The organism is Anoxybacillus sp. FSL W8-0382 (assembly GCF_038003845.1).
Taxonomy (GTDB): Bacteria; Bacillota; Bacilli; order Bacillales; family Anoxybacillaceae; genus Anoxybacillus; species Anoxybacillus flavithermus_G.
In genome coordinates this window covers 2474331-2532001 of record NZ_JBBOPX010000001.1, presented here as the reverse complement: position 1 = coordinate 2532001, position 57671 = coordinate 2474331, and the positions used below count along the sequence as shown (strand labels likewise).

Sequence of the window (57671 nt, the reverse complement as noted above, 5' to 3'; positions counted from 1 at the left end):
CCTCTTGTTACTTCATCTAATAAAAAGCCACTTGTTGACGTATACGAAACGCCATTAATTGTCGCGACGACTGCTCCGTTCGTTTGTGAAAAGACGATCGGATTTGTAAATGGGATCACTTGTTTTGTTTTTAAATCAATAAGTTGATAGTTTCCATTCGCTGTCGCAAGAAACGTTGCAGTCGGCAATAGTTTTACTTTTACAGGTGTTGGGTACGATGCAGCATCAACGGATTTTGGAATGAAAAGAAGTAGGCTGAAGACGAATACGATCCATCGAATGCTTTTCATTGTCATTTCGCCGCCTCTAATTGTCGTTTTAGCTTTTCGACTTCTTGTTCGAGCTGTTGCACCCGCTGTTCTAGCTTTGTTACTCGTTCATTTAACGGATTGATTTTTGCTAACACCCATTCTACACTTGCAAGTACAGGTTCGCTGTTCGCTAACGCTTTTGATGCAGATACAGTCAGCATCGCAGCAAGCAACATGACGGCAATCGTTTTTTTTCTCACTTTTTTCTCCTCCCTTATTCTATCTATCTCCCATTATAGCAAATGATTTCAACAAAAAGGACGAAAATGTAACAAAATTCTAGTTTTCTATTTTCCGTTTGTCGATTTTAAAATTTATGGTATAATGTCTGATAGGTTTGTGAAAAGAGATGGTAGAAAGTGTTGCTTTTTCAGCAATAATTGATTGAAAAATCGGGAATGCTAACAAATAGGGAGGTTTCCTATGGTTTATTTCACCTTGTTTCTGTGCTTTATCGTAGCTGTGCTTATTACGCCTGCTGTGAAGTGGTTGGCGTTTCGGATCGGAGCAACAGATAAACCAAATCAGCGAAAAGTTCATCAAAAAATTATGCCACGTTTAGGTGGATTAGCGATTTTTATTAGTTTTATCGTCGGTTACTTCGTATTGAAGCCAGCTAGCCCGTACGCAACAGCAATTGTCATTGGTGCGACGATCATCGTATTAACGGGCGTGCTCGATGATATATATGAGTTGCCACCAAAGTGGAAGCTGCTCGGTCAAATCATGGCAGCCATTGTCGTTGTATATGGCGGCATTCGAGTCGATTTCATTAACTTGCCGTTCGGTGGTCATTTGGAATTTGGGTTATTAAGCATCCCAATCACGATGCTTTGGATTATCGGCATTACAAACGCGATTAATTTAATTGACGGTTTAGACGGACTTGCGGCAGGAGTGTCCTCAATCGCCCTTGTCACAATTGCCGGAATGGCGGCAACAATGGGGAATACGTACGTATTCGTTTTTTCGATGAGCTTATTATTGCTCGGAAGTACGCTCGGCTTCCTTTTATATAATTTCCATCCAGCGAAAATTTTTATGGGTGATACGGGTGCATTGTTTTTAGGCTATATGATCTCTGTACTATCGCTTCTCGGCTTTAAAAACGTTACGGTGTTTTCGTTAATTATCCCGATTCTCATTTTAGGGGTGCCAATTTCGGACACGCTGTTTGCTATTGTGAGACGCATTGTAAACAAGCAGCCGCTATCAGCGCCAGATAAATCACATTTGCACCATTGTTTGTTGCGTCTTGGTTATAGCCATCGTCAGACGGTTTTAATCATTTACGGCATGGCGGCGATGTTCGGTTTAGCGGCCGTTTTATTATCTAAGGCGACGATGTTTGGCGCGCTCGTCGTGATCGCATTCGTCTTGCTTGTCGTTGAACTTGTCGTTGAGAAAGTTGGTCTTGTCGGGAAAGACTATCGTCCACTGCTAAAGATGGTTCGGGGCATGAAAAAAATATCATAAAAAAGAGGGTGTCGCGCGGACACCCTCTTTTTTACTGTTCTTGAGCAAATTGCTCCGTTCTCGCTTGGTAAGATGATACATCGAGATGAGTTTTCAACGTCTGTTTAATTTCATCGACTGCTGCTTCGTCGAGACGGTAATAATATACCCCACTAATACGTGCGTCTTCTCCTTTGAGATGGAGCGTTTCGATGTTCGCTCCTGCATCTTTCGTTGCGTAAGCGAAGAAACCTTTCATTTCTTCAAACGTTAAGTTCGTTGTCATATTTTTGCCGACCGCTTCCATGATATCATCAAACTTAGTTAACGATTTTATGCTCATCGCTTTTTTGAAAATGGCTTTCATGAGCTCTTGTTGGCGTTTGCCGCGCTCGATGTCGTTGTCATATTTGCGCGTTCGAGCAAGCGCCAACGCTTCTTCACCGTTTAATGTTTGTAAGCCGGGCTTTAAGTGAATGGCGTTTTTGCGATCTTTTGAATCCATTTCGCGAAGTTCATATGGAACGTCAAATTCAATGCCGCCAAGTTCATCAACAACATCGACAAACGCTTCAAAGTTCATTTTGACGTAATAGTCCACTGGAATGTCAAGCAATTCTTCGACTGTTTCTACCGTTGCTTTTACGCCACCGTAAGCGTGGGCGTGTGTAATTTTATCGTATTTTTTTTCAATTGGAATGTACACGTATGAATCGCGCGGAATGCTAAGCAGTTTTACCGTTTTATCTTTGACGTTAAATGTCGCTAGGACAAGCGCATCGGAACGTACTGCGCCCATTCCTTTTTCTTGGCGGATGCTGCTGTCATCGACACCGATAAATAAAACGGAGATGTTATCTGAATTTGGATCGACTTCCTTCATTCGTTTCTCCGATTTTTCGCGACCGTCAATTTGTTCAAACGATTGTTGAATGACAGACTGCGCTTTATTGAATAGAAATGTTGCATACGTTGCTCCTCCGATGATAACGAGAAGGAGAGGAAGCAAAACGAACGTCCATATTTTTTTTCGCTTTTTCCTTTTTTTCATGTATAATCGTCTATTTTGCATAGTCGTTCCCCTTTTTCAAAAGTTCAACAAATATCGACATGTAAACAATCATCATTTTACAAAATTTTTATGCAGTCGTAAATGAAAAAATTTTATTGCGCGACATCAAACTCGACATATACGTGTTCTCCTTCAGAAATCGCGCTCTTTCCGTTTGTTAATTCGATCATCCATGCGCGGAATTCGTCTTTTCGTTTTTCTTCAACGTATGTGTCGATCGTAACGTGCTCGGCATAATGAATGTCTTTAATGGAGTAGGTTGAAGCGCGCAGTTCATTTTCGACTTTCCCAAGCCATGTATAATCGATCGTTGTATGCATGATGCGCATAAGCTTACGTTCGACGATGCCTGCCGCTTTCAGTCCTTCCGTCACCGCCTTGCCATAGGCGCGCACAAGACCGCCAGCGCCGAGTTTAATGCCTCCGAAATATCGCGTCACGACAACGACTGTATCTTTCAACTTTTTCTTTTTTAACACTTCTAGCATCGGAACACCTGCCGTGCCGCTCGGTTCGCCGTCATCGTTTGCTTTTTGAATATGGTCGTGTTCCCCAATGATATACGCGGAACAGTTATGCGTCGCATCCCAATGTTTTTTCTTGATTTGATGGATAAAGCGCACAGCTTCTTCTTCCGTTGTCGCGCGTTCGACATAACAAATGAAGCGCGATTTTTCAATGACGATTTCTGTTTCTCCATATCCTTTTACCGTATAGTATGCCTCTAACAAAACGAAATCACCTCAATGTTTATTTGGAATGTTGTGTGCATGTTGTCGAAAAATGCTGATGGAAATCGTCAAAACATGCTATAATAAAAATTATAAGGCGGGATGCGACATGATGGAAGTACGAATAAACGTCAGCTAAAAGTCAGAAAAGTCATTTCAATTGACTTTTGGTCATATTTTCTTTAGGTGGTGTATATGTCCAATAAAAAACTAGATGCGCGGCAGCTTGACCGTATTGTAAAAAAAATGATTGAAACAGTCGATCAAAGCAAAGCTGAAATTTTTCGTATTAGTGAGCAATCGCGAAAAGAACATGACCGTTTAATCGAAGAACTTCAGCAAGTAAAAGAAGAAGTAAAGCGCGTCATCCATCAAACAGATAACTTAGAGATGAAAACAAAGTTAGCTCGACAACGGTTATTTGATGTGAGCAAAAACTTTTCTCATTATTCCGAAGCAGAAATTCGACAAGCGTACGAGAAAGCGCATTCGCTACAAATGGAATTAACGATGGCGCAAGAGAAGGAAAAGCAGCTGCGTCAACGTCGCGATGAGTTAGAGCGGCGCTTGACAGCTGTGAAAGAGACGATTGAACGGGCCGATCATTTAATTGGGCAAGTGACCGTTGTGCTGAACTATTTGAATGGGGATTTTCGGGAATTAAGCGACTTTATTAACGGTGCAAATGAAAAGCAAGAGTTTGGTCTGCGCATTATTGAGGCGCAAGAAGAGGAGCGAAAACGGCTGTCGCGAGAAATTCATGATGGACCGGCGCAAATGCTTGCGAACGTCATTATGCGTTCTGACCTGATCGAGCGCATTTATCGCGAGCGCGGGGTGGAAGAAGCGATTGGCGAGATGCGCGATTTAAAAAAAATGGTACGTTCTGCTCTATATGAAGTGCGGCGAATTATTTACGACTTACGCCCGATGGCGCTAGATGATCTCGGTTTAATCCCGACGTTAAAAAAATATTTACAAACGATTGAAGAGTACCATAAAACAACGATTACGTTTACATATACGGGAGAGGTAAAGCGGCTATCCAACCGTTTTGAAGTTGCTGTGTTTCGCCTCGTGCAAGAAGCGGTGCAAAATGCCTTAAAACACGCTGAAGCGACAACGATTCAAGTGGAAATGGAGCTAAAAAAAGATCATTTGCTGATCGTCGTAAAAGATGATGGCAAAGGCTTTAATCCGAATGAAAAAAAAGATAAAGCGTTCGGGTTAATGGGCATGCGCGAGCGTATCGAATGGTTGGGAGGAAAATTACATATTTACTCGCAACTTGGACGCGGAACAATTGTTACGATGCATATTCCGCTCCAAAAGACAGCAGGGAAAGGGGAACAACAATGAAAACGCGCATTGTTTTAATTGATGACCATAAATTGTTTCGTGAAGGAATTAAACGTATTTTAGATTTTGAGCAAGATTTTGAAGTGGTGGCGGAAGGAAGCGACGGTGATGAAGCGTTAGCGCTTGTTGAGCGATATAAACCTGATGTTGTCATTATGGACATTAACATGCCTCATGTTAACGGCGTAGAAGCGACACGTCAGCTCATTGAAGCATATCCAGATACAAAGGTGATCATTTTGTCGATTCATGATGATGAAAGTTACGTCATGCATGCGTTGCAAACGGGAGCGATGGGGTATTTGTTGAAGGAAATGGATGCGGACGCTTTAATTGAAGCGGTTCGTGTTGTGGCAGAAGGCGGTTCATATTTGCATCCGAAAGTGACACACAATCTTGTGAAAGAATATCGCCGTCTCATCGCAGGAGAAGGAGTAGAAAAAGAAAAGCAAAATCAAGGTGTATGCCGTCCGTACCATTTATTAACGCGCAGAGAGTGTGAAGTATTGCAGCTGTTGGCAGACGGAAAAAGCAATAAAGGTATTGCTGATGCGCTATCTATTAGTGAAAAGACGGTAAAAAACCATGTTAGCAGCATTTTACAAAAATTAAACGTGAATGACCGAACGCAAGCAGTCGTTGTTGCGATTAAAAATGGATGGGTCGAAGTGAAATAAGGTTGTCGAAGTGGATTCGACAACCTTTTTCAATGCAATGGTAGTTATAATGTAGTACAATGCAGATAGGAAAAATTTTGGACAAGGAAGGTAAAGATGATGAAAACGGCGATTTTAACGGATAGTACAGCATATATCCCGAAACATATTCGTGAACAGTTGAATATACATATCATTCCTTTAAGCGTCGTCTTTGGAACAGAGACGTATCGTGAAGAGATTGACATGAGCGCAGAAGATTTTTTTGCCAAAGTAAAAACGAGCGAACAACTGCCGACAACATCACAGCCGCCAATTGGACTATTTGTCGAAACGTTCGAGCAGCTAGCGAAACAATACGACGCCGTCATCTCGATTCATTTATCAAGCGGCATTAGTGGCACGTACCAAGGGGCTGTGTCCGCAGGGCAAATGGTTGAGGGGATTCAAGTGTACGCATACGATTCAGAAATTAGCTGCATGATGCAAGGGTTTTATGCGATCGAAGCAGCGGAAATGGCGCAAGCAGGTGAGCATCCCGAAGCCATTATTGCGCGTTTAGATGAAATGAAACAGTCGGTGCGCGCTTATTTTATGGTCGACGATTTATCGCATTTGCAGCGTGGCGGACGGTTAAGCGGTGCACAGGCGTTTATCGGCAGCCTTCTACAAGTAAAGCCGATTTTACATTTCGTTGATAAAGTGATTGTGCCGTTTGAAAAAATTCGTACACGGAAAAAAGCGTTAAGCCGAATAGAAGAACTATTTGCTGAAGACGCGAACCTCGGCGTTCCCATGCGTGCGGTCATTATTCATGCGAACCGTGAAGAAGAAGCACGCGCATGGAAAGAAAAACTTGAGCAACAATATCCGCACGTTGAATTTTTCCTTAGCTATTTCGGACCTGTCATCGGCACGCATTTAGGAGAAGGTGCGATGGGATTTGGCTGGTATAAAAAATAAACAGGAATTTTTTTGCTAGGCACGAATATATGAGGTGGGCGAATGGTCCACTTCTTTTTTGCTGGAGGTGATTTGTTTGCATTTAGCAGGAAAACAGCTGCTTAAATCGGAACTTTCGTCTTCTTACGATAAGCAACATGTGCAGATCGTGGAGAGCATTGTAAAAACGAAGCAAGGCTATCGTTGCGTCCGTTGCAATAACGATGACCAACAGTTATTTGCTTCGTTTCCGTGTGCGCGCTGTGGACGCATATGTACGTATTGCCGCAAATGTATAACGATGGGCCGATGTAGCGAATGTAATCCGCTCGTGATTTGGATTGGACCAACTCCTTCTACCTCTTTTTCTTCACCGCTTCAATGGAATGGTCAATTATCTCCAGCTCAACAACTTGCATCCGATGAAGTTTGCCAAGCGATTGATCGAAACGACTCACTGCTCGTTTGGGCCGTATGCGGAGCGGGAAAAACAGAAGTGCTATTTGCGGGCATTAACATGGCGCTGTCGCACGGAAAGCGCGTTTGCATTGCTGCTCCGCGCACCGATGTTGTATTAGAGTTAGCCCCGCGTTTGGCGAGTGTATTTCCGTCGGTCGATATGGCGGCATTATATGGCGGCAGCCAAGACCGTGGCAAACTTGCTTCATTGACGGTGACGACGACGCATCAGTTGCTTCGCTATTATCACGCTTTTGATGTGATGATTGTCGATGAAGTCGATGCATTTCCGTATAGTGTAGATGCGATGCTTTCCTATGCGGTAGAACGGGCACGAAAACCGAACTCCTCACTCATCTATTTAACCGCAACCCCAAACGAACAATGGCAACGTGAAGTAAAAAGTGGTCAACGTAAAGCGGTGACGATTCCTGCACGGTATCATCGCCATCCTCTTCCTGTTCCGACTTTTGAATGGTGCGGCAATTGGCAAAAAAAGTGGCGTAATCAACGTTTGCCATCCTGTGTCGTTCGATGGGTAAACGAGCATCTCGAAAGAAACAAACAAGCCTTTTTATTCGTTCCTCACATCGACTTTTTACAACAAGTTGTTCCGTATTTCCAACAATTTCATCCTCGCATTGAAGGAGTGCATGCTGAAGATCCGAAACGAAAGGAAAAAGTGCTTGCTTTTCGGCGTGGACAAATTCCGCTTCTTGTGACAACGACCATTTTAGAGCGCGGGGTAACGATCCCAAACATTGACGTTGCCGTGTTAGGTGCAGAGCAACCGATTTTTACAGAGAGTGCGCTTGTGCAAATCGCTGGACGTGTTGGCCGAAGCGCCCAATATCCGACAGGTGATGTTCGCTTTTTTCATTTTGGAAAAACGAAAGCGATGGTGGCGGCTAAGCAGCATATTGTGCACATGAATGATGAAGCGCGAAAGCGAGGGTTGATTGACGAATGAAGTGCCTCATTTGTCATGATGAATGGCTGCCGCCGGTATCGCTTGCTATGCTTTTAACGCTTCGTCAAGCGGATGTTTGTTGTCCGCGTTGTCGAGCTCGTTTTATTCGCCTTGAGGGGAATCGTTGTGAACGATGTAGCCGTCTAAGTGACGTACCGATATGTACCGATTGTATAAAATGGCAACAGCGCAAAAGCGCCTTGAAACAAAACTATTCCGTCTATATATACAACGACTGGATGAAAGAAGTGATGAATCGTTTTAAATTTCGTGGCGATTATGCGCTTGTTGAAGCGTTTCGTTCCGATGTTCGTCGCGTGTTTGATGAACATTTTTCTTCGGATGTGTTCCTCGTGCCGATTCCTCTTAGCTCCTCTCGATTAGCTGAACGCGGGTTTAATCAAGCGGAGGCGATCGCCTCGCTTTTATCGTTGCCAATGATTTTTGCCTTGCGACGTATCGATGATGAAAAACAATCGAAAAAAACGAGGCGTGAACGTTTTGTTGGGCGCAAGTTTTGTTTGACAGGAGAAGATGTAGCCGGAAAGCGCATTGTCATCGTTGATGATATTTATACGACAGGGGCAACGGTGCATGAAGCGGCCAACGTTCTTTATGCAGCAGGGGCACGTGACATTTCTTCTTTTACGCTCATCCGCTCATAGTTGGGAACAAACCCCCATTGAAAACATCGTAACGATGGTCGATATAAAAAATAGGAATATTGGAGAACGGAGATGGGTCGTTATGGAAATTCACGGATACGGATATTATCGCCCAAAATCATCATCTTCAACGACTGTGACGTTAAAAGCAGGAGATGTGTACGAAGCAGTTGTGAAAGAACAAGTAGGTGAAAAAGAAGCGATCGTGCAATTGCGAGGTGTCGATATTCGATTTCGTTTTGAAGGTGACGTGCCGCCTTCTGGACGAGTGAAAGTACAGGTAACCGGTAGTGATGGGGATATTGTCGAAGGAAAGATTGTGACACCACATTCTACATCAGCATCTGAAACGTTTGAAACGCCTGAACTTCGCCAAGCGGTGACGATGGTGGCACAAAAGCAACTGCCGCTCACGCGTGAAACGATCGAGTCGTTACGCACGTTTTTAGCAGAAGGAAAAGGGACGGTTGAACAAAAGTTAGAAACGATTCAAATCGCAGCAAGCAAAAAGCTTGATATGACGATGAAGCAGTTACAAGCGGTTCATGAAGCGCTCCACGGCAAGCCGTTAAGCGAGTCGTTACATGATATCGTTCGGGCGATTGATGAACATTTTTCATTTACGCCAATCGCAAAGCAACAGTCGCAAACGATCAGTGAGCTGCGTGCCCAACTGCAAGGGGAGCGAAACATTGATCGTGCGATTGAATCGGCAAAGCAGTTTGCAGAGGAAAACGGACATGACGAAATCGCGAAAGCTGTGCGTGAGGCGAACATTTTGAAAGAGCGCGGACATGAGACGTTTGCCCGAAGCCGCATCATGCAAGCTGTCGCTATGGCGGAAACGAATGAAAAAATAGATCATGGACAAATGGAACGTGCGACAACACAAGAGAAGCAACTGCAAATGGTACGTCAGCAAATTGAACGTGAGCCGATTGTCGCCAAAGCGCTTACCATTGCGAAAGGAAGCGAAGTCGTTCGTCAAACGCTCGGTCCAGCGTTACGAGAAGTGGAACAGTTGTATCGCTCAGGTCAACCGCTTAGCGCAAAAGAGCGATTGCTTGAAGCGTTTGCTTCAGTAGAGGAAAAAGACAATGTACCGACACAGCCTGCATCAACTATACAAAAACAAATGGTCGATGAAGCGAAACGAATAGTTCGCAACGCGCGCTCGATAGAAGATGCCGTTCGTCAGTTGAAAGAAAAGGTGCTTCCACGTATCGAAGCAAATGAATTACATGAAGCGATTGAACGTGTAGAACAACTAGGAGAAAAGGCGAAAACCGATCTTATTCAAGCATTGCGAGCAGTAGGAGCAATGAAAGAAACGTTGCGTCCGAACGCACCAATAGCGAAAGTGGTCACCCAAGAAGCTCAGCTAAAACAAGTGGCAGATTTGCGGAAACAAGTAGAAAGTGCTCCGACGGTGAAAGCGGTAGAACCGCAAGTGAGGGAATTGGCTCGCACATTGCCAGCGGAGCAAGCGGAAAAAGTCATTCGTGCGCTCGAGCAATCGAAACAGCAAGAGGCCATGGGACGAAGCGTAGAAGCTCGTCAACAGTTGTCGCAAACATTACGTGCGGTGGAAGAAGAAGTGGTTGCAGACGTCGTACGAACAGCGAAAGAAGCGGTACGAGCAAATAATCCAGCGACGAAAGTAGACGTGCAAGAAGCCCAGCTGAAACAAGTGGCAGAGGTACGGAAACAAGTAGAAAGCACACCGACCGTGAAAGCGATAGAACCACAAGTAAAGGAATTGGCCCGTACGTTACCAGCGGAACAAGCAGAGAAAGTGGTTCGTGCGATTGAGCAGTCGAAACAGCAAGAGACAATGGGACGAAGCATAGAAGCTCGTCAACAGCTCATGCAGGCATTACGTGCGGTGGAAGAAGAGGTGGTTTCGGACGTCGTACGAACAGCGAAAGAAGCGGTACGAGCAAATACACCAGCGACAGCGGTAGAAACAAAAGAAGCCCAGCTGAAACAAGTGGTAGAGGTACGGAAACAAGCGGAAAGCACACCGACCGTGAAAGCGATAGAACCACAAGTAAGAGAACTGGCTCGTACGTTACCAGCGGAGCAAGCAGAGAAAGTGGTTCGTGCATTAAGTCAAGCAAAATTATTTGAAACGGTTGGTCGAGGTGCGGAGGCTCGCGATCAACTTGTGCAAACATTACGCTCGATCGAACAGCAGTTGGCGCCTGAGTATGTCAAACGCGCTCATGTGATAGCTGACCGGCTCCAGCAACAAACGATGACGTTGACCGAGGCGGTGCGTCAGTTGCAAGCGGATCATACGCTTACAAAACAACCGTCCGTATTTGAAGCGATGCAACAAGCAACACAAACGCTGCAAAGCGCTCGTCAACAGCTTATGACATCGCTTTTGACAGCTGAACGTGCCGAACAGCAAGAAAGCGACGTCCGCACCGCCGTTATGCAAGCGATAAAAACGATACAAAAGGAGCCAAATGTCAAAGAAGCGTTACAAATGGCGCGTGCGCATCTTGCGCAACATATGGAACCGCTGCTTCATGATGCGTTCGCCCGTGCTGACGAACTCGCAAAAAACGGGAGAGAAATGGCTGCAAGACAAACGGTCGTCCAAGCACTTCAACAAATCGAAACGACGTTGCCGACAAGTGACGCTTCCTCGCCTGCTGATGCGGCGTACGAGTCGTTGGCGGCACTCGGTTTACAATCAAAAGATATGATCGTTCAAACAGTAACGAAACGAATGGCGGAAGCAACGAAACAGTTTCAACAAGCGAAGCGTGATATGATGCGCAATTTAGACGCGATCGATCATCTGATTACTCAATACAAGCAAGCGGCGCGACCGCAAGCCAAACAGCTGCTGGAAACGACGATTAAACAGCTCGATCAAACGATTTTAAAAAGCGATGCGATGTTGTTTGCGGATATGACGATGGAGAAAAAATTGTTGCAGGCAAGCTCGCAACTAGCGGAAGCGAAAAAGCTGCTAGATAAAGGACAACTGGCGGAGGCGCAAAAAATCGTAAAGCAAGTAAAAAGCACGCTTGAACAAATGCAATTTAAGCCGGCAGATGTGAAAGTAAAACATTTTGTTCAAGCGCAGTCGCTGAAACAACAAACACCAGAACAAGCACTGCTGACGCAATGGAACGAAATCGTTCAGCCTGAGCCGTCCGCGCGCCACATGCTACAAACGATTCACCGCCTTGGTTTTATGCACGAAGCGGATATAGCAAATTCACTCGTATTTCATAGCGAAAGCGAACAGTCTGAAGAAACGATGAAAGGACTGCTCATGAAATTAGCACAAACGGGTGGCGAAGGATCGAAACAAGCCGAACAAGCGTTGACGCATATGACAGGGCAACAATTGTTGAATAAAAACGATCAAGGAAGCGCGATGCAAACGCTCTTTTTCACGATTCCATTGTTGCTGCAAAAGAAAGTAAAAGATGTAAAAGTATATGTGAACGCCCGTAATGACGGAAAACGAGTCGATTGGGAAAACTGCAGCTTATACTTTTTGCTGGAAACGAAAAAGCTCGGTGATGTCGGGGTGTTGCTGAGCGCGAACGAGCGCACGCTTTCCGTGACGTTCCGCAACGATCGGGAAGATTTTGCTGAACGGATGCGTCCGCTTGTGGAAACTGCGACAAAGCGCCTTGAAGAAATCGGCTACCGCGTTGGCAACGTGCAATTTACGACGTTTGCGACAAAAGAGGAAAAACAAACGAACGAGCCAAAACGAGCGACATGGACAGAGAAAGGATATGATTTTACAATATGATGTACTTTAACCAAAAACGAAAGCGTGAAGTGAACGGTCCGTCGGCGGCGGTTATTCGCTACGAACAAGGAGATAAAGCGCCGACCGTCGTCGCCCACGGGCGCGGCTACGTCGCTGAAAAAATTATTGAACTGGCAAAACAAAACGGCGTGCCGATCGAACAAGATGCCACGCTCGTCCAACATTTGCTTGACCTCGATCTCGGCGATACGATTCCGCCGCAATTGTACGCTGTGATCGCAGAAATTTTAATTTTAATTGAAAAAATGGAACGAAACTATTAAACAATAAAAAAACGTGACGATAAATAAAGTAGGTGAACGAGAAAAGGGGAGTGGGCGCGTGGAGTTTTTAACTGAAGAAGCGGTGTACAAAAAAACACCACAACAATTAACAGCGCTACTTTATGAAGGGTTGATTAACAGCTTAGAAGAAGCGATCGCAAGCACAAAAAAGGGCGACTATATTCATGCCAACAAAAGACTCCAAAAAGCAAACGATATTTTACGTCGCCTTGGCGTTGGTTTGAAGTATGACGCGGGCATTATCGCCCATCAACTAGACGCATTATATAATTACATGGCAGAACGTCTTATTGATGCGAACGTGAAAAAAGACGTAGCGATGATGGAAGAAGTGCTCACGATCGCCAAAGACATTGCGAACGCATGGAATGAAGCGTTGAAAAAACAACCGACAACAAACGTTGCAGCAAAAAAAGCTGCCGCATATGAACAGTTTATTATGACAGAGTAAAGGAGCGGAAAAAATGAGAATTAATCATAACATTCAAGCATTAAACGCTTATCGCAACTTAGCAGTAAACCAATCAAACACAGCGAAAAACTTAGAAAAGCTTTCTTCCGGTTTGCGCATTAACCGCGCGGCAGACGACGCTGCAGGATTAGCGATTTCAGAAAAAATGCGTTCGCAAATTCGCGGCTTAGAAGTTGCAGAACGCAACGCGTTAGATGCGATCTCGCTCATCCAAACGGCGGAAGGGGCGCTAAGCTCTGTTCATAGCATGCTTCAGCGTATGCGCGAATTGGCGGTGCAGGCGTCTAACGATACAAATACAGCCAACGACCGTGCGGCATTAGACCAAGAAATTCAACAGTTGAAAACCGAGATTACACGTGTAGCAACGTCCACTGATTTTAACAAAACGGCATTGTTGGATGGAACTTTCGGAACAAAAGTCGATCAGGATTCATCGAAAACAACTGCTTTATCGGTAACAGGGGTGGCTAATATCACAACTGGCGGTGGTTTGAAAGCAGGAACTTATACAATATCTTGGGATGGTGCAGATAACGTTTATAACTGTAGTTGAGCAATTTTCGTTACAATAATTACCATTTAAAAAGAGACAAACAGGGTACCCCTTATGCCACGTGGAGCTGTTTTTTCACGGTATCAATGGGAATATTTTGTTTCGCTGCACGGTAAATGAACTCCACGAGGCTATGTCCTTTTCTCTTGCGCAGGAGATCGAGCCCATCCGAAAAATCACTGTTCGACTCGAACATGCTGTACATATACGCAAGTTGCACCAAGATCCAATACCGTTTCACCGCCCGACGCCCGCGAACGCGGTATCCATCGAGTTTCAGCTGGTCTTTCGCTTGACGGAAAAAACATTCGATCGACCAACGTGCAGCATAGTAGCGCAAGATCTCTTCATCGCTTAGCTCGCGATCGGTGCTCAAGACGCAATGAAGATGTTTCGGCGTCATCGGCTGATCGGCTTTCCATGCGAGCAGCACCACGGCATCCTTGAGACCGTTCAGAGCACCTTCGTAGCGATACACCCGATAACGCTCTTTTCCCACCGTGACGAGGCGGGTATCCCGTGGCTCCATAGATTTGGCAAATTCCTTTGCTTGAATGGCCGTCCCTTTTGGATAGAGAATCCGATTCGTCTTCAGCATCGCGATGACGTGGAACCCTTTTTTCAAGCAGGCTCCCACGAGGGTTTTCGATGGATACCAAGAGTCCATGAGCACATAAACGGGGCGACTCACATCCAACGAAGAAAGCATCTCGATCGCGAGTTCCCCTTTGCTTTTCCCCGCCGTCTTGTCGTAGAGGCGAAAGGCAAAAGGAAACGCTTGAGTCATCGTATGAACCATGAGCCAAACGAGAGAATGTCCCCAAATCGATTTTTTCTCTGCGTGACAATAGTGCCAATCACACCCTTGAATGGCGTGTGTTGCCCGTGACGAGGGCTTCGTTTTTTGGCAAATCGTATCATCGATCGAAACAAAAATGGGTTGATTCTCTCGTTTCGAGCTGCGTTCGACACGATGAAGCACCCACTGCTGGAGTTTGCGAAGCAGCGTCTCTTCCTCCCATGGGCTTTTCGTGAAAAAATGGCTCAGTGTCGTGCGATGGTTCGGATGAAAACTCCCGTGATGTAGATCGGTCAGTGTTCCCGAAAAGCCCTTTGTAATCATCGCATCCACGATATGAACGAGATGCTTCATCACAGGTTTCGAGAAATAAAGGGCCAACCCTAACATCGTGAAAAACTTGTGAATTCCTTGATGATGTGCTAATCTATTCATGAGACATGAACCTCCTTGTGAATGGTTTGTTGGCACATCTATTCTAACCAAGGAATCGGGTTCATGTCTTCTTTTTTGTTTGGTTGTAAATTTATGTTAGTAAATTTGCTCATCTACAGTTTATAAGTTAACACCTGAATCCGTGACAAAACATCTTTACAATGGATGCAAACCGTTGATACGATAAGGGAAAACGACGTTGACGATTCTTCATCAAGTAGGTGAATGTGATGAAAGATTTCCCGATTCGGTTTGTATTGACAGATGAAGCGATTACTCCAAGTGCTGGGCTTGCTCTCGTGGGCTACTTACTGCACCAAACGAAGCTGGATAAACGAGTAAACGCCCTTCGGCTCCCAACGGTTCGTCGAGATGTGCACATTTCCCATAGCGATGTCATTCGCTCGATGATTGGCTTGCTTGCCACAGGAAAAACGGATTTTGATCATATCGAAGCGTATCGTCAGGACGATATCTTTTCGACATCAATGGGCATTCGGCACGTACCTTCCTCCCCAACGTTGCGACAGCGTCTCGATCAGCTCGCTTGTCTTCCGATGATCGAAACCATCATTTGGGAGGAATCGATGCGTCTGTTGGTTCGACAACACGCTACCTTGTCCCCTTGTTGGGCGAAAGGGAAAACGACATGGCTTCCCCTTGATATAGATGCTTCCCCATTTGACAACTCCGATACGAAGAAAGAAGGAGTGAGTCGAACGTATAAAGGATTTGACGGTTTTACGCCGTTGTTTGCGTACGCAGGGAAGGAAGGGTATATCGTTCATGCCGAGCTGCGTCCAGGGAAACAACATGTACAAGACAACATGCCTTCGTTTTTAACTACCGCCATCCGTCGAGCTCGTCCGCTGACCTCGTCTCGTCTGCTTGTCCGCATGGATGCAGGAAACGATGCGGAAGCGAATGTGCACGTATGTCTAAAGGAAGACGTGGACTTTGTCATCAAGCGAAACTTACGCCGAGAATCGAAAGCGCTTTGGTTCCAGATCGCTTCGCAAAAGGGCAGACGCGTCGATGATGGACAAACAGAAGGAGTACAAACGTATGAGTTATGCCTTCCACAGACCGCAGCAATCGATGGACACACGTATACGTACGTTCAAGTCACCCAAGTGACGGAACGAACGATGGAACGAAATGGACAGCTGATGCTCGTTCCTGATTACGAAGTCGAAAGCTACTGGGTGCGCCTCGAAGGATACGAGCATGTTCGAATGAGTGATGTGCTCGCATTGTATCACGATCATGCGACATGCGAACAGTTTCATAGCGAACTGAAAAGCGACTTAGATTTAGAGCGACTTCCATCAGGGAAGATGAAAACGAATGCGCTCGTGTTAGTCATGGGAGCATTCGTGTACAACCTTCTTCGCCTGATTGGACAAGATCTATTAAGCGATCCGAGACATCCATTACATCATAAAGTGAAACGCCGCCGCATCAAGACGATCATTCAGACGGTGATCACGATGGCAGGTCGACTCGTCCGCCGATCACGACAGATCTGGATGAAACTGACGCGAAGGAGTGGGTACAGTATACTCCTACTGAATGTGTATCAAAAATGGAAAGAGGCAAGATAACAAACAGATGTTCGGGTACTCATATCCATCACTCCCCCCTGTACTTTTTTTGTCTCTTTTTTGGTTTGTATCTCCATAAAAGAGGATTTATCTCGTTTTCAAACATGAAAGTGGTGCAGGGAATCATCAAAAAAAGGGATGTATGGATCATATATCCATAGAACTAACACCAAAATCAAAGTTGATTTCCAACCATCACGGATTCAGGTTAACAGATAGTAGCAGTACAGTAATCGGTAAAGCGACTGATTTGGCTAAGAACGGTGCAGGTTCGATTACTTTTAAAGGCTGGGATAGCACGAACAGCAAATACACAGGGGTTTCATTAATTACGGTTACTACAAATGGTGCATATACGTTGTATAGTTTAACTGGCAAGGTTGAAATCACCGGAACAGAAAGTAACTTCCAAATCGGAGCGAATGAAGGACAAGTAGTTGGACTAGGTATCAGTGATATGACTACAACGGGTTTGGGAGTTGATAGCGTAACTGTAACGGATCATGCTTCTGCACAGTCTGCGATTTCGGTTATTGACGAAGCGATCCGTAAAGTATCTGAAGAGCGTGGTAAACTTGGTGCGATCCAAAACCGTCTCGAGCACACGATCAACAACTTAAAAACAGCACACGAAAACTTAACGTCCGCAGAATCACGTATTCGCGATACAGATATGGCGATGGAGATGACAAACTTCACGAAAAATAACATTTTAAACCAAGCAGCGCAGGCGATGCTTGCGCAATCAAACCAATTGCCGCAAGGAATTTTACAATTGTTAAAAAGCTAATAGTTAAAGAAGGGGGTAGGTCGATGCGACCTCGCCCTTTTTTTGTACGTGTGGCATAATATAAAGAAAAAGGTGTGAACGTTGATGGAAGTGCAAAAAGTGTCACGGGCGTCGTTGAACCGTGTGGCGAAAAAAGAGGATGCACCGATGGAATTGGTGTCATTTACGGAAGTGATGCATAAGAAAAAAAGCGATGTGTTGTTTGAACGTTTTCAAACGATGGCGCAACAAATTGAAGCGCAAGGGAAAAAATTAGCCGAGTCGCAAACGGTCGAAGACTTAAAAACGTATAAAAAGCTTGTTAAACAGTTTTTAGATGATGCAGTAAAAAATAGTTTGCAGCTTGAAGAGCAACGTGGATTTAGCCGCGGGGGACGGTCGAAAATTTATAAGCTTGTAAAAGAAGTCGATCAAAAGTTAGTGGATCTCACAAACGCCGTACTAGAAAAAGAGAAAAAAGGGCTTGATTTGCTTGGACTTGTCGGTGAAATTCAAGGATTGATTATTAATATTTACACGGTAGCGTCAAAAAATCTATGAAAAGTCATCATGGTCTACCTGTTGAAGGAAAATAAAGAGGATAGTGGAATTGGATTCGCCCTTGACCAACACTCGCCAAAGGAGAAAAACGGTCAGTAAGGGCAAGGGCAGAAAAGAAGGGCATAGGAAAGCAGCCCTTGCCCTATCCTGATTTTACCTTTGGCGAGGTTCGGATGGTCAAGGGTACGCTCCGCCGAATCCGTCCTTAGGATGCAGCTTGTTGGGTCAACATCTCTTGAGCCATGACAATGAGCCTTGCCCAACGTGCCGGCATATGCGGAAGGCTCTCTAATGCTGGGATGACGACCGGTACCCGTTTTTCTAACGCGCTATGCGGACGCAAGAAGTTGAAATACGCCACAAAGAGTGTGACAAAGGAAACCGAGCCTTCTTCTGCGCCAAACCCATGAGTCGGTCGGTAGTTGCCTTTAAACGTTCGGTTGAATCGTTCAATGATCTGTTTAAGTGGTCGATATTCCTCGGACACAGGATCCTCGTTTGTCAGCCCGATGACTTGACGGACATCGAAAGAAATCCCTTGTTGGGCGAAAAAGTGCTGCGCCAACAAGTAGATCGGGTTGCCATCGACGACAAAAGACAAATCTTCAGGAATGGACGGCAGTTTCTTGAGAACATCATCGATCGCACGGATGGCAGAGAGTGTATCCCGATGTGGAGAGACCCGGTAAGACAGCACGACCTTTTTCACGGCATCAAACATAAAAAACAAGTAATGCCAGCACCCTTTGACGCGGATATACGTCTCGTCGCCGCAAAAAGAACCAGACAGTTCGTAAGGAAAGTGATCGATGAAAGGTTTGACGATCAGCGCAACACTGTTGGCATAGTTGATGACGGTCTGATGAGAAATCGACAACCCATGAATGTCTTTCATGATCCTCGCTGTTTTCCGCGCGGAGAGCCCATAGTTGACGTGATACGTCAAGATGAGTCCGAGTGTATGCGAAGACACGGAAAGACGCGACAAATCCACCTTCGACTGTATCGGTGACGACGGTGCCAACGGCTGAAAATCAAAGAGAAACTCACGGAAAATGTATCGAACTTTAAAGGCATACGGCGCATGTTGAAACTGTTCTTTTTCCTGAGGTGTCATCTGTCGCAAGTTTGCTTGGTAAAACGAGCAATCATCATTCTTACATTTGTGGATGTAATAATCGTTGCGCTCTTTGATTTTCTCGAGTGCCTTTAAACAATGTGGGCACCGAAAAATCACTTGTTTGGCAAAACGGCTACGATGGTTGAAACGGCAACGACACACTTTGCATTGATACTGCCCTTTACCCCCGTTGTTGGCGTACACATAATTAGATGGCGCTTGGCACTGTGGACACGTCAATGCATCAGGCACCGTGGTTTTCGTGTTCGCGTGCCTCTTGATCGGCTTCAACGGTTTTCCGTGTTGTTGTTCGTATTCGACAAGAAGATGACGATAGTCTAAACGCGGAAGCGTTTCGATGACAGGCAGTTCATCGACTTGGAGTTTCTGATACGATTGATTCACCGGTTCTTCGTCATCCCAGTCTGTGAGGGACTTTCCAAAAAGTACACCTAGTAAATAAATAATGATTTGATATTGGGTCTTGATTATTTGAAGACATTTGATTAATAATTGAGGTAACAAGCTTGTCACTCCTTTGTTTGGATTGGGTGTGTGGTTACCTCAATCGTACCAAAAACAGCAGGGGTGGCAAGCTTTTTTTGTCGAAAACCGCATAAAATCAATAAAAACTTAGGGTATGTCTTTAAAACTTTTGACAATACCATTTACACGTAAGGGGGAGCAACATGTTAGATAACTGCCCGAAATGTGGAAGTTTGTTCGTGCGGACGCAATTTCGTGATGTGTGCGAGGCATGCTATAAAGAGGAAGAAAAATTGTTTGAAAAAGTATATGCATTTATTCGAAAACGAGAAAATCGCACGGCAACGATGTCACAAGTTGTTGATGCGACGGGGGTAGAAGAAGCGTTAATCATTAAATGGATTAAAAAAGGACGGTTGCAGCTCGTTCATTTTCCAAACCTCGGCTATCCGTGCGAAAAATGCGGGGCAACGATTCGTGAAGGACGCCTCTGTCCTTCATGTATTAGTGGCATTCAAAAAGAGATGACGAAAATCCAACAAGAGGAAGAGCGACAAAAACAAGCGAAACATCAGACGACATATTTTACCGAGCGACGCAAAGACGACTAAACATTTTTTTCTTTTTGCCGATAATAAACGTAGACGAAAAAGAACGGAAAAAGCGAGGTGGGAATATGAAAATTAATCGCATTCAACCGATGAACGTCAATCCGTATGAGCGGACATCACGTGTCGAAAAGCCGACAAAAGCAACGAAAAAGATGGATCAAGTTGAAATTTCTAGCGCGGCGAAAGAACTGCAAGAAGCTGCGAAATTTTCTTCGGAACGGTTAGAAAAAGTGGAACGGCTAAAATCAGAAGTTAAAGCAGGTACGTATACAATCGATGCACGAGCGATTGCAGAAAGCGTATTGCGCTATTATAAACGATAACGGAGCGAACGAACATGATCGATGTGATGCAAAAGTTGCTGACGTTTCATCGTGGGTTATTGCAACTAGCAGAGCAAAAAACAGAAGCGATTAAAAAAGGCGATGTCGGTACGTTACAGCAAATGATGATGAAGGAACAAAAATATGTGATGGCCATTCGCCAGCTAGAAAGCGAACGAATGAGCCTTCTGTCGCATTTACCCGAGAAAGAACGAACGGTGAGCCGATATGCTGAACAGGTGGAAGAAAAAGAACGAATGAAGCTTTTTCAACTAGCCAATGAACTAAGCGACACGATTGTACGATTAAAAGAGCAAAACGAACTGAATATGCAACTACTGCAACAATCGCTCCAATTTATTCATTTTACATTAGATTTGATGATACCGAACGAACAAGATGTGACGTATGACCCGAAGCGAACGGATGAATTGCCGCCACGGTCTTCATTTGAAGCGAAAACGTAAGGGGGGTTTTTTTGTGCTTTCGACATTTCACGGTTTAGAAACGGTGCGGCGTGGGATGACTGCCCAACAACAAGCATTATACGTCACCGGGCATAATATCGCGAACGCCAACACGCCAGGTTATTCGCGCCAGCGCGTCAACTTTGAACAAACGCCACCGTATCCGTTTGCGTCTCAAAACCGCCCCGTCATGCCTGGACAAATGGGAACAGGTGTGGAAGGTGGAACGGTACAGCGAATGCGCGAAGAGTTTTTAGATGTGCAATATCGTGGGGAAAATATGAAATACGGCTATTGGAATACGCGTGCCGAAGCATTGTACAAAATGGAAGAAATTATGAATGAGCCGTCAGACGAAGGATTGGCAAAAACGCTCGATCGCTTCTGGCAAGCGCTCCAAGACTTAGCGGTAAATCCTTCGAATTCGGGGGCACGCTCAGTCGTTCGCCAGCGCGGCATCGCGGTTGCGGAAACGTTTCATTATTTGTCGAGCTCGTTAAAGTCGATTCGCGAAGATTTAAAAAATGAGTTGGATGTCACAGTAAAAGCAGTAAACTCTTTAGCTCGTCAGCTCAATGATATAAACAAACAAATTGGCGAAGTAGAAGTGCACGGCTATTTGCTGAACGATTTATATGATGAGCGAAATCGGCTTTTAGATGAATTGTCGCAATATGTAAACATCAAAGTCACACCTGTGCCAAGCGGCGGTAGCGCGCTAAAAATTGCCGAAGGACGCTTTACGGTAGAGTTAGTGGACCGTAACGGCACGTCTCTTGGGAAGCTAGTAGACGGAAATACAGGTGCGTTTAACGAGATAACGGTAAAGTATGAAACGACAGGTGACAAGTATGTAAGAGAGATAAAGTTAGGGAACGATTCATTAAATTTTTTAAGCTTTAAGGAAAATGGAAAGATTGGCGCATTGCTTCATTCGTATGGGTATGTCGGCGGAACAGGACTATACCCAGAAATGTTGAACAACTTAAACGCCATGGCGAAAGCGTTCGCGGATCAGTTTAATGCAGTTCATTCAAGAGGATGGAGTGTAACGGAGATAAAAAGTAACACAAAGGATGGGAAAACATTTTTCACTTACAATCCAAGTGATCCGGCTGGAACGTTAGATGTCGAACAAACTATTAAAAATTCGCTTGATAATATCGCCGCATCTGCATCTGGTCAAATCGGCGACGGAAGTAACGCCCAAGCGCTCGCTGAAGTAAAAAACGGAACGATGAATATTGCAGGAAACACAACAACGATTCAAAACTTTTACGAAAGTTTAATCGGACAAATGGCAGTCAATGCGCAAGAAGCGAAACGGCTGTCGCAAAATAGCGAAGTGCTTCGCCAATCGGTTGACGAACGGCGCATGGCGGTCAGCTCCGTATCGCTTGATGAAGAAATGATGAACATGATGAAATTCCAGCATGCGTATAACGCCTCTGCACGTATGATTACAATGATCGATCAAATGTTAGATAAAATTATTAACAATATGGGCATCGTTGGAAGGTAGGTGAGTAACGTATGCGCGTGACACAAATGATGCTTGCAAACAATACGCTTCGCAACGTGAGTAAAAGCTATGACAAACTTGGCACGTATCAGCAACAGCTCGCGACAGGGAAAAAAATTCATCGTCCATCGGAAGATCCAGTCGTGGCGGTGAAAGGCATGCACTATCGTACGAGCTTAACAGAAATTGAACAATTCCAACGTAATTTATCGGAGGCGTATACATGGATGGAAAATTCGGAATCAGCGCTTAACCATACGACAAACGTCCTGCAGCGCGCCCGTGAGCTTGTCGTGCAAGCGAAAAACGGTACACTCGGTCAAGAAGACCGCCAAGCGATCGCCCGTGAAATTGAACAGCTGAAAAAAGACTTAGTACAAGTCGCTAACACGAAAGTAGCAGGTAAATACATTTTCAACGGGACAAAAATTGAACAAGCGCCTGTGACGGATGGAACACCGCCAACTGTCAGAAATAACAACGATGATTTTATGGTCGAAGTGGCAAAAGGAGTTAAACTAAAAATTACCTGAATCCGTGATGGATTGACATCGACTTTGACTTTTTTGCTGGTTTTATGGATGTGTGATCCACCATTCCCTTTTTATGTTTAAAACAGATGTCATCTTCACTCTCAGAAATGAAATAAATATCTTTTTTAGGTATATAAACCAAAGAAAAAACAAAAAAGGACAGAGGGTTAGGATGAGTACAGAATTGCGAACAATCGTTCGTTATGCTCCTTCTCTCCATTTTATGTAAATGTTCAGTAGGGGCTCGCTATAGCCACTCCTTCGCGTCAGTTTCATCCAGATCTGTCGTGATCGGCGGACGAGTCGACCTGCCATCGTGATCACCGTCTGAATGATCGTCTTGATGCGGCGGCGTTTCACTTTATGATGTAATGGATGTCTCGGATCGCTTAATAGATCTTGTCCAATCAGGCGAAGAAGGTTGTACACGAATGCTCCCATGACTAACACGAGCGCATTCGTTTTCATCTTCCCTGATGGAAGTCGCTCTAAATCTAAGTCGCTTTTCAGTTCGCTATGAAACTGTTCGCATGTCGCATGATCGTGATACAATGCGAGCACATCACTCATTCGAACATGCTCGTATCCTTCGAGGCGCACCCAGTAGCTTTCGACTTCGTAATCAGGAACGAGCATCAGCTGTCCATTTCGTTCCATCGTTCGTTCCGTCACTTGGGTGACTTGAACGTACGTATACGTGTGTCCATCGATTGCTGCTGTCTGTGGAAGGCATAACTCATACGTTTGTACTCCTTCTGTTTGTCCATCATCGACGCGTCTGCCCTTTTGCGAAGCGATCTGGAACCAAAGCGCTTTCGATTCTCGGCGTAAGTTTCGCTTGATGACAAAGTCCACGTCTTCCTTTAGACATACGTGCACATTCGCTTCCGCATCGTTTCCTGCATCCATGCGGACAAGCAGACGAGACGAGGTCAGCGGACGAGCTCGACGGATAGCGGTAGTTAAAAACGAAGGCATGTTGTCTTGTACATGTTGTTTCCCTGGACGCAGCTCGGCATGAACGATATACCCTTCCTTCCCTGCGTACGCAAACAACGGCGTAAAACCGTCAAATCCTTTATACGTTCGACTCACTCCTTCTTTCTTCGTATCGGAGTTGTCAAATGGGGAAGCATCTATATCAAGGGGAAGCCATGTCGTTTTCCCTTTCGCCCAACAAGGGGACAAGGTAGCGTGTTGTCGAACCAACAGACGCATCGATTCCTCCCAAATGATTGCTTCGGTCATCGGAAGACAAGCGAGCTGATCGAGACGCTGTCGCAACGTTGGGGAGGAAGGCACGTGCTGAATCCCCATCGATGCCGAAAAGATATCGTCCTGACGATACGCTTCGATATGATCGAAATCCGTTTTTCCTGTGGCAAGCAAGCCAATCATCGAGCGAATGACATCGCTATGGGAAATGTGCACATCTCGACGAACCGTTGGGAGCCGAAGGGCGTTTACTCGTTTATCCAGCTTCGTTTGGTGCAGTAAGTAGCCCACGAGAGCAAGCCCAGCACTTGGAGTAATCGCTTCATCTGTCAATACAAACCGAATCGGGAAATCTTTCATCACATTCACCTACTTGATGAAGAATCGTCAACGTCGTTTTCCCTTATCGTATCAACGGTTTGCGACCATTGTAAAGATGTTTTGTCACGGATTCAGGAATTAATGTCACCCCAAACAATGTGTTTAACCAAGGGTTGTTCAATACATTACAGCAAATTGAAAACGAACTAGCCAATCCAACAAGTAATTTAGACAACTTACTTTCCCAATTAGATGGTCATTTAAACGACGTACTCGCAGAGCGTGCGGAACTCGGTGCGCGCGTCAACCGTTTAGAGCTCGTGGAGCAACGTCTTGCCGAACAACAACTCATCGCGAAACGAATGATTTCCGATAACGAAGATGCGGATATTGAAAAAATTATTACGGAATTAAAGTCGCAAGAAAGTGTGCATCGCGCAGCGCTCTCTGTCGGGGCGCGCATCATTCAGCCGACGCTCGTTGATTTTTTACGTTAAGGGGATGATGAATGTTGAGAATCCCGCAACTGACGATGCAAGCGACGTTCCCGCAACTATCCATTACAGTTGAGCGCGGATATATGCATATGCGTCAACAACAAGCCGAGCTGTCGATTGAACAACCAAAACCACAGCTTGAGATGAAAACAACGCCACCGCGCCTGACGATTGATCAAACCGAAGCGTGGGCAGATATGGATTTAAAACATATTTTTCATCGCATTGAAGAAGCTGCGCAAGACGGCTATGCCAGTTGGTTATCATATTTAGAAACGACAGCGATACAAGGCGATGAATTAATGCGCATCGAACAAGGTGGTGATGTACTCGCGATGCAGGCAGAGGCGAATAGCGAACGACCGCCTTTTGATTATAATGTCGGGCTTATTCCACGCCCATTTAGTGTGAAAGTCAGTTTTGAGCCAGGACATATCAATATGAACTGGCAAACATCAAATGCTCGTATTCATATTGAGCCACGCCCTGTGCAAATCGATTACAAACCAAACGTTGTGCATATTGACTTAGCGCGTCACAACAACTTGCGCATTGACGTGACCGTATAAATGAGGGATGAACATGAATATTGAAACGAAATATCATGGAACAGTTCAGCTTTCTCAGCTGGCACTCGTTTCATTTGAAAACGGACTACCGGGCTTTGAACATGAAAAACAATTTGCGTTGCTTCCGATTCACGATTCGCCATTTACCATTTTACAATCAATACAAAATAAAGACGTAGCGTTCGTCATGATTGAGCCGTTTTCGTACTTCCCAACGTACGAAATCGAATTGGACGATACGACGTGTGAGCAGCTGAAAATACAAAAAGAAAACGATGTGGCGCTATACGTCATTTTAACGGTCGCAGAGCCGTTTACAAATACGACAGCGAACTTACAAGCGCCTGTCGTCATTAACGTTCACGAACGAATCGGCAAGCAAGTCATTTTAACGAATACACCGTACAAAACGAAACATCGGCTATTTCCAGAAACGGTTGAGGCGAAATAAGGAGGCGAGGATATGCTTGTATTAACACGCAAAATAAAAGAAGCGATCCACATCGGCGACGATATCGAAGTCGTCGTTCTCGCCATCGACGGCGACCAAGTCAAGCTCGGCATTCGCGCGCCGAAACATATCGATATACATCGGAAAGAAGTATATCTCGCTATTCAACAAGAAAACAGCGCGGCATCTCTCGCCTCCGCCACTTCGCTTCAACAACTATCCGATCAACTAAAGAAAGGAGGGGAAGCAAATGAGCGTTAGCATCGGCGGTGTTCAAATCCCTGGCGTCATCGCTCGCATCGTCCAAGACAATAAAGCGATCGCGGAACAGGCGTTAAATGAAATCATCAACAAACATAAAGACGACCCAGCGCGCGTCATTAAAGAAATTCAACAACCGTCACCGTTCTCACAATTTCTTGACGTCAAAGTATAAAATTTTTTTCGCAACCTATTAAACTTTGAAAAAACGGGCCGATAATAAATGTGAGGGCAAGAAAGAAGGGCGGCCGACTTCATTCTTGCCAATCAAAAACCACAAGGACGTGGGAAAACAAATTCAAGGAGGAAAAAACAATGAGAATTAACCACAACATTGCGGCGTTGAATACGTATCGTCAATTGACTATCGGTAACTCTAACGCTGCGAAAAACATGGAGAAACTTTCTTCTGGTCTTCGCATTAACCGTGCAGGCGACGATGCAGCAGGTTTGGCGATTTCGGAAAAGATGAGAGGACAAATTCGTGGGTTAGAGCAAGCGTCACGCAATGCGCAGGATGGGATTTCTTTAATTCAAACTGCTGAAGGTGGATTAAACGAGGTTCATGCTATTCTGCAACGTATGCGTGAGCTTACAGTTCAAGCCCAAAACGACACAAACACAAACGATGATCGAGCTGCGTTAAACAAAGAATATCAGCAATTATCTACTGAAATTACTCGAATTGGTAATACAACGGAATTTAACACGCAGAAATTGCTCAATGGATCGCTCAGCTCAAGTATCGCTAACGTCGGTTCTAACTTGACAACAGCAAATGGTATTGTCAACATTAAATCGAACGGTGCAGAAGTATTGAATGGTTATAGTATTACTGTTGATACAAAAGCAGGAACGATCACTGTAAACAACGGAGCAGGAAAATCCGAGACAATTAACTACGGTGGGGCACCTACAGGATTTGGTACAAAAGAAATTAACTTTGGTTCACTAGGTATCAGCGTGGAGATTAACAGTAGCATTAAAGATATTAGCCAAGATAATACTTTTAATGTAACTTCGACTGGGTCAATTGATTTGCAAATTGGTGCTAACAGCGGTCAAAAAATGAACATATCAATCTCTGACATGCGCGCAACAGCGCTTGGCGGTGCTACAAAAGTGAGTGCTACAAGTATTGATACAAAAGCGAATGCAAACGCAGCGCTTGATGTGCTTGATAATGCTATTAAACAAGTTTCTGATGAACGTGCTCGATTAGGTTCTTACCAAAACCGCTTAGAGCACACAATCAACAACCTAGGTACAGCTGCAGAAAACTTAACAGCAGCAGAATCTCGTATTCGTGATGTAGATATGGCGAAAGAAATGATGGAGTTTACGAAAAACAACATTCTTTCTCAAGCAGCACAAGCAATGTTGGCTCAATCCAATCAAATGCCACAAGGCGTATTACAGTTACTTCGATAATTTGATTGGAAGGGCGTCTTAGCTGGAAACGGCTAAGAGGATCACTGGGTGAATTGCTGGGAAGCCCTAAAGCTTTCCTTGCCAAAACGTAGCTGGAAACGGCAGGCGTGACGGCGTGAAAAAAGGAAAGATGCAACAATGGGCAACCAGCAGCCAAGCTCCTGTGAGGAAACTCTGGAGAAGGTTCAACGACTAGGACATACCACCTAAGGCGAAAAAACGCTATGGTGATGAAGTCCGTAGGGGAAATCCCCGAAGTGCCCAGCCCTTCGCTAGCCAAATGGCTAGAAAGGTGAAGATATAGTCTACACAACGGTCGAAAGACGTTGAGGCATGGCAAGCCAACCAACAACCACAAGGAGTATTGCAATTACTCCGTTAATTTTAGTGAATTACAGAGGGGCTCTAGATTCTCTAGGGTCCCTTTTTTGTAAAAAATGAATACATGGGGAGAGTTAAATGGAAGTACTGCTTGAAATTAGTCTTCAAGAAAGTTGTTTTGAACCATCAGTTAATGTTTTTGGATCTTCACAGGTCATTTCAGGTATTTCTGACTTTTATCCAAGGGAAACATTAAGTGAAGCGATAGATGTAATAAAACATGCGATTAGAAATCTAGATTTCACAAAAACGATAGTTAAATTTAGTTCAAGTGTTAACAAGGAGCAAAGACGAGTTATAAGTTTAGAAATGCTTGAAAATATGGCTCTTAACGATTTTAAAGATGTGTTAGGAGATGAAAGCTGAAAACGGAAAAGTACCTCTTGTTTTAGTGCTGTCACTTCCCGATAAAAGGTGGTATCTAAGGGGTATAAAATTTTCTATAATTGGAATAAGCGCAATCGGGAAATATTTTAAAGGGAAGCATATTATAAAAGCTTGGGAGCATCTGAAGTGAATAGGTATATTTAATTAAACCCGTGGTGCTAGTTGAGCGCTAGCGCTCAACTAGCACCACGGGTTAGTTTTATAATTTGTCTGTCGGGCAATGCACGCCATCGATCATTTATGAAATATTTTCATTTATGAAATATTTTATTTCCACATATAAAACTAAACAGTAGGGTGTTTGACGTGATGATTTATAAAAAATGGCTCTACCATATCACCCACTATAGCAACCTTCCATCGATCCTTTGTCACGGTGGATTAGTGGCAAATAACGTGGCGAAGGTGAAAAGTGTATCGTATGTCAATATTGCGCATACACGTATACAAGCTAGGAGATCAATCATATCCGTTCCGCTTCCTCCTTATGGCACTTTACATGATTATGTTCCTTTTTACTTTGCACCTAGGTCACCGATGTTATATGCTATTAACAAAGGACGTGTAGACGGGTACGCAAAAGGACAAGATGAGATTATTTATCTCGTGTCTAGGACAGATGTGATCCATCATAGAGGATTAGGTTATGTGTTTACGGATGGGCATGCCATTATGAAATTTACTGATTTTTATAACGATTTAAAGGATTTGGACAAAATCGACTGGAACGTTATGCGCTCTCAATTTTGGTTTGAGACGGAAGAGAACCCCGATCGGGAAAGAAGAAGGCAAGCGGAGTTTTTAGTGTATCAATTTGTTCCTATTGATATGATTTTAGGCATCGGGGTTAAAAATGATAAAATGAAGCAAAAAGTTGAAGAGATTATGTACCAATGTCATTGCCATAAACCGATAGCTGTCCGGCCGCATTGGTACTACTGAAGGAGGTGACGCAATGATCATCCTAAAACAAGGCAACCTCTTAGAAGATGAAGCAGAAGCGTTAGTGAACACGGTCAATTGTGTCGGAGTGATGGGGAAGGGAATCGCTCTGCAATTTAAGCAAGCATACCCGGAAATGTTTTCAGAGTATGAAAAGGCTTGCCGCCGCAAGGAAGTACAGCCAGGCAAAATGCATGTCGTTTCCACTAAATCGTTGTTAAACCCAAAATATATTATTAATTTTCCTACAAAACGCCATTGGAAATATAAATCCCGGATGGAAGATATAGAGTTAGGGTTAGTGGATTTAGTAAAGGTAGTTAAGGAGCTAAATATAAAATCAATTGCGCTTCCTCCGCTTGGCTGTGGTAATGGAGGGCTGAGATGGGATGAAGTACGTCCTAAAATTGAAGCAGCTTTTAAACATCTACAAGATGTGGAAGTACATTTATACGAGCCTGCAGGAAGCCCTAAACCTGACCAAATAAAGATACGTACGGAAAAACCGAAAATGACAAGAGCTAGAGCGTTATTTCTAATGTTAATGAATGATTACTCCATTCCAGGTTATCGGCTATCTTTGCTTGAGGTGCAAAAGCTAGCGTATTTTCTCCAAGCAGTAGGGGAACCCCTTAAACTAAGATTTGAAAAAAGCAAATATGGTCCATATGCAGACAATTTAAATCATGTATTATTGCGCTTAGATGGCCATTTTATTCGTGGTTTTGGCGATCGCAGCAGAGATGCAGAAATTTACTTAATACCGGATGCAGTCCAAAAAGCGGAGCAGTATTTGATGGACGATTCCGAAGCCTATAAGCACTTAAAAAGAGTAAGGGATATTATTCAAGGGTTTGAAACTCCATATGGGCTAGAATTGCTTTCAACTGTACATTGGGTTGTTAAGGAAAAGCCAGATATAAAAGATGATATTCAGTCAATCGTTGAAGAAATCCACAATTGGAACGAACGGAAACGGAAGATATTTAAAGAGAAGCATATTACAAAAGCTTGGCAACATTTGAAAGAAGTAGAGATGCTTAATTAACAAAAATGCTTGTATTACGTTTCATTCAAATTTGAAAATGGGGCTTTTGGTGACAGTATAAACTTTAATTGCCTGTAATATTGTTAATTAACTGCATGCTCAACAACAAGGCATTAGCTTGGCTAGTGCCTCTTTTTATGTCGATTAATAGGATTAATTTTTTATTTCGCTGTTTCACTCTCGTTTGTTTATGTACGAAATGACTTCATATTTTTCTTTTCTAACCGATATAAACAGTAGAAACGTATATGTCAAAGGGGCGAATGATGATGATTGAACGTATTTCTTCTTCTCTTTCTTCCACATATATGCATGAAAAAACAACGACAGAGCGTCCAGCAGAGCAGCAAAAACAAGAGCAAACCACTGTACAGCAAATGAACGCAAAACAAGAAGAAGAGCGTACTTCAAAAGAAATTTCAAAAGAAAAACTTGAAGAAATCGTCAAAGGAATGAATGAATTTTTACAGCCGAGCCATACGTCGCTAAAATTTGCGGTACATGAAGATTTAAAAGAGTATTATGTTCAACTCATTGATGATCGAACAAAAGAAGTTGTGCGCGAAATTCCGCCGAAAAAATTGCTAGATATGTACGCGGCGATGATGAAGTTTGTCGGGTTGATTGTTGATCGAAAAATTTGAGAGGATGGTGAGAGGGCATGAGTACAATGCGTATCGGTGGCTTAGCGAGCGGCATGGATATTGATAAAATCGTTGGCGATTTAATGAAAGTCGAACGTGCGCCAATTGATAAATTAAAACAAAAAAAGCAATTACTTGAATGGCAACGCGACGCATATCGCGATATGAACCGTTTATTAGACGCATTAGATAAACATATTTTCGACGGTGTCATGCGCCAAAGTACGTTTTTACAGAAAAAAGTGACGAGCTCAAACGAAAACATCGTCACTGCTACAAGCACGCCGAGCGCGTCAAATCAAACAGTTGAGATTAGCAACATTACGCGACTTGCAACCGCAGCAAGATGGACATCGGGAGCAATTGAAAAAACAGGGGGTGGAGCAGTAGACGTAAATGCTTCACTTGCCAGTCAGTTTGGTGAAAGTAACGTACCGAACGCCTTAAAGTTTCAAGTGACAAAGCCGGGAAGTACGACGCCAGAAACCGTCAGCATTTCAATCGATCCGAATACAGATACGTTAAATACGCTTATTAATAAATTAAACAGCAACGCGACGTTAGGCGTGCGCGCGTTTTACGATGAACATACAAAAAAGATGGTCATTACGAAAAACGAAACAGGCGAAGGCTCATCAATTGAAATTAAAGCTGGGCAAGTTTTTTTACAAGACCAGCTAGAGTTTCAAGTGGAAACAGGGAAAAATTTTTTACAACGAGATGCAGGAACAGGACAAAACGCCAAATTTACAATTAACGGTCTTGAAACAGAGCGTCCGTCGAACACGTTTACGATTAACGGTATGACGTATACGTTGAAAAATACGCATACCGGGACGGTAACGATTTCATCAACGACAAATACGGATGCGATTTTTAACTCGATTAAATCGTTCGTTGATAAATATAATGAAACGATTGATGAGATCAATAAAAAGTTAAAAGAAACTCGTTATCGTGATTATCAGCCGTTGACGGATGAGCAGCGTGAGCAGTTGACGGAAAAGCAGGCGGAGAAGTGGGAAGAGAAAGCGAGAAGCGGCATTTTGCGCGGCGACTCGATTTTGTCAAACGCCCTTTCTAGCATGCGCCAAGCGTTGTATCGAAAAGTCGAAGCCGCGTCAAAAGGGTTTCAACAGCTTGCCCAAATCGGCATCACGACGACAGCAAACTATTTAGAAGGCGGAAAGCTCATTATTGACGAAGCGAAGTTAAAACAAAAAATTGAAGAAAATCCAGAAGCGGTGTATCGTCTCTTCAGCAACAATGGCGAAGGAGCGAACAAAGGCATCGTTTTGCAACTGCGCGATGAAATAAAAAAGACGATCAAAAGTATTGAGGATAAAGCAGGAAATACGTTAAAAACTGTGAACCAGTATATTATCGGGAAAAATATTCTCGATATTGATACACGCATTAGTGAGGCAGAAGATCGATTAAAACGAGTGGAAGACCGATACTGGAAGCAGTTTTCCGCGATGGAAAAAGCGGTGCAGCGGGCAAACTCGCAAAGCATGTATCTCATGAACGCGTTTGGCGGAGGTATGCAATAATTTCTAAAGGAGTGTTTTAACGAATGGCAACCAACAATCCATATCAATCATATCAAACAAACGCGATGCAAACGGCGTCACCTGGGGAATTAACGCTTATGCTTTACAACGGTTGCTTAAAGTTTATTGCGCAAGCGAAAAAAGCGATCGAGGACAAAGATATTGAAGCACGCAACACAAACTTATTAAAAGCGCAAAAAATTATTCAAGAGCTGATGGTGACGCTCAATATGGAATATGAAGTGGCAAAGTCGATGATGACGATGTATGACTATATATATCGCCGTCTTGTTGAAGCAAATATTAAAAGCGATATGTCCATTTTAGAGGAAGTCGAAGGGTACGTGAAAGAATTTCGCGATACGTGGAAGCAAGTCATTCAAATCAATCGTCAACGTCAATATGCGCAAGGTGGACAAGCGTGATGAGCGTTGTTTTTACGCTGTTGGAAGCGACGAGGCAGCTTGCGAATGTGTTGCGAGAGCCTGTATCGAAGGAGAAACGCGATGAGGTGATCGCGCGGATTGAGCAGTTGCTTGAGGAGAGGGAGCGGTTGCTTGCGAAGCTCCCTTCTTCTTTGACAGCGGAAGAGCGGAAGATGGGGCAAGAAATATTAGCATTGAATGCCGAGATTGATGAAAAGTTACAGCAATTGAAGCAGCAAATTCAGTTCGACTTAAAGCAAACGAAAAAAACGAAAACGGTTGTCAAACATTATAACCATCCATATGAACCACTGTCTATTGATGGCATGTTTTATGATAAGAAAAGGTAGGTATGAAAATGGTGAAATTATCGCATGAACAATTAGCAGTTATCCAACAGTACGTGGCGCTTTTAGAGACGATTGAAGAAGGATTTGCGTATGTATGTGAAAGTTTTACGAACTATGAGCGAACGCAAGGGGATGTTGTGCTTGCGGATATTTTTATGGCGTTCGGTCAAATTGATGAGACGAATCGGAGTTCGCTCGCACGTTTTTTTGCGGATGATCGCGCGGTGTTAGAGGAAATTGCTCGTTTTTCTGCGGTAGCCGATGAGGCGTGGAAATTAGACGGAAAGTTGCACGATACGAATGCGAAGCAACAAGTCGTTGAAAACCATTTAGCACCAGCATTTGAAGCGTGGAAAGTAAGTGTGATGCAACATCTTCGTCCGTATATTGAGCAATAATAAAAAGGTGCGAGCGAATCGCACCTTTTGTAGTTTAAAACGCTTCGACAATCGTGACGTTCACTTCTTTTCGTAAGTCAATTTCAAACGGTGATTTCAGCACTTCCCCGTTTGGATTTTGTAAAATGCGAACGACAGGGCGAAGCGGATATTCAGGGAAAATGTTTGAGACGACACCGCGATATCCTGTGTTTAATACGATGTTTGTGCCGAGCGGGTAAATGGCGACATATTTTAAAAACGTTTTAATGAGTTCATAGTCAAACAACGTATTGCCGGCTGCGCATAAATATTCAGCTGCTTCGTGCGGCGAGTGTTGTTTCCGATGGTCACGCGGAGAAGTGAGCGCGTCGAATACGTCTGCGATGGCGATAATGCGCGCGAACTCATGAATGTATTTGCCAGCTGCTTGATGTGGATAGCCGCTCCCATCAAAACGCTCGTGATGTTGAAGTGCACAATAAGCGGATGACGGTGAAACGTTGTTTTGTTTTTTTAGTAATTCAAATCCAAGTTCAGTATGATGGGAAACGATTCGACGTTCTTCAGGACTAAGCGGCCCTTTTTTTCCCAAAAGGGCGCTTGGAATTTGCGTCATACCAATGTCAAATAAAAACGCGCCAACGCCCAAATCAAGCAATTGTTGCGATGAATATCCTTTCGCTAATCCGATAACACCTGCGATTGTTGCCACGTTAACCGAGTGATGAAAGAAATATCCTTTTGAAATGACAAGGTCAGATAAGTTAATGAGCAAGTTTTCTCGACTTAATAAATAGTCTAAAATCTCTTTAAATATTTTTTGATATTCTTGTCCGAGGTCAAGCGAAGACACGCGCTGGGCAGCCTTTTGTCCTTCGATTAGTTCCGTCATCGTTTCGTACACTTTTTTTACTGCTTGTTGCCGCACAATCGGACTAATCATTGGCTTTTCTTCAATATCAAATGTAAAAATATCGTGAATATAAATATAACGAATGCCATCTTCGAGCAGTCTGCGAATGTATGAGTCGGTCAGTTTAACCCCCTTAGCGAGCAAAACTGCACCGTTTGGTCCGTAAATATCAACGGCGAGCACATCGCCGCTTTTTGCTTCAAATATGTACACTTTACGCATGCGATAACACCTGGATAAAAAATAGGAACGCTTTTCATCATCTATAAATTGTAGCATAATTATCCATTGTTTTGTTCATCATTTTTTCACAAAAAATGTGACGATTGAGAAGGAGTTTTGTAGGGAATTGTAGAAATAAATAACTAACCTTTCATAAAAGGAGGAGCAGCGTATGAAATACAACATTCGCGGAGAAAACATCGAGGTTACACAAGCGATTCGAGAGTATGTCGAGAAAAAAATCGGGAAATTAGAGCGTTATTTCGAATCAACCGAAGGAATTACTGTTTACGTTAACTTAAAAGTATATAATGATAAGCAGGCGAAAATTGAAGTCACTATTCCAATGCCACAAATCGTGTTGCGTGCCGAAGAGCGCCATGACGATATGTATGCGGCAATCGATTTGGTCGTCGATAAACTCGAACGCCAAATTCGTAAACATAAAACGAAAGTAAATCGAAAAATGCGCGAAAAAGAAGCAAATGGTGTCACGCTAACAACAACAGCTCCTGTGGCAACAGGAGAGCATGAGGAAGAAGAATTTGAAATTGTGCGTACGAAACGTTTTAGCTTAAAGCCGATGGATAGCGAAGAAGCGATTTTGCAAATGAACATGCTTGGCCATAACTTTTACGTCTTTATTAATGCAGAAACAAACCGCACAAACGTCGTTTACAAACGAAAAGACGGCAAATATGGCTTAATTGAAGCGAACTAATCTTACCACCCTCTGTCGAATCGAGACAGGGGGTGGTATAATGTGAAAGGAGGTGAAAAAGGGTGGAAGCGATTTTACGCGAAATTTTGGCGAAGTTGACAAGCATCGAGAACAACTTTTTGTCCTTCCAACAAGAAGTGCGCGAACGGTTTACACAGATTGATAAACGATTCGCTCAAATTGACGAGCGATTTGCGCAGATTGATGAGCGGTTTGCACAGATTGATGAAAGATTCGCTCAAATCGATCAGCGTTTTGAAAACATGGAGGCTCGATTAGTGGCGCTTGAACAAAAAATGGAAGAAACAAATGAGCGGATTAGTCGCCTCGAGGAAGAAATGTGTGATGTCAAGAAGCGCCTTGCACGCGTTGAAACACAATTAGACGAAGTCAAAGAAACGGTGCATCGTCTCGAAGTTCAACTGGCGAATGACGTGCACACATTACTGCAAAACATTTATAAAAAGATCGATGAAAAAGGATTTGAAATTTATGCATTAAATAAACGTTTGCTTAGAGTGGAAGCCTCCATTGAACAACTACAGTCGCAAGTGTAATCCAGCGAAGATGCTGGCTTTTTCTTTTTCCCCATCTCCCTTTTCCGTATGAGTTGTCACCTTTTCCTGTAAATGATATCATGTAGATTAGTGATTCTATAATTAAGGAGCGTTTTCATATGCTTGGAATGTTGAAAAAAGTGTTTGACCCGAATAAACGGCAAATTGCGCGATTAGAAAAAATCGCAAATGAAATTGATGCGCTCGGTCCACAAATGGCGCAGCTTTCTGATGACGAGTTGCGTCAAAAAACAGAAGAGTTTAAGGCGCGTCTTGAAAAAGGCGAAACGCTTGATGATTTACTTGTCGAAGCGTTTGCGGTCGTTCGTGAAGCTGCAAAACGCGTGCTCGGCATGTATCCATATAAAGTGCAATTGATGGGGGGCATCGCCCTTCATGAAGGCAACATTGCTGAAATGAAAACAGGGGAAGGAAAAACGTTAACAGCGACGATGCCGGTATATTTAAACGCGTTAACTGGAAAAGGCGTCCATGTCGTCACGGTCAACGAATATTTAGCAAGCCGCGACGCAAATGAAATGGGCAGACTGTATCAGTTTTTAGGTTTATCTGTTGGACTGAATTTAAACAGTATGTCGCGTGAAGAAAAGCAAGCGGCTTATAACGCCGACATTACATACGGAACGAATAACGAGTTTGGTTTCGACTATTTGCGCGATAACATGGTGCTCTATAAAGAACATATGGTGCAACGCCCGCTTCATTATGCGATCATTGACGAAGTTGACTCCATTTTAATTGACGAGGCGCGGACGCCGCTCATTATTTCAGGTACGGCTCAAAAATCAACAAAATTGTACATTCAAGCGAACGCATTTGTGCGCACACTAAAACGAGATGTCGATTATACGTACGATGAAAAAACGAAAAGCGTGCAGCTGACGGAAGAAGGAATGAACAAAGCAGAGCGCGCGTTTGGAATCGACAACTTATTCGATTTAAAACATGTGACGTTAAACCATCATATTAGTCAAGCGTTGCGTGCCCATGTTGTGATGCAGCGCGACGTCGATTACGTCGTTGAGGACGGAAAAATCGTCATCGTCGATCCGTTCACAGGCCGTCTCATGCGCGGACGTCGCTATAGCGATGGGCTTCATCAAGCGATTGAGGCAAAAGAAGGGCTTGAAATTCAAAACGAATCGATGACGCTTGCGACGATCACGTTCCAAAACTATTTCCGCATGTACGAAAAGCTCGCGGGGATGACGGGAACAGCGAAAACAGAAGAAGAAGAATTTCGTAACATTTACAATATGCAAGTCATCGTTATTCCGACAAATAAACCAGTCATTCGCGATGATCGCCCAGACTTAATTTATCGCACGATGGAAGGAAAGTTTCGTGCGGTTGTTGAAGATATTGCGGAACGTCATGCGAAAGGACAACCTGTTCTCGTCGGTACGGTGTCGATTGAAACGTCTGAATTGTTATCGGGCATGTTAACGAAGCGCGGCATTCGCCATAACGTATTAAACGCGAAAAACCATGCGAAAGAAGCAGAAATTATTGCGCAAGCTGGTCAAAAAGGGGCAGTAACGATTGCGACAAACATGGCAGGACGCGGAACGGACATTAAACTCGGTGAAGGTGTGCGCGAGCTTGGCGGTTTGGCCGTCATCGGTACAGAACGTCATGAAAGCCGCCGCATCGACAACCAATTGCGTGGTCGTTCCGGCCGTCAAGGAGACCCTGGGGTATCGCAATTTTACTTGTCGCTTGAAGATGAGCTCATGCGTCGCTTCGGTTCAGAAAATATGATGGCGATGATGGATCGCTTAGGGATGGACGATTCACAGCCAATTCAAAGTAAAATCGTATCTAAAGCGGTCGAGTCGGCACAAAAACGCGTGGAAGGAAACAACTTTGATGCGCGTAAACAACTATTGCAGTACGACGATGTATTGCGCGAACAACGCGAAATTATTTATCGTCAACGTTTCCAAGTGCTTGACTCAGAAAACTTGCGCGACATTGTTGAAAAAATGATTCAATCGGTTATCGAGCGCGTCGTGCGTACGCATACACCAGATGAAGAAATGCCAGAAGAATGGAATGTGCAAGCGATTGTTGATTATGTGCAAGCGAACCTCCTTTCAGAAGGAGATGTGACTGTCAACGACTTGCGCGGCAAAGATCCAGAAGAAATGATTGAATTCATTTGGAATAAAGTACGTATACGTTACGATGAAAAAGAAAGCCGCATTCCGTCCGAGCAAATGCGCGAGTTTGAGCGCGTCATCGTGTTGCGTGCGGTCGATATGAAATGGATGGAACATATCGATGCGATGGAACAGCTTCGTCAAGGCATCCATTTACGTGCGTACGGTCAAATTGATCCATTGCGCGAATATCAAATGGAAGGGTATGCGATGTTTGAAGCGATGATTGCTTCTATTGAAGAAGAAGTTGCGCGTTACATTATGAAAGCAGAAATCGAAAGCAACTTAGAGCGACAAGAAGTAGCCAAAGGAGAAGCTGTCCACCCGAAAGAAGGCGAAGAAGTGAAACGTAAGCCGGTGAAAAAAGCGGTGGAAGTCGGCCGAAATGATCCGTGCCCATGCGGAAGCGGAAAAAAATATAAACATTGTTGCGGACGATAAGTCAACAACCCAATGACTAAAGTCATGGGCTTGTAAGCCCCATGTTGACCAGACCAAGGCTTGAAACAGAGCCTACGTTATAGATGTCATGACACGTTCGGGTGCTTCTCCAGCCCGTTCCTCTGTCGTGCAAGGTTAAACAAGCGTGGTGGGTAGCGCTAGTGTCTTGCACATAACAAGCATCTATAACATGGTCGAGGAGAATATGACCTGCTTTATGCAGAGGAAAGGGGAGAACCCTATGGTTTTTGTGTTAGACACAAACAAACGTCCGCTTGCTCCTTGTCACGAAGCAGTTGCAAGAAAGCTGTTGAAACAAGGGAAGGCGGCGATTTACAGGCGATTTCCATTTACCATCATCTTGAAAAAATCAGTAGACGAATCAGAAATTAAAGCAACATATCGGCTAAAAATCGACTATGGAAGCAGGCATACAGGATTAGCGATTTTGCGAGGACAAGAAGTGGTATGGTTAGGGCAACTTGACCATCGCACAGACATCAAGGAAAGAATAGATAAAAGGCGTGCTTTTCGTCGAGCAAGACGAAATCGAAAAACAAGATACAGAAAACCACGTTTTCTTAATCGTAGGAGAAAAGACGGGTGGTTGCCGCCATCACTAGAGAGTCGCGTGCAAAATATCCAAACATGGGTTAACCGCCTAAAGAAATTATGCCCCATTGGGTATATATCATACGAAAATGCCAAATTCGACACGCAACTCATGCGAAATCCTGAAATCAATGGTGTAGAGTATCAACAAGGCACGCTACAAGGATATGAAGTACGGGAGTATTTGCTTGAAAAGTTTGGGCGGAAGTGTTGTTATTGCGGAAAAGAAAATGTTCCACTTGAAGTGGAGCATATCATTCCAAAATCGAGAGGTGGAACAGACCGAGTGGATAACCTATGTCTTGCCTGTCATGACTGTAATCAGCGCAAAGGAAGTAAGACAGCAGAAGAATTCGGGTATCCGCACATTCAAAAGCAAGTCAAAGAATCATTAAAGGATACAAGTGCTATCAACTCGACAAGATGGAAAGTGTATGAAGTGTTAAAGCAGACAGGATTAGATGTCGAGTGTGGAACAGGTGCACGAACAAAAATGAATCGTATTCGTTTAGACTTGCCGAAAACACATTATTTTGACGCTTGTTGTGTAGGCGAAAGCACAACAAATCACTTATATTTCAAAACAAAAGAAGTGTTATTTATCAAGGCAAAAGGGCGTGGTAGTCGCTCTCGTACAAACCTAGATAGATATGGCTTCCCAAGAGGTTATCTTGCAAGACAAAAATTCTTCTTTGGTTTTCAAACAGGGGACATGGTTAAGGCTGTTGTCCCAAGAGGGAAATATCAAGGCGTTTGGTTTGGCGAAGTCGCATGTAGAAAGACTGGAAGTTTCGATATTAAAGGCAAGGACGGAAAGCGTATCGCACAAGGAATAAATTATAGATATGTCCAAGTCATTCAGCGATTTGACGGATATGCTTATGGAAAGGGGGGGCGGAACTTGCGTAAGGTGCAATTCCTCGCCGTGCCTAAAGGCAGGGGCTTCCTTGCGTAAGTTTCGTGAGGGATATTCCCTCGCTTTCGTTATGTTGCGTACGCCGAGATGTTTACATACAATAATGGTTGAGGTGAAGGACATGATCGATTTAGTAGAAATTAAGCAAGAGCTTGAAAAAATGGCTAAGCGATTAGTGGATATTAGGGGGTCTCTTTGACCTCGAAACGAAAGAAGCCCGCATTGAACAACTAGAAGCGCAAATGGCTGCCTCTGACTTTTGGGACGATCAAAAAGCGGCTCAGGCGGTCATTAGTGAGGCGAATGCGCTCAAAGATTTAGTCGGCGAGTTTCGTTCACTTGAAGAGCGATTTGAAAATTTAGAAGTAACATACGAGCTTGTCAAAGAAGAACCTGATGAAGAATTACAAAAAGAGCTTGTAGCTGAGGCGAAAAAACTATCGAAAGACTTTAGCGAATTTGAATTGCAGCTCCTATTAAATGAACCGTACGATAAAAATAACGCCATTTTGGAGCTTCATCCTGGCGCAGGTGGAACGGAGTCACAAGACTGGGCATCGATGTTGTTGCGTATGTATACGCGCTGGGCGGAGAAAAAAGGATACAAAGTGGAAACGCTCGATTATTTGCCTGGTGAGGAAGCGGGAATTAAAAGCGTCACGTTGTTAATTAAAGGGCATAATGCATACGGATATTTAAAAGCGGAAAAAGGCGTGCATCGCCTCGTGCGCATTTCTCCGTTTGACGCTTCTGGTCGCCGTCATACATCGTTCGTTTCGTGCGAAGTTGTACCTGAATTTGATGACAACATTGAAATTGACGTGCGTCCAGATGAAATAAAAGTCGATACGTATCGCTCAAGCGGTGCCGGCGGTCAGCACGTCAATACGACGGATTCAGCTGTACGTATTACACATATTCCAACTGGCATTGTCGTCACATGCCAATCGGAGCGTTCGCAAATTAAAAACCGCGAAAAAGCGATGAATATGTTGAAAGCGAAGTTGTATCAAAAGAAACTAGAAGAACAACAAGCGGAGCTTGCTGAAATTCGCGGTGAACAAAAAGAAATTGGTTGGGGAAGCCAAATTCGTTCTTACGTGTTTCATCCGTACTCGCTCGTAAAAGATCATCGAACAAATACCGAAGTCGGAAACGTGCAAGCGGTAATGGACGGCGAAATAGACGTCTTTATTGACGCCTATTTACGTTCGAAGTTAAAACAAGGGTAAGGTGTCCGTTATGGGCACCTTTTGTTGTATATTATTGACATCTAAAAAAAGAGCGTGATAATCTGGACATAACGAAAGTCCTGCGGTAATATGTCAAGGTGAAAAATCATCGAAATTGGAAATTCGATTGTCCGATGACCCGAAAAAAGGCAATACTTAAGAAGCCCAGTCTTGTCTTATGTCATTAACTGGGTTTTAATGCAAAATCAGTTAGATCGATACCCCTATCGATCTTCCCCCTTTCTTGGCGTGTAGATTTGACCGTTGCGTAGCAGCGCATCGATCACACGCACGAGTTTTCGAGCGGTGAGGACGAGGGCTCGTTTGTGTTGGTGCTTTGGTACTTCCTCATACTTCTTCCGGTAATAGGTGCGAAACGACGCATCATGCCGTTGTACCGAGTTGGCAGCCTCCACTAGGTAGTAACGGAGATAGCGATTGCCGGAACGAATGAGGGAAGTCTCCTCGGCTTGGAACCGACCGGACTGGTGCTTAGACCAAGTCAAACCTGCATACTTTGCTAAGGCGGCTTGGTTGTCAAAGCGCTCGATTTGTCCAATTTCGGCTAAGATGCCAGCGGCGTAGACCGGACCAATGCCGGGAATCGTTTGTAACGTATTTGGGATGCCTTCCAAATGGCGAGTAATCGCTTTATCTAGCTCTTTAATTTGCGCTTGAAGGCTACGGATGGATTGAATCGATAGCCCTAAAAGCAAGTCGATGGAATCCTCGACACATTTGGAAAGCCGATACGACGAACGAGCCGCCTTTTGAATGGACTTGGCGATGCATTCCGGATCGGCAAAGCGATTGCGTCCTTTTTGGCGCAAGAAGTCAGCGAGCTGTTGCACGTCCATCTGACTGATTTCGTCTAAGCTAAACGACTCGAGAAGAAGCTCTAAGATGGCATGTCCGAACACGGAGCTGTCCACCTCTTGGGTAAAGGAACTGCACTTGTAAAACAAGTGTTGGAGGAAGTACTGCTTTTCCCGAGTCAGCTGATGGACGAGATGATAGCGCATGCGCGTGAGCCGTTGAAGGGCGATAAACTGTTCTTGCATGACAGCTGTCACTTTCAAACGGCCAAAGCGAAGCCGATCGGCGATGATCCACGCATCGATGCCGTCCGTTTTATCCAAGTCAGTGTACGCTTCTTTAAATTTGCGAATGAGCTTTGGATTGATGGTAAACACCTTGACATTCCAAGACTTCAGCTCCTCCTGTTGGTGGAAAAACATCGCTGGATGCCAGCTGTAGACCGAAGTGGCTTCCATCCCGATGAGAATTTCGGATGGTTGGAGCTTGTTGGCCCACAGGAGGATTTGATCGCGAAGGAAGGTCGCGCCAAGGAGATGATTGTCCACCTTGAATTGGGCGCACGTGTTTCCTTCTTGATCCATGATACACGTGTATAAGTCCGTTGAGCTCACGTCAATCCCGACGTAGAGTTTCATGAGATCACCTCCAATCGTAGTAGGATCGTGGGGTTGGGACTCTTCGGGATGCCCCCGGACCGCGCCTGTTGACCAGTCACCCTCGCATATGAGAACTCACGTTGGGCCATGGGCTGCCTGGAAGCTGCTCCTTCCAGCATGGGAAACCAACGGGAACAGCCTGCGGGTTAGAAGTCCGAACAGGAGCCGGGGAGACAGACTTTCTAAGTAGTCAAAGCTACAGGAGAGAGAAGAGTGTCCCCGATGATCCTAAGACCATTATCCAAGAACATCGCGAAAAGTCCAACCCCGATGTAGTGCCATCCACGGGGGAGGGGCGCGCCCCTCCCCCGTGGGCAAATCACTTACACATATGCGATTGTCAAGGAGCATATCCAACTGGAAATTCGATTTAAAAATCTTTCTAAACATACTATACGAGGAGGGAATAGCATGGCAGTAGACAAAAAAGTGCTTCATGAGATGATTGAACAGTTAAGCGAATCCGATCAAAAATCAGCATATGAATTTTTATTGCATTTACTGCAAAGATCAAAAAAAGATCATAAATGGTGGGATGAAGTAGAGGAAGTAAGTGAAGAAGAAGCATTGTTAACAGAAGAAGAAAAACGGCAGTTACAAGGAGATGAAGGATATGTGACTGGTGGTGATGCAAAACGTGAATTTGGCTTACAAGTTGATTTACCGTAAGGAAGCAGTAAAATTTCTTGCTAAGCAAGAGAAAGAAGTACAAGAACGAATAGTTATAGCATTACAGGGATTGCTTTACAGCCCTCCTCAAGGAGACATTAAAAAAATGAGAGGACAACAAAGTTTGTACCGTTTACGTGTTGGCACATACCGCATTCTTTTCCGCATTGATCACCACGAGCAAATGATTTACATCGAAGCGATTGGAAATCGGGGAGACCTATATTAACTTCACTATATTAAATCATTATTGCGTTAATTCGATGTCATTTACTTCCTATATCGGGCATGCTATACTCACAAAGGAAGGTGAGAGGCATGCGAAAAAGAAGCAACATAACAAATCCATTCGTTGAAAAAGTGCTAGAATACGTATATATTCTTGTCGGCTCGGCCGTTGTGGCCGTTGCGTTCAATTTATTTTTACTTCCGAATCGTGTCGCATCAGGTGGGGTAAGCGGCATCAGTACGATTTTACATGCGACGCTCGGTTGGCAGCCAGCGTACGTACAATGGGCGCTTAACATTCCATTATTTATCGCAGGTGTGCTATTGCTCGGAAAGCAGTTTGGTGTCAAAACATTAGTTGGTACTGCCTTTTTACCGTTTATCGTTTATTTGACACATGATGTGGCACCAGCAACGCATGATCCGTTGCTTGGGGCATTATTTGGCGGCATTGGCGTCGGCGTAGGATTAGGCATTGTTTTTCGTGGTCGCGCATCGACAGGGGGAACCGATTTAGCTGCTCAAATTATTCATAAATATACAGGGTTATCGTTAGGGACGTGCGTCATTTTAATTGATGGCTTAATTGTTTTAACAGCGGCGTTTGTGTTTGATTTAGAACGGGCGCTATATGCATTAATTGCGTTATTTGTGACGAGTAAAACAATTGACTTTGTTCAAGTTGGTTTCGGCAATTCAAAAATGGCGATGATTATTACAACGAAAGAAGAACAAGTGCGAGAAGCGATTTTGCATAAAATTGACCGCGGTGTGACAAAACTACATGCATACGGCGGATATACAGAAAAAGAGCGCACGATGCTCATGTGCGTTGTGGCACAAAGTGAGTTCACAAAATTGAAACAATTAGTGAAAACCATTGATCCGTCTGCATTTGTCGTCGTTATGGATGCAGCAGAAGTGCTTGGGGAAGGATTTAAACGTGCCTAACGTAAAAATGATACGATATAATAGAAATGTATGAAAATGTTTACAAGGGGGATATACGTATGAAGAAAAAGCTACTTAGTTTATTCGCTGGTACAGCGATTGTGTTAGCAGCCTGTGGTGGGGGGGATAGCACAAGCGAAAAACCAGCAAACGGCGGAGGGGATACCGCTTCAGCAGCGGAAGCCGTTTACAAAAAAACGTGTGCAAGCTGCCATGGACAAAACTTAGAAGGCGGCGTCGGTCCAGCGCTTGATAAAGTAGGCGGAAAATATTCGCAAGATGAAATTAAAGATATTATCGCAAATGGTCGCGGGGGCATGCCCGGTGGCTTACTCAAAGGCGACGATGTAGATAAAGTAGCGGAATGGTTAGCTGCGAAAAAGTAAGAGGATGCGATTTTGTGCATCCTCTTTTCATTTGTAACACTCTTGAAATATAACTGTAAATAAAATTCGCCCCCCTTTTTGTCGGAAATGATGATATAATGAACAAGGCGAGAATTTTGCAGGAATATGTAGAAAAACATCGAATACTTAGGTGGTTGCTTATGATTGAGATGCAAGATGTATATAAAACATACCCGAACGGAGTGATCGCATTAAACGGCATTTCCGTTCGCATTAAGCAAGGTGAATTTGTATATGTCGTCGGTCCGAGCGGTGCTGGGAAATCGACGTTTATTAAAATGATGTATCGCGAAGAGAATCCGACAAGCGGCAAAATTATGATTAACGGCGTGAACTTAGCGAATATAAAAAATAGCAAAGTCCCTTTGCTTCGCCGAAATATCGGGATCGTCTTCCAAGACTTCAAGCTTCTTCCAAAGTTAACGGTGTATGAAAACGTCGCGTTTGCTTTGGAAGTTATTGAGGAATCGCCAAAAAACATTCGCAAGCGCGTCATGGAAGTGCTTGACTTAGTGCGACTAAAACATAAAGCGCGCTTTTACCCTGATGAATTGTCTGGAGGAGAGCAACAGCGGGTGTCGATCGCTCGTTCAATCGTCAACAACCCAGCAATTGTTATTGCTGATGAACCGACGGGAAATTTAGATCCAGATACATCTTGGGAAATTATGGACATCTTCGAGCGAATTAACGATCGTGGAACGACGATTGTCATGGCAACACATAACCGTGAAATCGTCAATACGATTCGCAAGCGCGTCATTGCGATTGAACGCGGGAAAATTGTGCGCGACGAAGTGAAGGGGGAATACGGTTATGAGGCTTAACACCCTTCGTCGTCATTTTCGTGAAAGTTTTAAAAGTCTCGGACGAAACGGTTGGATGACGTTTGCGTCCATTAGTGCTGTTACGGTGACGCTTTTGCTTGTCGGCGTGTTTCTCGTCATTATGCTCAATATTCAACATATAACGAAGCAAATTGAGCGCGATGTTGAAATTCGTGTGCATGTTGATTTAAGTGCAACAGACGCAGACAAAGATGCGCTTCGAGCCAAGCTTGAAGCTCTTTCTGGCGTGGAAAAAGTGGCGTATTCATCTAAAGATGAAGAGCTACAAAAATTGATTGAAAGCTTTGGAGAAGATGGTCAATCGTTCCGTCTATTTGAACAAGACAACCCGTTAAGCGATGTATTTATTGTGAAAGCAAAAAATCCGCTTGATACAGAAAAAATCGCAAAACAAATTGAAACTTTGCCTTCTGTCAGCAAAGTCAAATACGGGAAAGGACAAATTGAAAAGCTATTTGCGGCAACGACGACGATTCGCAACGTCGGATTGGCGCTCATTGTCGGATTATTATTTACGGCGATGTTTCTCATCTCAAATACGATTAAAATTACAATTTTTGCCCGTCGTCGTGAAATTGAGATTATGAGATTAGTAGGGGCGACTAACGGATTTATTCGCTGGCCGTTTTTCCTTGAAGGGCTATGGCTCGGTGTATTAGGTTCGATTGTGCCAATTGCCATCGTCCTGTCCGCCTATTCGTACATATTTGATTTATTGTACCCGAGATTAAAAGATACATTTTTTCAACTTCTCCCATTTTATCCGTTTGCATGGCAAGTGGCGGCTGTGCTCGTCTTATTAGGTGCATGTATCGGCATATGGGGAAGCATGATGTCCGTCAGACGATTTTTAAAAGTATAGAAAGAGAGAGGGGTTTACGGTGCGAAAAAGATGGGGAACGATTGTTGTCGCTGTGATGTTGCTTGTTTCGAGTGTAGCTGCGCCTGCGCATGCGGTGACGAAGCGCGATATTCAACAGAAAAAAGAAGAAATAAAAAATGTACAACAAAAGCAGTCAACGATTGAAAATAAAATTGAACAGTCGCAACAAGAAATTGAGCGATTGAAAGCAGAACAAGAGCAATTAGATGCAGAAATTAAAAAGCTAGATTTAGCGGTAGAAGAAACAAGCGCCAATATTCGTACAAAACAGCAAAACATTGAAGAAACGAAACAACAAATTGTTGCGCTTCGCAAAGAAATCGAGGAAGTCACAGCGCGCATTGAGCAGCGCAATGAGTTGTTGAAAGAGCGGGCGCGTTCGCTGCAAGAAAGCGGAGGAGTTGTCAGCTATTTAGACGTGTTGCTTGGTGCGAAAAGTTTTAGCGATTTTATTGATCGAATGAGCGCTGTTGCGACCATTTTTGAGGCAGACCGTCAAATGATTAGAGAGCAAGAAGCAGATAAAGCGCTAAAGGAAGCGAAAGAGGAAGAACTAAACGATAACTTAGTTCGCTTGCAAGAGCAGCTAAATGAGCTACAAAAGTTAAAACAAACGTTAAACGAACAAATTGCAGCGAAAGAAAAATTAATGGCACAGTTAAAAGAAGAGCAAAAACATGAGGAAGAAAAACAGCTCGCTTTAGAAGAAGAAAAAGAGTTGCTTGAAAAACAAGAAGCGGCGATGAAAAACCAATTGCAAGAAATGATTCGTCGCCAAAAAGAACAGGAAGAAGCGCGGAAACGAGCATTATCAAGCCGCGGATCGTCATCAGAGAGCGGTGGCAGTTTGCCTCCTGTATCTGACGGGGCGTTTATGCGTCCAGCGAACGGTCCAATTACATCGACATTTGGCCCGCGTTGGGGTGAATTCCACTACGGTGCAGACATTGGTAAGCGTGGTGCTAGCGTTCCTGTCGTGGCAGCTGCTGACGGGTATGTTTACCGCTCATACTATTCCCCGAGTTACGGAAACGTCATTTTTATCATGCATTATATTGATGGGCAAGTGTACACGACAGTATATGCCCATCTTGAGTCCCGCCTTGTTGGTGAAGGACAAAACGTCAGCAAAGGTCAAATGATCGGCTATATGGGCAACACAGGTCGTTCGTTTGGTGCACACTTGCATTTTGAGTTGCATCGTGGGCCTTGGAATGCATCAAAATCGAATGCGGTAAATCCAATGCAATACGTTCCGTTTTAAAGCACAGCTTGCCTGCTGTGCTTTTGCGTATTGGTTGAGAAAACGGTACGCTCGGTGTAAAATAAATACATCTTCATCAGTTATGAACAGTACAAGCTATTCATATAATGAAAACAAACAGGCATCGCACACGGTGTGATGCCTTTCATGTATCGAAGGGTGAGGAGGCAAAACATGAATAAAAAAACAATCGCAGCACTCATGGCTTTATCGATGTTGTTCGGATCTGGGGTGACGTATGTCGGGATGCAGTCGCTTTCTTCCGATACGTCAACGATGACGATCAACATCCCAACAACAACGGAGAAGCCATCGAACGAAGAACTACAAAAAATTGAACAAGCATACAGCATGATTAAACAAAAATACGTTCAAAACGTAGATGAAAAGCAGCTCATTGACGGTGCGATTCAAGGAATGATTGCGACGTTAAAAGATCCATACTCCGTTTATATGGATAAAGAAACAGCGGAGCGGTTTAACGAGTCGCTTGATTCTTCTTTCGAAGGAATTGGAGCGGAAGTGAGCATGGTCGACGGCAAAGTGACGATCGTTGCCCCATTTAAAGGGTCGCCTGCAGAAAAAGCTGGGCTTCGTCCAAACGATCAAATTATTAAAGTGAACGGCGAAAGTTTAGAAGGACTTGACTTATATGAAGCGGTATTAAAAATTCGTGGGAAAAAAGGAACGATTGCTCGTTTAGAAGTCATTCGTCCGGGAGTTAGCGGCGTTTTAACGATTGAAGTCGTTCGTGACGAAATTCCGATCGAAACGGTATATGCGTCCATAAAGGAAGTGAACGGCAAACGAATCGGCTATATTGAAATTACATCGTTTGCGGAAAAAACAGCAGAGGATTTTAAAAAGAAGTTATCCGAGTTTGAGAAAAAAGGAATCGCAGGGCTCATTATCGACGTGCGCGGCAATCCGGGAGGGTATTTACAAAGCGTGGAAGATATTTTAAAAGATCTTGTTCCGAAAGATAAACCGTACGTGCAAATTGAAGAACGTGATGGTGATAAACAACGCTTCTTCTCCAATATAACGAAGAAAAAAGATTATCCAATTGTTGTGCTTATTGATAACGGAAGCGCCTCGGCATCAGAAATTTTAGCCGCAGCGTTAAAAGAAGCAGGCGGCTATCCGCTTGTTGGTGAAAAAACGTTCGGAAAAGGAACGGTACAACAAGCGTTGCCGATGGATGATGGCAGCCATATTAAATTAACGTTATATAAATGGCTCACACCGAACGGAAATTGGATTCATCAAAAAGGCATTGAACCGGATGTGAAAGTAAAACAGCCTGACTTTTTCTATGCTCATCCGCTTCAAATCGATAAGCCGTTGGCATATGACATGAACAACGAACAAGTGAAAAGCGCACAACAAATGTTAAAAGGTCTCGGTTTTGACCCAGGTCGCGAAGATGGCTACTTCAGCAAACAGACCGAGCAAGCTGTTCAATCGTTCCAAAAAGCAAACGGCTTACAAGTGACAGGAAAAATTGATAAACAAACAGCGAATATGTTGCAAACAAAAGTGATGGAAGCGGTTCGTGACGAACGATATGACGAGCAATTGAAAAAAGCATTACAGCTTATTGCGAAATAAAAAGGTCCCCCTGTCCGTTTTGAAGGCAGGGGGACACTTTTATAAAAAGAGGCTAATAATGCCACGTCGTGTTTGTTTTGGTTGCTCATGAACAAGTTTCGTTTGTTGTTGATGTTCGAGGTCAACAATTCGTTGCTCGAGCCGTTGGATGTATTGGAGCATGTCTTCTATTTCTCGCCGATGTTGCAATAGTTGAAACGAGACAACGTCATCTGCTTTTTGGTCAATTTTTCGTTCGAGTTCATTGAGACGTTGTTCTACCTCTTCCCAATCGACATGTTCCTTCTCTTCTTCCTCTATGCCGAGAAACTTATATTTTTCTAGTTGTTCGACCGCTTCGTTCGTAAACACATAATGTCCTGTCTCGTTTTTTTTGCATGGAATGTTATACTTTTTTACCCACCGTTGCACCGTTTTTGTCGATACCCCAAGTCGTTTCGCGACCGCGCTCGTCTTTAGTTCCATTGTCCCACGCTCCTTCCGAATGATATGTTGAAAAAAGTTAGACATTTTTTATGAAACTCCTTGCATGTTGACAAAACTAGTGCTTATTCGGCAAAGAAAGTGAATTTTCGTCAACAATAAATGCTTGAAATTTGTTACAATACAAAATAGACCACCCGAAAAAATGGAGTTGATGGAAATGGAAGCATGGGGATTTGTGTGGTTAAAAGCGCTCGGAACGTTTTGGTTACAACCGTTGTTATATTATGCAATCATATTTGCATGGTTTATTGGCTGGCGTCGTGTGCAACGCGAAAGACGGGATTTTCATACGCGCGTCTATCGTTCTTCTCGTGAGCTGCGTGCACTCATTCGCTCACGCAGTTGGCTTGCCATTGTTTTTTCAATTGTAACCGTTGGCGTTGGACTTGTCATTCCGAATGATACGCTCGTTTTTTGGACGATTGTGACGATCGTATGCAGTTTTTTTATGCAGCTTCGGCTGTTATCGCCTGCATATGTAGGTAGTATCGTTATATTTACCGTTAGTTTTTTTGCGCAAATGGAGTGGGCACAGCCATTTTTTGCGCGCTTTTTCCCGCATATGACGGAAACAAATGTGACTGCCATCGCGCTTTTAATCGGATTGCTTTTGTTTGTCGAAATGTGGCTCGTTTACCGTGAAGGAGCAGAGCTTAGCTCGCCGCGGCTTGTAACGAGCAAGCGGGGACTTGTCATCGGTGAACAAATGATGCAACGTCTTTGGCTCGTACCTTTTATTATTCCTGTGCCAGGAGAGGGAGTGACGCCGTTTGGAGCGTGGTGGCCGATCATTTCAGGCGGTGAGACGTATTCGCTCGTTCTCGTGCCGTTTTTACTTGGGTTTTCCCAACGCGTGCAAACAGGAATGCCTATTTATTTAGTGAAATGGACAGCGAAGCGTATCGGCTGGCTAGCATCGGTTGTTAGCTTATTGGCTATCGGCAGCTACTGGTTGAAGCCGCTTGCGATCGTTAGTGCTGTTGTGGCTATTTTATGGAGAGAGTGGATTGCTTTATCAGCAAAGTTGTATGAACAAAAGCGCCCTCCGTATTTTACAAAACGAACGAATGGGCTTGTTATTTTAGGCGTGTTGCCGGATACGCCAGCACATAAAATGGCGCTTTCGGTCGGAGAAGTAATTGTGAAGGTAAACGGTATACCGGTCGTGACGGAAGATGAATTTTACGCAGCATTGCAACATAATCGTGCATTTTGTAAGCTAGAAGTATTAAACGAGAGCGGGGAAGTTCGCTTTGCGCAATCGGCTTTATTTGAAGGGGAACATCACGAACTCGGGCTGTTATTCGTAAGAGATGAGGGATAGTATGTGGTTTTTGTTAGCGTTAATTGTACCGGCGTTGCTAGTTATTTTATTTACGCGGGTGACGTATAACCATTATGTCGGTACACTGCTTACTGTCGCGTTGCTCGTAGCATCGTATGTGAAAGGATATACCGATCAATTGTATGAAATTGTTGCTGATATAGCGTCGCTCATCGTCGGATTTTTATATGCGAAACGAATGGTAGAAAAGCAAAAACAGTCGTAAACCTGTCCAAATGGGCAGGTTTTTTCATAGAATATTTGTTCGTATTTTTCGCTTTTCGGTTTCGTCATATGGTACAATGAAAATAGAAATGAAGTGGAGGGACGATTGTGGACACATTTCAATTAGTATCCGCTTATAAGCCGCAGGGCGATCAGCCGAAAGCGATCGCGAAGCTTGTCGAAGGGATTCAACAAGGAAAAAAACATCAAACGTTGCTTGGAGCAACAGGAACAGGAAAAACGTTTACGATTTCAAACGTCATTCAACAAGTGAATAAACCGACGTTAGTCATTGCGCATAATAAAACGTTAGCAGGGCAATTGTATAGCGAGTTTAAACAATTTTTTCCGCATAACGCGGTCGAATATTTTGTCAGCTATTACGATTATTATCAGCCGGAAGCGTACGTTCCGCAAACAGATACGTATATTGAAAAAGATGCAAGCATTAATGACGAAATTGATAAATTGCGCCATTCCGCAACGTCTGCGCTATTTGAACGACGCGACGTCATTATTATTGCAAGCGTTTCGTGTATTTATGGTTTAGGTTCTCCAGAAGAATATCGCGAACTTGTCGTTTCGCTTCGCGTCGGCATGGAAATCGAGCGCGATCATTTGTTGCGCCGACTTGTCGACATTCAATATGAACGAAACGATATTGATTTTCGTCGCGGAACGTTTCGGGTGCGCGGAGATGTCGTCGAAATTTTCCCTGCCTCACGCGATGAGCATTGTATTCGCATTGAGTTTTTTGGTGATGAAATTGAGCGCATTCGCGAAGTGGATGCACTCACAGGACATGTGATGGCAGAGCGAGAACATGTGGCGATTTTCCCAGCATCCCACTTCGTCACACGTGAAGAAAAAATGAAGCTGGCCATTGAAAATATTGAAAAGGAATTAGAAGAGCGGCTTCGCGAGCTGCGTGAACAAGGAAAATTGCTTGAAGCGCAGCGATTAGAACAACGGACGCGCTACGATATTGAAATGATGAAGGAAATGGGATTTTGTTCGGGCATCGAAAACTATTCGCGTCATTTGACGTTGCGTCCACCAGGCTCAACGCCTTATACGTTGTTAGATTATTTTCCTGACGACTTTTTAATTGTGATTGACGAATCGCATGTGACATTGCCGCAAATTCGCGGCATGTATAACGGTGATAAAGCGCGAAAAGAAGTGCTTGTTGAACACGGCTTCCGTTTGCCATCGGCGCTCGATAACCGGCCATTGACGTTTGAAGAATTTGAACAAAAAGTGAATCAAGTGATTTACGTATCTGCGACACCAGGTCCGTATGAGCTTGAACATTGTCCAGAAGTCGTTGAACAAATTATTCGTCCGACAGGATTGTTAGACCCGACGATTGATGTGCGACCGATCGCAGGGCAAATTGACGATTTAGTCGATGAAATTCAAAAGCGCATCGCTCGCAAAGAACGCACGCTTGTGACGACGTTGACGAAAAAAATGGCGGAAGATTTAACCGATTATTTAAAAGATATCGGCATTCAAGTGGCGTATTTGCATTCGGAAATTAAGACGCTAGAACGAATTGAAATTATTCGCGATTTACGATTAGGCAAATATGATGTGCTCGTCGGCATTAACTTATTGCGAGAAGGGCTTGATATCCCAGAAGTGTCGCTTGTAGCGATTTTAGATGCCGATAAAGAAGGGTTTTTACGTTCTGAGCGCTCACTCATCCAAACGATTGGACGAGCGGCGCGCAACGCGAATGGGCATGTCATTATGTATGCCGATACGATCACGAAATCAATGGAAATTGCGATCAATGAAACGAAGCGGCGACGTGCGATTCAAGAAGCGTATAACCGTGAGCATGGCATCGTGCCAAAAACGATTCAAAAAGACATTCCAGATGTCATTCGTGCGACATTTGCCGCGGAAGAAAAAGAAGCGTATGAAACGAAAGATGTCCGTCATTTATCAAAAGAAGAGCGCCTTGCGCTTATTGCCAAACTCGAACAAGAAATGAAAGAAGCAGCCAAAGCTCTTCATTTTGAACGTGCTGCCGAACTGCGCGATCTCATTTTAGAATTGAAAGCGGAGGTGTAACGAATGGATCATATCGTCGTCAAAGGTGCACGAGCGCACAATTTAAAAAATATTGATGTCGTCATTCCGCGCAACAAGCTCGTTGTGCTTACCGGCTTATCGGGCTCGGGAAAATCATCGCTTGCATTTGACACCATTTACGCGGAAGGGCAGCGGCGATATGTCGAATCGTTGTCGGCATACGCCCGGCAATTTTTAGGGCAAATGGATAAGCCTGATGTCGATTCGATTGAAGGGCTGTCACCCGCCATTTCAATCGATCAAAAAACGACAAGCCGCAACCCACGATCAACAGTTGGAACAGTGACGGAAATTTACGATTATTTGCGCTTATTGTTTGCGCGTATCGGACGTCCGATTTGTCCGACGCATGGCATTGAAATTACGTCGCAAACAATTGAACAAATGGTTGACCGCCTGATGCAATATCCAGAGCGGACGAAAATGCAAATTTTAGCTCCGATCGTTTCGGGAAGGAAAGGGACGCACGTCAAAACGTTAGAAGAAATAAAAAAGCAAGGATATGTACGCGTGCGCATCGACGGGGAATTGCGCGATGTATCTGAAGACATCGTACTTGAAAAAAATAAAAAGCATTCGATCGAAGTGGTCATCGACCGCATCATCATGAAAGAAGGTATTCAGTCGCGCCTGGCTGATTCGCTTGAAGCGGCGTTGAAGCTTGCGGACGGTAAAGTGCTCGTCGATGTCATCGGACAAGAAGAGTTGTTATTTAGTGAACATCACGCTTGTCCACACTGCGGTTTTTCAATCGGTGAACTAGAGCCGCGTTTATTTTCGTTTAACAGCCCGTACGGTGCGTGTCCATCGTGCGACGGGTTAGGGGCAAAGTTGGAAGTCGATCTCGATTTAGTCATTCCAAATAAAGAACTGACGCTTCGTGAACACGCGCTCGCGCCATGGGAACCACAAAGCTCGCAATATTATCCGCAGCTGTTAGAAACGGTATGTCGTCATTACGGCATTGATATGGACGTGCCTGTGAAACAGTTGCCAAAACAACAGCTCGATCTTTTATTGTATGGATCGAACGGTGAGAAAATATATTTTCGCTATGAAAACGACTTCGGCCATGTGCGCGAAACGTATGTGGAGTTTGAAGGTGTCGTGCGCAACGTCGAACGCCGTTATCGCGAAACGACATCGGATTATGTGCGTGAACAAATGGAAAAATATATGACCGAACAACCGTGTCCGGCGTGCGATGGCAACCGTTTGAAAAAAGAAAGTTTAGCGGTTTTCGTTGGCGGCAAACATATCGGGGAAGTGACGGCGATGTCGGTCAATGAAGCGCTGACGTTTTTTGAAACGCTTCAATTGACGGAAAAAGAACAAAAAATCGCTCATTTAATTTTGCGTGAAATTGTTGAGCGTCTCGGCTTTTTAAAAAATGTTGGGCTCGATTATTTAACGTTAAACCGCGCGGCAGGGACATTGTCAGGTGGAGAAGCGCAACGTATTCGATTAGCGACGCAAATCGGATCGCGGTTAACCGGTGTATTATACGTATTAGACGAACCGTCAATCGGACTTCATCAGCGTGATAACGATCGGTTAATTGCGACATTGCAAAACATGCGTGATTTAGGAAATACGCTCATTGTCGTCGAGCACGATGAAGATACGATGCTTGCGGCAGATTATTTAATTGACATCGGACCGGGAGCAGGGGCGCACGGAGGAGAAGTTGTCGCTGCAGGTACACCTGAACAAGTGATGAATGATCCACATTCATTAACCGGTCAATATTTATCAGGGAAAAAGTTTATTCCGCTCCCGATTGAACGAAGAACGCCAGACGGTCGTTGGCTTGAAGTCGTTGGAGCTAGGGAAAACAATTTAAAAAACGTCGATGTTCGCATTCCTCTCGGGCTGTTTGTTGCGGTGACGGGGGTATCCGGTTCGGGAAAAAGTACGCTCATTAATGAAATTTTGCATAAAGCGTTAGCGCAAAAGTTACATCATGCAAAAGTAAAACCGGGAGAGCATACAGACATTCGCGGCATTCACTATTTAGATAAAGTCATTGACATCGACCAGTCGCCAATCGGCCGAACACCGCGCTCCAATCCGGCGACGTATACGGGCGTTTTTGATGATATTCGTGATCTATTCGCAACGACAAATGAAGCGAAAATGCGTGGATATCAAAAAGGACGGTTTAGTTTTAATGTGAAAGGCGGTCGCTGTGAAGCGTGTCGTGGCGATGGGATTATAAAGATCGAAATGCACTTTTTGCCGGACGTATACGTGCCATGTGAAGTATGTCACGGTAAACGATATAATCGCGAAACGTTGGAAGTGAAATATAAAGATAAAAATATCGCTGAAGTGCTCGATATGACAGTAGAAGAAGCGCTGACGTTTTTTGAAAATATCCCGAAAATTAAACGAAAGTTACAAACACTTTACGACGTCGGACTCGGCTATATGCAACTCGGACAGCCAGCTACAACGCTTTCTGGTGGCGAGGCGCAGCGGGTGAAGTTGGCATCTGAATTGCATCGTCGTTCGACAGGAAGAACGTTATACATTTTAGATGAGCCGACAACAGGTTTGCATGTGGATGATATTGCCCGTTTATTACATGTTCTGCAACGGCTTGTAGAACAAGGAGATACGGTGCTTGTCATCGAGCATAACTTAGACGTCATTAAAACGGCAGACTATATTATTGATCTTGGACCAGAAGGCGGCGATGGGGGTGGACAAATCGTTGCGGTAGGTACGCCAGAAGAAGTGGCGCAAGTTGAGCGATCGTATACCGGGAAGTATTTGCAGCCAATTTTGGCACGCGATCGCGAACGCATGCGCCAACGTATACCGAGCGTATAATGCGCTCGGCTTTTTTATACGAAACTTTCCTTTCCAACAATCGTATGTATAAGTAAAGAAAAAGGGAGATGATGCGAATGGAAGGAAATAAGTTGCTTGCGGCGTTATGTTATCAGGCGTGTTGATTAACCAATAATATCCATAAAAAACATAGAAAAAAGAGCACCTTTCCTGTAGAATGTAAGTAACAACACAAACAAACCTAGGAGGTGCTCTCTATGCACAAGCATACCACACTCCCAAATTTGATGCAAAAAATTGTTTCTGATGAAGATCTCCAGTCGATTACCGAAGCCGTTGGCTACCATGACACTTCGCGGACGTTTACGGTGCGCACGTTGGTTGATTTTTTTCTGCTGGCGGCACTTCACGAATGGAAAAGTTTCCGTCATGGTGCCGATGTGGCGAAAATGTACGGATTGCCGACGTTTCATTACTCGACGGTTTCTAAGAAAGCGAAAGAAGTTCCGTACGAGGTGATGAAGCGCTTATTTGCTTTGGTTGTTTCTAAGTGCAATCGCCAAACCCGCCGTTCGCTTCGCTTTCCAAAAGCATTGCGTATAGTAGACTCCACGACCGTCACCGTGGGGAAAAACCGCCTGACATGGGCACCCTATCATGGGGAACGATCCGGAGTGAAAATGCACGTCGCGTATTCCCCTGAGCAACAAATGCCGAGCGACATCGTAGAAACCGTAGGGTTGCGCCACGATGGACCGGTGGGAGAGCGGCTCACAGAC

59 protein-coding genes and 1 pseudogene (2 of these 60 cut by a window edge) are annotated in these 57671 nt (G+C 44.1%); 50 read left to right on the top strand and 10 right to left on the bottom strand.

Features of this window, described 5'->3' with window-relative positions; all coding sequences use genetic code 11:
- Both NSS60_RS13450 and NSS60_RS13445 read right to left on the bottom strand, forming a co-directional pair.
- Positions 1-296, bottom strand: partial view of a SpoIID/LytB domain-containing protein gene (locus NSS60_RS13450; protein WP_004892714.1) — the beginning only. The gene continues 1054 nt to the left of window position 1, outside the view; the window shows 296 of its 1350 coding nt (coding positions 1-296); it begins with the start codon at positions 294-296; the stop codon falls past the left edge of the window.
- Entirely contained in the window at positions 293-511 is a 219-nt protein-coding gene (locus tag NSS60_RS13445) for a hypothetical protein (RefSeq protein ID WP_004892712.1), read from the bottom strand. The genes NSS60_RS13450 and NSS60_RS13445 overlap by 4 nt, the downstream gene beginning before the upstream one ends.
- A 223-nt stretch (positions 512-734) precedes the next feature.
- Here NSS60_RS13445 and NSS60_RS13440 point away from each other — a divergent pair, with 223 nt between their 5' ends.
- Positions 735-1787, top strand: coding sequence for a glycosyltransferase family 4 protein (locus tag NSS60_RS13440; RefSeq protein ID WP_004892710.1), 1053 nt, complete (start codon positions 735-737; stop codon positions 1785-1787).
- Positions 1788-1818: 31 nt separating this feature from the next.
- Here NSS60_RS13440 and NSS60_RS13435 read toward each other — a convergent pair whose 3' ends face one another.
- Positions 1819-2838 (bottom strand): LCP family protein, encoded by a 1020-nt coding sequence (locus NSS60_RS13435; RefSeq protein WP_340720900.1) that lies wholly within the window; start codon positions 2836-2838, stop codon positions 1819-1821.
- Between the two features lie 92 nt (positions 2839-2930).
- A complete protein-coding gene (locus NSS60_RS13430; RefSeq protein ID WP_192948651.1) occupies positions 2931-3569 on the bottom strand; it encodes a YigZ family protein in 639 nt (212 codons plus the stop codon).
- A gap of 195 nt (positions 3570-3764) precedes the next feature.
- Here NSS60_RS13430 and NSS60_RS13425 point away from each other — a divergent pair, with 195 nt between their 5' ends.
- From NSS60_RS13425 to NSS60_RS13385, 9 genes are all read left to right on the top strand, one after another.
- Positions 3765-4928 carry a sensor histidine kinase gene (locus NSS60_RS13425; RefSeq protein WP_004892704.1) on the top strand — a complete coding sequence of 388 codons (1164 nt, stop codon included), beginning with the start codon at positions 3765-3767 and terminating at the stop codon, positions 4926-4928.
- Positions 4925-5605 (top strand): response regulator, encoded by a 681-nt coding sequence (locus tag NSS60_RS13420; RefSeq protein ID WP_004892701.1) that lies wholly within the window; start codon positions 4925-4927, stop codon positions 5603-5605. The genes NSS60_RS13425 and NSS60_RS13420 overlap by 4 nt, the downstream gene beginning before the upstream one ends.
- A 99-nt stretch (positions 5606-5704) precedes the next feature.
- Positions 5705-6547 carry a DegV family protein gene (locus NSS60_RS13415; RefSeq protein ID WP_004892698.1) on the top strand — a complete coding sequence of 281 codons (843 nt, stop codon included), beginning with the start codon at positions 5705-5707 and terminating at the stop codon, positions 6545-6547.
- Positions 6548-6614: 67 nt separating this feature from the next.
- On the top strand, positions 6615-7955 hold the full coding sequence (locus tag NSS60_RS13410; RefSeq protein WP_340720958.1) for a DEAD/DEAH box helicase: 1341 nt from the start codon (positions 6615-6617) through the stop codon (positions 7953-7955).
- The gene (locus NSS60_RS13405) at positions 7952-8620 is read left to right on the top strand and encodes a ComF family protein (RefSeq protein ID WP_004892693.1); all 669 of its coding nucleotides are present in this window, start codon (positions 7952-7954) and stop codon (positions 8618-8620) included. Before NSS60_RS13410 ends, NSS60_RS13405 begins: the two co-directional genes overlap by 4 nt.
- Positions 8550-12407, top strand: a complete 3858-nt coding sequence (locus NSS60_RS13400; RefSeq protein ID WP_230456221.1) for a metal-dependent peptidase — start codon at positions 8550-8552, stop codon at positions 12405-12407. The genes NSS60_RS13405 and NSS60_RS13400 overlap by 71 nt, the downstream gene beginning before the upstream one ends.
- Positions 12404-12691 carry an EscU/YscU/HrcU family type III secretion system export apparatus switch protein gene (locus tag NSS60_RS13395; RefSeq protein ID WP_004892688.1) on the top strand — a complete coding sequence of 96 codons (288 nt, stop codon included), beginning with the start codon at positions 12404-12406 and terminating at the stop codon, positions 12689-12691. The genes NSS60_RS13400 and NSS60_RS13395 overlap by 4 nt, the downstream gene beginning before the upstream one ends.
- Positions 12692-12749: 58 nt before the next feature.
- Positions 12750-13163, top strand: a complete 414-nt coding sequence (gene fliS, locus NSS60_RS13390) for a flagellar export chaperone FliS (protein ID WP_004892685.1) — start codon at positions 12750-12752, stop codon at positions 13161-13163.
- A gap of 13 nt (positions 13164-13176) precedes the next feature.
- Positions 13177-13740 carry a flagellin N-terminal helical domain-containing protein gene (locus tag NSS60_RS13385; RefSeq protein WP_004892682.1) on the top strand — a complete coding sequence of 188 codons (564 nt, stop codon included), beginning with the start codon at positions 13177-13179 and terminating at the stop codon, positions 13738-13740.
- A 52-nt stretch (positions 13741-13792) separates the two neighbouring features.
- On the opposite strand, the gene NSS60_RS13380 is transcribed toward NSS60_RS13385, so the two are convergent.
- The gene (locus tag NSS60_RS13380; protein WP_088223590.1) at positions 13793-14974 is read right to left on the bottom strand and encodes an IS701 family transposase; all 1182 of its coding nucleotides are present in this window, start codon (positions 14972-14974) and stop codon (positions 13793-13795) included.
- A 230-nt stretch (positions 14975-15204) separates the two neighbouring features.
- Between NSS60_RS13380 and NSS60_RS13375 the strand changes: the two genes are divergently transcribed.
- The 3 genes from NSS60_RS13375 (at position 15205) to NSS60_RS13365 (ending at position 17908) form a co-directional block, all read left to right on the top strand.
- Complete coding sequence (locus NSS60_RS13375; protein WP_088223251.1) at positions 15205-16578, top strand: IS1380 family transposase; 1374 nt, start codon at positions 15205-15207, stop codon at positions 16576-16578.
- A 250-nt stretch (positions 16579-16828) separates the two neighbouring features.
- Positions 16829-17368: a flagellin gene (locus NSS60_RS13370; protein WP_415873082.1), complete on the top strand. Its 540-nt coding sequence runs from the start codon at positions 16829-16831 to the stop codon at positions 17366-17368.
- A gap of 84 nt (positions 17369-17452) precedes the next feature.
- Positions 17453-17908: a YaaR family protein gene (locus tag NSS60_RS13365; protein WP_340720899.1), complete on the top strand. Its 456-nt coding sequence runs from the start codon at positions 17453-17455 to the stop codon at positions 17906-17908.
- A gap of 205 nt (positions 17909-18113) precedes the next feature.
- Here NSS60_RS13365 and NSS60_RS13360 read toward each other — a convergent pair whose 3' ends face one another.
- Positions 18114-19553: a DDE-type integrase/transposase/recombinase gene (locus tag NSS60_RS13360; protein ID WP_064214575.1), complete on the bottom strand. Its 1440-nt coding sequence runs from the start codon at positions 19551-19553 to the stop codon at positions 18114-18116.
- A 164-nt stretch (positions 19554-19717) separates the two neighbouring features.
- Between NSS60_RS13360 and NSS60_RS13355 the strand changes: the two genes are divergently transcribed.
- From NSS60_RS13355 to flgL, 5 genes are all read left to right on the top strand, one after another.
- Positions 19718-20125 (top strand): TIGR03826 family flagellar region protein, encoded by a 408-nt coding sequence (locus NSS60_RS13355; protein WP_004892669.1) that lies wholly within the window; start codon positions 19718-19720, stop codon positions 20123-20125.
- Positions 20126-20190: 65 nt separating this feature from the next.
- Entirely contained in the window at positions 20191-20448 is a 258-nt protein-coding gene (gene flgM / locus NSS60_RS13350) for a flagellar biosynthesis anti-sigma factor FlgM (RefSeq protein WP_004892666.1), read from the top strand.
- A gap of 14 nt (positions 20449-20462) precedes the next feature.
- Positions 20463-20915, top strand: a complete 453-nt coding sequence (locus NSS60_RS13345; protein WP_004892663.1) for a flagellar protein FlgN — start codon at positions 20463-20465, stop codon at positions 20913-20915.
- Positions 20916-20928: 13 nt separating this feature from the next.
- Positions 20929-22437 carry a flagellar hook-associated protein FlgK gene (gene flgK / locus NSS60_RS13340; protein ID WP_004892660.1) on the top strand — a complete coding sequence of 503 codons (1509 nt, stop codon included), beginning with the start codon at positions 20929-20931 and terminating at the stop codon, positions 22435-22437.
- Between the two features lie 11 nt (positions 22438-22448).
- Complete coding sequence (gene flgL, locus NSS60_RS13335; RefSeq protein ID WP_340720898.1) at positions 22449-22970, top strand: flagellar hook-associated protein FlgL; 522 nt, start codon at positions 22449-22451, stop codon at positions 22968-22970.
- 201 nt (positions 22971-23171) lie between these two features.
- Here flgL and NSS60_RS13330 read toward each other — a convergent pair whose 3' ends face one another.
- Positions 23172-24545: an IS1380 family transposase gene (locus NSS60_RS13330; protein WP_088223330.1), complete on the bottom strand. Its 1374-nt coding sequence runs from the start codon at positions 24543-24545 to the stop codon at positions 23172-23174.
- Between the two features lie 98 nt (positions 24546-24643).
- Here NSS60_RS13330 and NSS60_RS13325 point away from each other — a divergent pair.
- The 14 genes and pseudogenes from NSS60_RS13325 to NSS60_RS13260 form a co-directional block, all read left to right on the top strand.
- Positions 24644-25003 (top strand): annotated as a pseudogene (locus NSS60_RS13325) (flagellin); the annotation flags it as partial.
- An 11-nt stretch (positions 25004-25014) separates the two neighbouring features.
- Positions 25015-25572, top strand: coding sequence for a DUF6470 family protein (locus NSS60_RS13320; RefSeq protein ID WP_004892654.1), 558 nt, complete (start codon positions 25015-25017; stop codon positions 25570-25572).
- Positions 25573-25585: 13 nt separating this feature from the next.
- Positions 25586-26023: a flagellar assembly protein FliW gene (gene fliW, locus NSS60_RS13315; protein WP_004892651.1), complete on the top strand. Its 438-nt coding sequence runs from the start codon at positions 25586-25588 to the stop codon at positions 26021-26023.
- A gap of 12 nt (positions 26024-26035) precedes the next feature.
- On the top strand, positions 26036-26284 hold the full coding sequence (csrA, locus tag NSS60_RS13310; protein ID WP_004892647.1) for a carbon storage regulator CsrA: 249 nt from the start codon (positions 26036-26038) through the stop codon (positions 26282-26284).
- Positions 26274-26459, top strand: a complete 186-nt coding sequence (locus NSS60_RS13305; protein WP_004892644.1) for a hypothetical protein — start codon at positions 26274-26276, stop codon at positions 26457-26459. The genes csrA and NSS60_RS13305 overlap by 11 nt, the downstream gene beginning before the upstream one ends.
- A gap of 140 nt (positions 26460-26599) precedes the next feature.
- Positions 26600-27715: a flagellin N-terminal helical domain-containing protein gene (locus tag NSS60_RS13300; RefSeq protein WP_004892642.1), complete on the top strand. Its 1116-nt coding sequence runs from the start codon at positions 26600-26602 to the stop codon at positions 27713-27715.
- A 459-nt stretch (positions 27716-28174) separates the two neighbouring features.
- Positions 28175-28462: a hypothetical protein gene (locus NSS60_RS13295; RefSeq protein ID WP_004892639.1), complete on the top strand. Its 288-nt coding sequence runs from the start codon at positions 28175-28177 to the stop codon at positions 28460-28462.
- A gap of 330 nt (positions 28463-28792) precedes the next feature.
- A complete protein-coding gene (gene darT / locus NSS60_RS13290; protein ID WP_004892636.1) occupies positions 28793-29425 on the top strand; it encodes a type II toxin-antitoxin system toxin DNA ADP-ribosyl transferase DarT in 633 nt (210 codons plus the stop codon).
- Positions 29426-29438: 13 nt separating this feature from the next.
- Positions 29439-30473: a type II toxin-antitoxin system antitoxin DNA ADP-ribosyl glycohydrolase DarG gene (gene darG, locus NSS60_RS13285; protein WP_064214401.1), complete on the top strand. Its 1035-nt coding sequence runs from the start codon at positions 29439-29441 to the stop codon at positions 30471-30473.
- 269 nt (positions 30474-30742) lie between these two features.
- Positions 30743-31117 (top strand): flagellar protein FlaG, encoded by a 375-nt coding sequence (gene flaG / locus NSS60_RS13280; RefSeq protein WP_064214402.1) that lies wholly within the window; start codon positions 30743-30745, stop codon positions 31115-31117.
- Between the two features lie 17 nt (positions 31118-31134).
- A complete protein-coding gene (locus NSS60_RS13275; RefSeq protein ID WP_064214403.1) occupies positions 31135-32670 on the top strand; it encodes a flagellar hook-associated protein 2 in 1536 nt (511 codons plus the stop codon).
- Positions 32671-32693: 23 nt separating this feature from the next.
- Entirely contained in the window at positions 32694-33095 is a 402-nt protein-coding gene (gene fliS / locus NSS60_RS13270; protein ID WP_064214404.1) for a flagellar export chaperone FliS, read from the top strand.
- Positions 33095-33445 carry a flagellar protein FliT gene (locus NSS60_RS13265; RefSeq protein WP_004892626.1) on the top strand — a complete coding sequence of 117 codons (351 nt, stop codon included), beginning with the start codon at positions 33095-33097 and terminating at the stop codon, positions 33443-33445. Before fliS (NSS60_RS13270) ends, NSS60_RS13265 begins: the two co-directional genes overlap by 1 nt.
- A gap of 8 nt (positions 33446-33453) precedes the next feature.
- Positions 33454-33843, top strand: coding sequence for a hypothetical protein (locus NSS60_RS13260; RefSeq protein ID WP_035018930.1), 390 nt, complete (start codon positions 33454-33456; stop codon positions 33841-33843).
- Positions 33844-33877: 34 nt separating this feature from the next.
- Here the strand turns inward: NSS60_RS13260 and NSS60_RS13255 are convergent, their stop codons facing one another.
- Positions 33878-34960, bottom strand: coding sequence for an HD-GYP domain-containing protein (locus NSS60_RS13255; protein WP_004892620.1), 1083 nt, complete (start codon positions 34958-34960; stop codon positions 33878-33880).
- Between the two features lie 172 nt (positions 34961-35132).
- Between NSS60_RS13255 and hpf the strand changes: the two genes are divergently transcribed.
- The 5 genes from hpf (at position 35133) to prfB (ending at position 41622) form a co-directional block, all read left to right on the top strand.
- The gene (gene hpf / locus NSS60_RS13250; RefSeq protein ID WP_004892618.1) at positions 35133-35681 is read left to right on the top strand and encodes a ribosome hibernation-promoting factor, HPF/YfiA family; all 549 of its coding nucleotides are present in this window, start codon (positions 35133-35135) and stop codon (positions 35679-35681) included.
- Between the two features lie 62 nt (positions 35682-35743).
- Complete coding sequence (locus tag NSS60_RS13245) at positions 35744-36238, top strand: hypothetical protein (protein WP_004892615.1); 495 nt, start codon at positions 35744-35746, stop codon at positions 36236-36238.
- Between the two features lie 119 nt (positions 36239-36357).
- The gene (gene secA / locus NSS60_RS13240; protein ID WP_088223516.1) at positions 36358-38862 is read left to right on the top strand and encodes a preprotein translocase subunit SecA; all 2505 of its coding nucleotides are present in this window, start codon (positions 36358-36360) and stop codon (positions 38860-38862) included.
- Between the two features lie 241 nt (positions 38863-39103).
- A complete protein-coding gene (gene iscB / locus NSS60_RS13235; RefSeq protein WP_340720897.1) occupies positions 39104-40429 on the top strand; it encodes an RNA-guided endonuclease IscB in 1326 nt (441 codons plus the stop codon).
- Between the two features lie 85 nt (positions 40430-40514).
- Positions 40515-41622, top strand: a protein-coding gene (prfB, locus tag NSS60_RS13230; RefSeq protein ID WP_128357012.1) for a peptide chain release factor 2 whose coding sequence is annotated in 2 segments (ribosomal slippage) — positions 40515-40586 and positions 40588-41622 — 1107 coding nt in all. Because the reading frame shifts where the segments join, the coding sequence is not laid out codon by codon here.
- A 224-nt stretch (positions 41623-41846) separates the two neighbouring features.
- Here prfB and NSS60_RS13225 read toward each other — a convergent pair.
- Positions 41847-43076 (bottom strand): IS110 family transposase, encoded by a 1230-nt coding sequence (locus NSS60_RS13225; protein ID WP_064214420.1) that lies wholly within the window; start codon positions 43074-43076, stop codon positions 41847-41849.
- Between the two features lie 432 nt (positions 43077-43508).
- Between NSS60_RS13225 and NSS60_RS13220 the strand changes: the two genes are divergently transcribed.
- The 8 genes from NSS60_RS13220 (at position 43509) to NSS60_RS13185 (ending at position 49958) form a co-directional block, all read left to right on the top strand.
- Positions 43509-43766: a hypothetical protein gene (locus tag NSS60_RS13220; protein ID WP_004892607.1), complete on the top strand. Its 258-nt coding sequence runs from the start codon at positions 43509-43511 to the stop codon at positions 43764-43766.
- A complete protein-coding gene (locus NSS60_RS13215) occupies positions 43735-43995 on the top strand; it encodes a type II toxin-antitoxin system RelE family toxin (protein ID WP_035019276.1) in 261 nt (86 codons plus the stop codon). Before NSS60_RS13220 ends, NSS60_RS13215 begins: the two co-directional genes overlap by 32 nt.
- An 89-nt stretch (positions 43996-44084) precedes the next feature.
- A complete protein-coding gene (locus tag NSS60_RS13210) occupies positions 44085-44945 on the top strand; it encodes a YitT family protein (RefSeq protein WP_004892603.1) in 861 nt (286 codons plus the stop codon).
- Positions 44946-45004: 59 nt separating this feature from the next.
- The gene (gene cccB / locus NSS60_RS13205) at positions 45005-45331 is read left to right on the top strand and encodes a cytochrome c551 (RefSeq protein WP_004892600.1); all 327 of its coding nucleotides are present in this window, start codon (positions 45005-45007) and stop codon (positions 45329-45331) included.
- Between the two features lie 161 nt (positions 45332-45492).
- Positions 45493-46179 carry a cell division ATP-binding protein FtsE gene (gene ftsE, locus NSS60_RS13200; RefSeq protein ID WP_004892597.1) on the top strand — a complete coding sequence of 229 codons (687 nt, stop codon included), beginning with the start codon at positions 45493-45495 and terminating at the stop codon, positions 46177-46179.
- Positions 46169-47062, top strand: a complete 894-nt coding sequence (gene ftsX / locus NSS60_RS13195; RefSeq protein WP_004892594.1) for a permease-like cell division protein FtsX — start codon at positions 46169-46171, stop codon at positions 47060-47062. Before ftsE ends, ftsX begins: the two co-directional genes overlap by 11 nt.
- A gap of 19 nt (positions 47063-47081) precedes the next feature.
- Positions 47082-48347, top strand: coding sequence for a murein hydrolase activator EnvC family protein (locus NSS60_RS13190; protein WP_004892591.1), 1266 nt, complete (start codon positions 47082-47084; stop codon positions 48345-48347).
- 174 nt (positions 48348-48521) lie between these two features.
- A complete protein-coding gene (locus NSS60_RS13185; protein WP_004892589.1) occupies positions 48522-49958 on the top strand; it encodes a S41 family peptidase in 1437 nt (478 codons plus the stop codon).
- Between the two features lie 39 nt (positions 49959-49997).
- Here NSS60_RS13185 and NSS60_RS13180 read toward each other — a convergent pair whose 3' ends face one another.
- The gene (locus NSS60_RS13180) at positions 49998-50423 is read right to left on the bottom strand and encodes a MerR family transcriptional regulator (protein ID WP_035019275.1); all 426 of its coding nucleotides are present in this window, start codon (positions 50421-50423) and stop codon (positions 49998-50000) included.
- A 178-nt stretch (positions 50424-50601) separates the two neighbouring features.
- Between NSS60_RS13180 and NSS60_RS13175 the strand changes: the two genes are divergently transcribed.
- The 5 genes from NSS60_RS13175 to NSS60_RS13155 all read left to right on the top strand — a co-directional run.
- The gene (locus NSS60_RS13175; protein WP_035018927.1) at positions 50602-51768 is read left to right on the top strand and encodes a PDZ domain-containing protein; all 1167 of its coding nucleotides are present in this window, start codon (positions 50602-50604) and stop codon (positions 51766-51768) included.
- Between the two features lies 1 nt (position 51769).
- On the top strand, positions 51770-51994 hold the full coding sequence (locus NSS60_RS13170) for a CsbA family protein (RefSeq protein ID WP_004892581.1): 225 nt from the start codon (positions 51770-51772) through the stop codon (positions 51992-51994).
- Between the two features lie 107 nt (positions 51995-52101).
- Positions 52102-54075 (top strand): excinuclease ABC subunit UvrB, encoded by a 1974-nt coding sequence (uvrB, locus tag NSS60_RS13165; protein WP_004892577.1) that lies wholly within the window; start codon positions 52102-52104, stop codon positions 54073-54075.
- A 3-nt stretch (positions 54076-54078) separates the two neighbouring features.
- Positions 54079-56931, top strand: coding sequence for an excinuclease ABC subunit UvrA (gene uvrA / locus NSS60_RS13160; RefSeq protein ID WP_192954075.1), 2853 nt, complete (start codon positions 54079-54081; stop codon positions 56929-56931).
- Between the two features lie 218 nt (positions 56932-57149).
- A protein-coding gene (locus NSS60_RS13155) for an IS4 family transposase (protein ID WP_064214037.1) crosses the window boundary here: on the top strand, positions 57150-57671 show its 5' end (the start). It continues 612 nt past the right edge of the window; 522 of the gene's 1134 nt are visible here — the first part of the coding sequence; it begins with the start codon at positions 57150-57152; its stop codon lies off the right edge, out of view.

Bases quoted from the DNA above. Each gene is read 5' to 3' on its own strand.
- NSS60_RS13440 (WP_004892710.1), top strand. From the start codon at position 735: ATGGTTTATTTCACCTTGTTTCTGTGCTTTATCGTAGCTGTGCTTATT.
- NSS60_RS13435 (WP_340720900.1), bottom strand. From the start codon at position 2,838: ATGCAAAATAGACGATTATACATGAAAAAAAGGAAAAAGCGAAAAAAA.
- NSS60_RS13425 (WP_004892704.1), top strand. From the start codon at position 3,765: ATGTCCAATAAAAAACTAGATGCGCGGCAGCTTGACCGTATTGTAAAA.
- NSS60_RS13420 (WP_004892701.1), top strand. From the start codon at position 4,925: ATGAAAACGCGCATTGTTTTAATTGATGACCATAAATTGTTTCGTGAA.
- NSS60_RS13415 (WP_004892698.1), top strand. From the start codon at position 5,705: ATGAAAACGGCGATTTTAACGGATAGTACAGCATATATCCCGAAACAT.
- NSS60_RS13405 (WP_004892693.1), top strand. From the start codon at position 7,952: ATGAAGTGCCTCATTTGTCATGATGAATGGCTGCCGCCGGTATCGCTT.
- NSS60_RS13400 (WP_230456221.1), top strand. From the start codon at position 8,550: ATGAAGCGGCCAACGTTCTTTATGCAGCAGGGGCACGTGACATTTCTT.
- NSS60_RS13395 (WP_004892688.1), top strand. From the start codon at position 12,404: ATGATGTACTTTAACCAAAAACGAAAGCGTGAAGTGAACGGTCCGTCG.
- NSS60_RS13385 (WP_004892682.1), top strand. From the start codon at position 13,177: ATGAGAATTAATCATAACATTCAAGCATTAAACGCTTATCGCAACTTA.
- NSS60_RS13380 (WP_088223590.1), bottom strand. From the start codon at position 14,974: ATGAATAGATTAGCACATCATCAAGGAATTCACAAGTTTTTCACGATG.
- NSS60_RS13375 (WP_088223251.1), top strand. From the start codon at position 15,205: ATGAAAGATTTCCCGATTCGGTTTGTATTGACAGATGAAGCGATTACT.
- NSS60_RS13365 (WP_340720899.1), top strand. From the start codon at position 17,453: ATGGAAGTGCAAAAAGTGTCACGGGCGTCGTTGAACCGTGTGGCGAAA.
- NSS60_RS13355 (WP_004892669.1), top strand. From the start codon at position 19,718: ATGTTAGATAACTGCCCGAAATGTGGAAGTTTGTTCGTGCGGACGCAA.
- flgM (WP_004892666.1), top strand. From the start codon at position 20,191: ATGAAAATTAATCGCATTCAACCGATGAACGTCAATCCGTATGAGCGG.
- NSS60_RS13345 (WP_004892663.1), top strand. From the start codon at position 20,463: ATGATCGATGTGATGCAAAAGTTGCTGACGTTTCATCGTGGGTTATTG.
- flgL (WP_340720898.1), top strand. From the start codon at position 22,449: ATGCGCGTGACACAAATGATGCTTGCAAACAATACGCTTCGCAACGTG.
- NSS60_RS13330 (WP_088223330.1), bottom strand. From the start codon at position 24,545: ATGAAAGATTTCCCGATTCGGTTTGTATTGACAGATGAAGCGATTACT.
- NSS60_RS13320 (WP_004892654.1), top strand. From the start codon at position 25,015: ATGTTGAGAATCCCGCAACTGACGATGCAAGCGACGTTCCCGCAACTA.
- fliW (WP_004892651.1), top strand. From the start codon at position 25,586: ATGAATATTGAAACGAAATATCATGGAACAGTTCAGCTTTCTCAGCTG.
- csrA (WP_004892647.1), top strand. From the start codon at position 26,036: ATGCTTGTATTAACACGCAAAATAAAAGAAGCGATCCACATCGGCGAC.
- NSS60_RS13305 (WP_004892644.1), top strand. From the start codon at position 26,274: ATGAGCGTTAGCATCGGCGGTGTTCAAATCCCTGGCGTCATCGCTCGC.
- NSS60_RS13300 (WP_004892642.1), top strand. From the start codon at position 26,600: ATGAGAATTAACCACAACATTGCGGCGTTGAATACGTATCGTCAATTG.
- NSS60_RS13295 (WP_004892639.1), top strand. From the start codon at position 28,175: ATGGAAGTACTGCTTGAAATTAGTCTTCAAGAAAGTTGTTTTGAACCA.
- darT (WP_004892636.1), top strand. From the start codon at position 28,793: ATGATTTATAAAAAATGGCTCTACCATATCACCCACTATAGCAACCTT.
- darG (WP_064214401.1), top strand. From the start codon at position 29,439: ATGATCATCCTAAAACAAGGCAACCTCTTAGAAGATGAAGCAGAAGCG.
- flaG (WP_064214402.1), top strand. From the start codon at position 30,743: ATGATTGAACGTATTTCTTCTTCTCTTTCTTCCACATATATGCATGAA.
- NSS60_RS13275 (WP_064214403.1), top strand. From the start codon at position 31,135: ATGAGTACAATGCGTATCGGTGGCTTAGCGAGCGGCATGGATATTGAT.
- fliS (WP_064214404.1), top strand. From the start codon at position 32,694: ATGGCAACCAACAATCCATATCAATCATATCAAACAAACGCGATGCAA.
- NSS60_RS13265 (WP_004892626.1), top strand. From the start codon at position 33,095: ATGAGCGTTGTTTTTACGCTGTTGGAAGCGACGAGGCAGCTTGCGAAT.
- NSS60_RS13260 (WP_035018930.1), top strand. From the start codon at position 33,454: ATGGTGAAATTATCGCATGAACAATTAGCAGTTATCCAACAGTACGTG.
- NSS60_RS13255 (WP_004892620.1), bottom strand. From the start codon at position 34,960: ATGCGTAAAGTGTACATATTTGAAGCAAAAAGCGGCGATGTGCTCGCC.
- hpf (WP_004892618.1), top strand. From the start codon at position 35,133: ATGAAATACAACATTCGCGGAGAAAACATCGAGGTTACACAAGCGATT.
- secA (WP_088223516.1), top strand. From the start codon at position 36,358: ATGCTTGGAATGTTGAAAAAAGTGTTTGACCCGAATAAACGGCAAATT.
- iscB (WP_340720897.1), top strand. From the start codon at position 39,104: ATGGTTTTTGTGTTAGACACAAACAAACGTCCGCTTGCTCCTTGTCAC.
- NSS60_RS13225 (WP_064214420.1), bottom strand. From the start codon at position 43,076: ATGAAACTCTACGTCGGGATTGACGTGAGCTCAACGGACTTATACACG.
- NSS60_RS13220 (WP_004892607.1), top strand. From the start codon at position 43,509: ATGGCAGTAGACAAAAAAGTGCTTCATGAGATGATTGAACAGTTAAGC.
- NSS60_RS13210 (WP_004892603.1), top strand. From the start codon at position 44,085: ATGCGAAAAAGAAGCAACATAACAAATCCATTCGTTGAAAAAGTGCTA.
- cccB (WP_004892600.1), top strand. From the start codon at position 45,005: ATGAAGAAAAAGCTACTTAGTTTATTCGCTGGTACAGCGATTGTGTTA.
- ftsE (WP_004892597.1), top strand. From the start codon at position 45,493: ATGATTGAGATGCAAGATGTATATAAAACATACCCGAACGGAGTGATC.
- ftsX (WP_004892594.1), top strand. From the start codon at position 46,169: ATGAGGCTTAACACCCTTCGTCGTCATTTTCGTGAAAGTTTTAAAAGT.
- NSS60_RS13185 (WP_004892589.1), top strand. From the start codon at position 48,522: ATGAATAAAAAAACAATCGCAGCACTCATGGCTTTATCGATGTTGTTC.
- NSS60_RS13180 (WP_035019275.1), bottom strand. From the start codon at position 50,423: ATGGAACTAAAGACGAGCGCGGTCGCGAAACGACTTGGGGTATCGACA.
- NSS60_RS13175 (WP_035018927.1), top strand. From the start codon at position 50,602: ATGGAAGCATGGGGATTTGTGTGGTTAAAAGCGCTCGGAACGTTTTGG.
- NSS60_RS13170 (WP_004892581.1), top strand. From the start codon at position 51,770: ATGTGGTTTTTGTTAGCGTTAATTGTACCGGCGTTGCTAGTTATTTTA.
- uvrA (WP_192954075.1), top strand. From the start codon at position 54,079: ATGGATCATATCGTCGTCAAAGGTGCACGAGCGCACAATTTAAAAAAT.